Below are 57,375 nucleotides of genomic sequence, written 5' to 3'. Positions count from 1 at the left end.
TGACGTCACGCGTGACGCGACGCGCCATTGTTGCGCCGCAACGTCCCCGACTTTCGCGATCCGTCACCATACGCCCGCTCGCACAGCCGCGCCGCGTAAGGCTCGAGGTGTCGCAGGTCGCAACGCAAGGACGCCGAAGTATTACTCGCTCTGCATTTCAAGGGGTTTTCGTGCGCCGCATGTGCTGCACTGCATCGCCGGGAAACTCCTGGATTCGTACGCCGAAAGGCTGAGATAGTCTGACTGCACTAGGAGACGAAATCATGAGACAAGCATTCAATGTTGGCGTTGTCATCGTCCTCGCACTACTCCTCGGGAACCGGGTCATGACACGCGTGCAGGCCCACGAGGGCAGCTCGGTCACCTGCACGAAGGGTTCGGAACTCGTCCGGCTGGAGGCGCTGGCGCGTGGATTCACCGCCATCGGCGCACGCAGCCAGGGTGAGAACTTCCTCTCGTCCTGCCTCGTCTCCGGCCAGGCACAAGTTGGCGCTATCGTCGCCCACGACTAAGTCGCCCGAACCGTCCCGGACGCCCCGCGCGCGGGGCGCGCCACGAACGGCAAGCGCAAGCTTGCGCGGTGTTGCCGCGCGGCGAGCACACCGGCTTGGCACGTTCTGTGACATAGGCACACGGCGCTGATGCCTTGGCTGCACAATCCCAGTGCACAATTTGGTGGCTGCGCTAGAGCGTGTCCAGGCATGTCCGCAAGCGGTCCTTGATTCCGGACTGCACGCGCCACAAGGCGCTCCCCCCGCGGGTTGTGCCGCCCACCTTCACGGACGGACGCCACTTTCACGGCGTCCTCGCCCGCCCCCGCAGCACGCGTCGATAAACCCCACACCCCGAATCGCAGAGGACGTTAACTAACGTCTCCTTCGAGTTGCCAATGCACGTGTTTGGCGGCGACAATGGTGCGCGATCAGGGGGAATTTTATGAAAGGCAGCATCGTGTTGCTTGGCCTCAGCATGTTGACGGCATGTACGTCGGTAACCGGTGTGAATTCGAGACAGGATGGGCATCTTTCGGTAACGAGCCGGGCGCGCTGGGACATCGTCTCGTGGAACCGGGTGCGCAGCGCTGGCTTCAAGGAAGCACAGGCGTATTGCGACAAGCAACATAAGGAGATGCACGCCGTCGAAGTGCACAGCGAAGGTCTGCGCGGCGTCACCGCGCAAACAGTAGAGGTCATCTTCGACTGCATCTGATTCGACTTCCCCTGCGCCGGACAGCCCCGCCCATCAAGCACTTCGCCGGTCAGCACGGTTTTTTCCGCGCGAGCTTTGCGTAATCGCAATAGTTTGTTGTCGTTCCCCCTGATACTCAATTCGCATCCTGCAGATACACTGACACGTAACGTTTTGTTACGGCATGTATCATGCTCACAGCCTTTTACATTGTGTCGCCCTTGGCGATTGCCGCGCTGTTCGGCTTTGCGCGGCTCGTCAATCCGCGTACCGGCCAAATCGGCAGCCGCTGAGCGCACCGCCTGCCCCGGCTTGGTGCGCCACGCCAGGCGGCCCTGCTGACTCCCCGCGTCGTGCGTGTGTCTGCACGCGCGTTGACGCCGGGAAGCAGCAACAAAAAACCCGCGAAGCTTTACGCTATCGCGGGTTTCAGGATTCCAGCGGAACGCGCTGGAACGATTCTTGGTGCCGGCGACCGGACTCGAACCGGTAAGCCGTGAGGCGGCGGATTTTCGTCACACTACGTCTTTCGACGCCCCCCGCAAGGTTCTTGCGGGCGTTCGTGCGCTGGACTATGCCTTCGCCCTAGCCATGTAGCGCGCGGTCAAGCCGCGCCATGGCCTTAGGCGCCCCCCGTCTAGTCTCTACACCTTCCTGGCTGGCGCGCATCGCGTCAGCCGGCTTGGCTCGGCGTCGCCTCGGTGCAATGCGCGCTCGCGCAGCGCAAAGTCCAGGGGTTTCGCCGAATTTGAGGGGTTCTGCACCGGCCGTTTCCGGCCGGGCACTCAATCTAGTTTTAAGTCCGCTATGTTTACCAATTTCATCACGCCGGCAAGGCGGACGCGATTCTACCATTGCCCCGCGCGCCCTCCCAAGCGCACCGCGTCATCGGGCGGTCATACGCGCTTTCCATAATCGGCCCATCGAAAACGTTTACATCGCTCGGGCCGCCAGCATGACGTCAACCATCAAGGATGTCGCCGCACACGCCGGTTTTTCGATCGCCACCGTCTCGCGCGCGATCAACGCGCCGCATACGGTCAATCCGGTCACGCTCGCCAAGGTGCGCGAGGCCATCGACGCACTCAAGTTCCGCCCGAGCCCGCTCGGCCGCCAGCTACGCGGCGAACGCACGCGCCTGATCGGCGTCGTGCTGCCCACGCTCGCCAATCCCGTGTTCGCCGAATGCCTGCAGGGCATCGACGAGCTCGCGTCTGCGCAGGGCTTCCGGCTCATGCTGATGACGACGCAATACGACGCGCAGCGCGAGCGCCACGCGATCGAAACGTTGCGCGCACAACGTGTCGAAGGCCTGATCCTGACCGTCGCCGATGCGGACACGCACCCGCTGCTCGACGAGCTCGATGCCGACGGCCCGCTCTACGTGCTCATGCACAACGATACGAAGCGCCGCCCTTCCGTCTCGGTCGATAACCATCGGGCCGCCTTCGACGGCGTGCGCATGCTGATCGCCCACGGGCATCGGCGCATTCTCATGCTGGCTGGCACGCTGGCCGCTTCGGACCGCGCCCGCCAGCGCCATGCGGGTTATGCGCAGGCGATGGAGCAGGCCGGGCTCACGCCGGCGCCTGCGCTCGAAGTCGACTTCAACGCCGAGGCGCTCGCGCCTTCGGTGCTCGCGCACCTGAGCACGGGTCCAACGCGCCCCACGGCCCTCTTCTGCAGCAACGACCTGCTCGCGATGGTGGTGATGCGCGGCCTGCGCCGTGCGCACCTGCGTGTGCCGCAGGATATGTCGATTCTCGGCTTCGACGGCCTCGCCATGGGCGAATTGCTGGCGCCCCCGCTCGCGAGCATCGGCACGCCGAACGGGGAAATCGGGCGCGCCGCGTGGCAACGGCTCATGGCGCGCATCGGCGGTGATTACGCGGGTGCATCGCTCGGTCTTGCGTTACCGCACACGCTGCGCGAGGGCGGCACGATTGCCGCCATTGGAGGCGCGCCGTTCTCAGAGGCGGCGGACCAACGTCTCATGCCCGGCCCGATGCGCGCCTGACGCAGCCCCCGCCGCGTGCCGCTGCAGATCACCTTCTCGCGCGCGGGCCGTCGCACACCACGAGTCCTCTTCCGGCCAACCGCCGTCCTGCATGCGACCGAAGTCAATGCAGAGGCGCTAACGCCAATCAACCGCTCTACCCCACTCCGATCAACACGGGAGACCCACCGTGATTCGCCGATTCGCCATCGCCAGCCCGCTTTCCCTCGCACGCGGCACGACCTGCACCGCGCGCACCACTGCGCAACCGATCCACCCCACGCCGCTCGCGCTCGCCAAGCGCGTGCTCGCCCGCTCGCTGCCGCGCAGCGCCCGGGCGGCGGCGCTCAGCTTCGGTCTTGCGTGCGCCGCGGCTGTGGCCGGAATTGCCGCGCCATCCGCCGCTCATGCCGAGCAAACGGCGATCTGCTACAACTGCCCGCCCGAATGGGCGGACTGGGCCAGCCAGATCCAGGCGATCCAGCGCGCGACCGGCATCCGCGTGCCGTTCGACAACAAGAACTCGGGCCAGGCCATCGCCCAATTGATGGCCGAACAGAAGAGCCCCGTTGCCGATGTCGTCTATCTGGGCGTCTCCTCGGCCTTCCAGGCGAAAGACAAGGGCGTGATCGCGCCGTACAAGCCCGCCCACTGGGACGACATTCCCGCGAACCTGAAAGATCCGCAAGGCTACTGGTTCGCGATCCATTCGGGCACGCTTGGCTTCTTCGTGAACAAGGACGCGCTCGAAGGCAAGCCCGTGCCGCGCTCGTGGGCCGACCTGCTCAAGCCCGAGTACAAAGGCATGATCGGCTACCTCGACCCGTCCAGCGCGTTCGTGGGTTATGCGGGCGCCGTGGCCGTGAATCTCGCGCTCGGCGGCACGCTCGAGAACTTCCAGCCCGCCCTCACCTGGTTCAGCCGGCTCAAGGCAAACCAGCCGATCGTGCCGAAGCAGACCGCCTATGCGCGCGTGCTCTCCGGTGAGATTCCGATCCTGCTCGACTACGATTTCGACGCCTACCGCGCGAAATACAAGGACCATGCGAACGTCGAGTTCGTGATTCCGAGCGAAGGCACGATTTCGGTGCCCTACGTGATGAGTCTCGTGAAGAACGCGCCGCACGAGCAGAACGGCAAGAAGGTGCTCGATTTCGTGCTGTCCGACGAAGGTCAGAAGCTCTGGGCGAGCGCTTATCTGCGGCCGGTGCGGGCGAGTGCGATGTCGCCAGAAGCGGCGGCGAAGTTCCTGCCCGCGAGCGACTACGCGCGCGCCAAGCCCGTGGACTTTGCCAGGATGGCCGCACAGCAGCAGGCGTTCGGCGAACGCTATCTGCAGGTCATGCACTGAGCGCGCAGCCCGTTTCCGATCGTCAACCCGCACGGTTTCCCGCACCTCATGCACGACCTCACCTTTCCCCTGCGCTGGCGCGTGGCGCTCGTGGCGCCCGCGCTCGCGGTGTTCCTCGCGTTCTGGCTGCTGCCCATGGCGGCCCTCGTCCAGCTCAGCGCAAACGGTCATTTCATCGCCACTTATCGTGCACTCCTGACCAATGGCCGATACATGACGAGCCTCTTTCAGACCGTGCTGCTCTGCGCGGCGGTCACGCTGGCCACGCTCGCGATCTCGACAACCTGCGGGCTGCTGCTCGCGCGCCGCGAGTTCGTGGGCCGGCGCGCGCTCGTCGCGCTGCTGACGTTTCCGCTCGCGTTTCCCGGCGTGGTGGTGGGCTTCATGGTCATCATGCTCGCGGGGCGCCAGGGCCTCATTGGCGCGCTCGCGCTGCGCTTCACCGGCGAGCGCTGGGTCTTCGCCTATTCGATGGCGGGACTTTTCGCGGGCTACCTTTACTTCTCGATTCCGCGCGTGATCGTGACGGTGATGGCCTGCGCGAGCAAGCTGGACGCCTCGCTCGAAGAAGCGGCGCGCTCGCTCGGCGCCACTTCGTGGCGCGTCACGTGCGACGTGGTGCTTCCGGCGCTCGCGCCAGGCCTGGTCGCCGCGGGCGCGGTGTGCTTTGCGACCGCGATGGGCGCCTTCGGCACGGCGTTCACGCTCGCCACCGACATCGATGTGCTGCCCATGACGATCTACACCGAGTTCACGCTCAACGCGAACATGGCGACGGCGGCCGGGCTCTCGATCGTGCTCGGCGTCGTGACCTGGGGCGTGCTCACGCTCGCGCGCAGCCTGAGCGGCGCATCCGTGGCGGCAACCGCATGAGCGCCCTGCCCTCCGGCGACCGCGAGGAAGATCGCATGGACGCACGCGGGCTGCCGGAGCAGCACGAAAACGCGTCCACCGTGCCACCCGCGCCGCCCATGTCTCCCGCATCGCGGCGGCGCTTCGCGCTGCCGTCCGCTCGCGCGTGGATCGCTGGCGCGCAATGGCTCGTTACGTTCGCCACCTGCGCGTTCCTCGTCGTGCCGGTCATCATGTCGATCGTCGCGGGCCTCACTGTCAACTACTTTCGCGGCGTCGCGAGCGGCCTCACGCTGCGCTGGCTCGAGGAGGTCTGGACGCAGTATCACGCTTCGGTGTTCCTCTCGCTCGAAGTGGCCGCCGCCACCCTCGCGATCACCCTCGCGACCGGCGTGCCCGCGGGCTATGCGCTTGCACGCAGCCGCACGCGCGTTTCGCGCATGATCGAGGAGCTGCTCGTGATGCCCGTCGCACTGCCCGGCCTCGCCTCGGCGCTCGCGCTGCTCGTCGTCTACGGCGGCTTTTCCGCGTTCCGCATGAGCGCGGCGTTCATCGTCGTGGGCCATGTCGTGTTCACGCTGCCGTTCATGGTGCGCCCGGTGGCCGCCATCTGCGCCTCGTCCGACTTGCGCACGCTCGAGGAAGGCGCCGCGAGCCTCGGCGCGAATTTCGTGCAGCGCTTCTTCACGATCGTGCTGCCGAATGCGCGGCCCGGCATCGTCGCGGGCGCACTTGCGGTGCTCACGCTGTCGATCGGCGAATTCAACCTCACGTGGATGCTGCATACCCCCGACACCAAGACCTTGCCCGTTGGTCTCGCCGATACCTACGCCTCGTTGCGCATCGAAGTGGGCAGCGCATACACGATCCTCTTCTTCGTCATGACGATGCCGCTGCTCGTGGCGATGCAGTGGCTCGGCGTGGACACTCCCGGCGCCAATGCGCGCAACAAACGCGATGTGCGCGCACGATCCCATCAGGATTCCCAATGAAGCTCGATTCGATTCCGATCACACTGACACGCTGCGCGAAGACGTTTCGCGGCACGCGCGTGCTGGAGCCGTTGGACCTCACGATCGGCGCGGGCGAGACGCTTGTCCTGCTCGGCCCTTCGGGCTGCGGCAAGACCACGACGCTGCGCATGATTGCCGGCCTCGAGACGCCCGACGCGCCCGGACGCGTGCAGTTCGGCGACGACGACGTGACCGCGCTGCCCATCGAGCGCCGCAAGGTGGGCATGGTGTTCCAGAACTACGCGCTCTTTCCGAACCTGAACGTGCGCGGCAATATCGGCTACGGCCTGAAGATTGCGCGCGTGAGCGCGGCTGCCACGCGCGAGCGCGTGGACGAGCTGCTCGCGATGATGCGTCTCGAAGCGCATGCGGATAAACCCATCGCCCAGCTTTCGGGCGGCCAGCGCCAACGCGTCGCGCTCGCACGGGCGCTCGCGCCCCGTCCGCGCGTCCTGCTGCTCGACGAGCCGCTCACCGCGCTCGACGCCCGCCTGCGCGACGCGCTGCGCGGCGAAATGAACGCGCTCTTGCGCGGGCTCGGCGTGACGACCGTGTACGTGACGCACGATCAAGCCGAGGCGATGGAGCTGGGAGACCGCATCGTCGTGATGAGCGCCGGGCGCATCGAGCAGATCGGCACGCCGCGCGAAATCTACTATCGGCCGGCGAGCCGCGCCGTCGCGCAGTTCGTCGGCACGCTGAACCGGATCGCAGGACAATGGAGCGATGGCATGCTGCGCACGACGGGCGGCGCGGTGGCCTCCACCGGCGCAAGCGAACTCTACTTCCGCCCCGAAGACGCCACGCTGGCCGACCCCGCCAGCGCAGCGCTGCGCGGTGTGATCGAACAGTCGACGTTTCTCGGCGAACGCACGCGGCTCACGATCGGCGGCGCCGCACCCGATGCGCTCTTCGTCGACGTCGCGGGACGCATCGAGCTCGCGCGCGGCACCCCCGTGGGCATTGCCATCGCGCCTGAAGCGCTCATCGCGCTCGCGTAATACTGACCAACCGAGGCCACTCATGCTGCTCGCCCAAATCAGCGACCTGCACATCAAGCAACCGAGCGCGCTCGCCTACCGGCGCGTCGACACGGCCGCGAGCCTCGCGCGCACGATCGCGAGCCTGAACGCGCTCGCGCCGCGTCCCGACGCCGTGCTCGTGACCGGCGATCTCGTCGATTGCGGCAGCGCCGACGAATATCGGCATCTGAAGACCGTGCTCGCGAACCTGGACATACCGTACTGGCTTCTCGTTGGCAATCACGACGGCCGCGAGGCGCTGCGCGAAGTGTTCGCCGAACGCGCCGAACTGCGCTCGGGCGGCGCATTCGTGCAATACGCGGTCGATCTCGGCCCGCTGCGCCTGATCGCGCTCGACTCGATGGAGCCCGGGCAAAGCGCGGGCACGCTGTGCGCCGCGCGCCTCGACTGGCTCGCGCAGCAGCTCGACGCGGCGCGCGGCAAGCCGACCATCGTCGCGCTCCATCATCCGCCGTTCGATTGCGGCATCGGCCACATGGATGCGATCCGCCTCGACGATGCCGCCGCGCGCGGGCTGGAAGCGCTGATCGCGCAGCACCCGAACGTCGAGCGCGTGCTGTGCGGCCATGTGCACCGGTCCATGTTCGTGCGCTTTGGCGGGACCATCGCGAGCGCCGTGCCCGCGCCGGCCCACCAGGTCACGCTCGATCTCGCGCCAGGTGCGCCTTCCACGTTCACGCTCGAGCCGCCCGCGTTCGCGCTGCATCGCTATGACGAGACGCACGGCATCGTCACCCATCACGCGTACGTGGACACGGCTGACGGCCCCTACCCGTTCCACGAGCCGTCGGGCGCATTGATCGCGTAGTGCGCATGTCAGAAGCGGAGTCAAACGCGGATCGAGACATGGCCAGCACGATCGCACACGCTCCGGTATGATCGGCACGCCCGGGCCCGTGCGGAGCGCGTTCTACCTGCACGAGCCCGGTTCGCCTTTTGAGTACCCGCCGGGCACCGCCCGCACTGCGCACATGTCCACATCCGATACCGCATCCGCTGGCGAGAGCCAGTCGTTGCGCGGCCTGCTGCTTCTGCTCGCGACGATCGCGGGCGTCGCGGTCGCGAACATCTATTACAACCAGCCGCTGCTCGACGATTTCCGTCATGCCTTCCCCGCCGGAGCCGCATGGATCGGCGCCGTGCCCGCCGCGACGCAGCTCGGCTACGCGCTGGGCATGCTCCTGCTCGCGCCGCTCGGCGACCGCTTCGACCGGCGCCGCATCATCCTCGTGCAGACGGCGTTGCTGTGCCTCGCGCTGCTCGCCGCCGCCACCGCGCCCACGCTGCCCGTGCTGATCGGCGCAAGCCTCGCCATCGGCGTGCTCGCAACCATCGCGCAGCAGGCCGTGCCGTTCTCGGCCGAGCTCGCACCGCCCGAGGCGCGCGGCCACGCGGTGGGCACCGTGATGAGCGGCCTGTTGCTCGGCATCCTGCTCGCGCGCACGGCGGCCGGGTTCATCGGCCAGTACTTCGGCTGGCGCACGGTATTCGGCGCGTCGATCGTGGCGCTGCTCGCGCTCGCCGTGGTGGTCGTGAAGAAGCTGCCGAAGAGCCAGCCCACCTCGACGCTCGGCTATGGCAAGCTGCTGGCCACGCTCTGGCATCTCACGGTCGAATTGCGCGGCCTGCGCGAGGCATCGGCGATAGGCGCGTGCCTGTTCGCCGCGTTCAGTCTGTTCTGGCCCGTGCTCACGCAGCTGCTCGCGGGCGAGCCGTTCCATCTCGGCCCGCAGGTCGCGGGGCTCTTTGGCATCGTCGGCGCAGCGGGCGCGCTCGCGGCGCCGTGGGCGGGCCGCTCCGCCGACAAACGCGGCCCGCGTGCCGTCATCACGCTCTCGATCGTGCTCATCGCCATCGCGTTCGTGATCTTCGCGTTCTCGGGCAAGAGCCTGATCGGCCTCGTGGTCGGCGTGATCGTGCTCGACGTGGGCGTGCAGGCCGCGCAGATCTCGAACCAGTCACGCATCTACGCGCTGCGCCCCGAAGCGCGTAGCCGCGTGAACACCGTGTTCATGGTCTGCTACTTCATCGGCGGGGCAACGGGCTCGGCGGTAGGCGCGGCCACGTGGCATGCGTTCGGCTGGACAGGCGTGTGCGTGGCCGGCCTCGCCTTCAGCGCACTCGCGGCGTGGATCCACTACGCCACGCGCGCGAGGCACGACGCACGCGCCGCTTGAATGTCCTGAGAGCCGCCCGGAGCGCCTTCGTCGCGCGGGCATGCTTCGTGCTGCGAATGATCCAGCGAGATCAGGACGCGCGCCGCCGATCGTCGAACACGAACGAGAGCCCGACGCTGCCGAGAATCAGCACCGTCGCAACGATCGTGCCGAGCGTGATCGGCTCGCCGAGCGTGAGCGCGCCCAAGATGACCGCAACCACCGGGTTCACGTACATACAGCTGCTCGCCACGATCGGGCTCGTGTGGCGAATCAGGTAGCCATAGGCGACATACGCAGCCATCGTGCCGATCAGCATCAAATAGACGAAGGCGACAAATGGCAGGAAATGCAGCGTGCCCATGCGCTCGCCCGTGATCCAGGCGACCAGCGTCGAGATCGCGCCGCCGAGGCCGATCTGCAGCGCCGTCGCGACGAAGAGATCGGCCGGCAGTTCGAGCCGCCCCGCGAGATGCGCGCCGATCGCCCAGAAGAGCGCGCCGCCGAGAATCGCGAGGCTGCCGCCTGCGGTTCCGCTCGCGCCCCCGCCATGGCTGAGAATCGCGATGCCGACGAGCCCGAGCGCCACCGCCGCCCATTCGCCCTTTGCGACGCGCCGCCCGGCCGCGGCGGCGATGAGCGTGGCGAACAGTGGCACGGTCGCGACCATCACCGCCGCCGTGCCTGTGCCCACCGTGCGCATGCCGTAGGCCAGCATGCCGCTCGACAGGCCCACCAGCATCGTGCCGACCACGCCCGCGTTGCGCACCTGCGCGAGCGTCGGCATGACGGGACGCCGGCGCATCGCAAACACGAAGAGCCCGATGCCCGCGAGCAGATTGCGCAGGCCCGAGAGCAGCAGCGGGGGAAACGAGCCGAGCGCGACGTGCACGCCGAGATAGGTCGAGCCCCAGACGAAGTAGACGACCGCGAGCGACAGCGCGACACGACCGCCGCGCGACTGCGGCAGCCGCACGCTGCGCGCGAGGCGCCAGCATTGGGCGCCGGCCTGGATGAGCGCCTGCAGCAGGCCCTGAACAAGCGGGCTGGCGCTCCAGCGGGAAGGCGAACGGGGAGGCATCGTCATTGCACCGCGGACAGACTGAGGGCGAACCGCGGACATCCCGCCGGACGTGAGACGGGACGAATGAAGCGCAACGGCATGATGGAAGCGACGAAAAAAGAAAGTGCGAGGTGTGCCCAGAATTAGGGGCACGAAGGACACGAAACGCCCGAACGGGGCGCCACGCATTATGCAACAAGGCATCTGGTTGCGGACGCAGCGAGCGTGCTTTATGCGCGGGCGCGCTGCTTGCGCGCAACGAAGTGCATGGCTGACCCGTTGCCCACCATTTACGAGACCGTGTTAGCATGTTACCTGCTTTCAAAAATCTTTCAATTTCCGTCGCTTTCATGCATCCGCCGCTCACGCACCTTGCCGTGCACCTCGCCGCTTCCCTGCCGCCGCGCGCCCAGCGCGGCGCGCCGGCGTGCGCGGGAGCGTATCCGGATGCGCGCACGGCCGCCCGACGCCCCCTCCCCGGCTCCCCGGCCCCGCTCGCCGCCGCCCGGCGTCCACACTGAACCGCCCTCCGCTTCCGGAGCCGTTCGGTCGGGCTCCGGGCCGATCCCCACCTTTTTCAATCCCGGATCGTAAGGAGAACCACCATGTCGAAGAAAATCCGCTATCTGACCGAGCTCGATCTCGCCCGCCTCGAGAAATGCGCCGCCGAGCCTGGCGCCGCGCCCGCGCGCCAGCTCATGCTCGACGAACTGCTCGAACGCGCCGAGATCGTCGACTCGCACAACGTCGCGTCCAACGTCGTCACCATGAACTCGCAGGTCACGCTCGTGAACGAACGCACGGGCGAGAGCGTCACGTTCACCGTGGTCTATCCCGTGAGCGCCAACCTCGAGGCCGGGCGCCTGAACGTCTTTTCGCCCGCGGGCCTCGCACTGCTGGGCGCGAAGCGCGGCGAGTCCGTGCGCTTCACGCCGCCGAGCGGCGCCGTGGAGACTTTCAAGGTCGACCGCATTTTGTTTCAGCCCGAGGCCGCGGACGATTTCACGCTGTAAGCGTCGGGCGGCTCCGCCTCGTCTGGCACATTTCGCATGCCGGAGCACTTGCCAGATCGTCGCAGCACGGTGTATCGTTTGGCCTGCTTACGCGGGGGTCCTGCGTTATGCGCCGCTTCGAATCGTTCAGACGAATGTTCAAGCCGCGTATTACGTGGGTGAGAAATACCCTTTGAACCTGATCTGGATAATGCCAGCGCAGGGAAGCGTCCGGACTTCGCATCGCATCACGCCTCACCCCATCACAGCGAAGTCCGTCCACGTTCCGTCTCATCTCCTGCTAAGCCGCTGTTCCCACTTTGCTTTGCATGGAGAGAGAGACGCATGAACGCGAATCCGAAGTTCATTTCCGCCACTGCGCACGTCGACGAAGCCGCAATCGCGCCGCTGCCCAATTCCCGCAAGATCTATGTGACCGGTTCGCAGCCCGACATCCGCGTGCCGATGCGCGAGATCACGCAATCGGATACGCCCACGGGCTTCGGCGGCGAGAAGAATCCGCCGATCTACGTCTACGACACCTCGGGTCCGTACACCGACCCTGAAGCGAAGATCGACATCCGCGCAGGCCTGCCGGCGCTGCGTCAGGGCTGGATCGAGAAGCGCGACGACACCGAGGCGCTACCCGGCCTCTCCTCCGACTACGGCCGCGAGCGCGCCGCCGATCCGGCCACGGCCGAGCTGCGCTTCCCGGGCCTGCATCGCACCCCGCGCCGCGCGAAGGCCGGCAAGAACGTCACGCAGATGCACTACGCGCGTCAGGGCATCATCACGCCCGAGATGGAGTTCATCGCGATCCGCGAGAACCAGCGCCGCGCAGAGTATCTGGAAAGCCTCAAGGCTAGCGGCCCGAACGGCGCGAAGCTCGCCGCGATGATGGGCCGCCAGCACCCGGGCCAGGCGTTCGGCGCAGCCGCTTTCGGCGCCGACGCACTCAAGGAGATCACGCCTGAATTCGTGCGCGAGGAAATCGCGCGCGGCCGCGCGATCATCCCCGCGAACATCAATCACCCGGAAAGCGAGCCGATGATCATCGGCCGCAATTTCCTCGTGAAGATCAACGCGAACATCGGCAACTCGGCGGTCACCTCCTCGATCGGCGAGGAAGTCGACAAGATGACGTGGGCGATCCGCTGGGGCGGCGACACGGTCATGGATCTGTCGACCGGCAAGCACATTCACGAAACGCGCGAGTGGATCATCCGCAACTCGCCGGTGCCGATCGGCACGGTGCCCATCTATCAGGCGCTCGAGAAGGTCAACGGCAAGGCCGAGGACCTCACGTGGGAAATGTTCCGCGACACGCTCATCGAGCAGGCCGAGCAGGGTGTGGACTACTTCACGATTCACGCCGGCGTGCGCCTGCAATACGTGCCGCTCACGGCCAACCGCATGACGGGCATCGTCTCGCGCGGCGGCTCGATCATGGCCAAGTGGTGCCTCGCGCATCACAAGGAGTCCTTCATTTACGAGCATTTCGAAGAGATCTGCGAAATCATGAAGGCCTATGACGTGAGCTTCTCGCTCGGCGACGGCCTGCGTCCGGGCTCGATCTACGACGCCAACGACGAAGCGCAGCTCGGCGAACTGAAGACGCTTGGCGAGCTCACGCAGATCGCGTGGAAGCACGACGTGCAGGTCATGATCGAAGGTCCGGGCCACGTGCCGATGCAGCTCATCAAGGAGAACATGGACCTGCAACTGGAATGGTGCGACGAAGCGCCCTTCTACACGCTCGGGCCGCTCACCACGGATATTGCACCGGGCTACGACCACATCACCTCGGGCATTGGCGCCGCGATGATCGGCTGGTTCGGCACGGCGATGCTCTGCTACGTCACGCCGAAGGAACATTTGGGCCTGCCGAACAAGGACGACGTGAAGGAAGGCATCATCACGTACAAGCTCGCGGCTCACGCGGCCGATCTCGCGAAGGGCCATCCGGGCGCGCAGGTGCGCGACAACGCGCTCTCGAAGGCGCGCTTCGAGTTCCGCTGGGAAGACCAGTTCAACATCGGCCTCGATCCGGACAAGGCGCGCGAGTTCCACGACGAAACGCTGCCGAAGGACTCCGCGAAGGTTGCGCACTTCTGCTCGATGTGCGGTCCGCACTTCTGCTCGATGAAGATCACCCAGGACGTGCGCGACTTCGCGGCGAAACAGGGCGTGAGCGACGACGAGGCCCTGAAAAAGGGCATGGAAGTGAAGGCCGTCGAGTTCGTCAAGCAAGGCGCGGAGATTTATCACCGCCAGTAACGCACGCAGGACGGTTCGCTGCGCCGCACGAGGGCACGAGAGGCACGCCTCGCGTGCGTGCGGTGCGGCGAAACAATTTCTAACGACTCCGACATCTCGTTGACAAGCGCACACACCCGGATACGGAACGCGTCGCTACGATGAACGTATTGGAGGTGCGCATCAGGCCAAAAAGCCCGAAGCCCCCAGCGGATACACGAGGAGTCGATAATGAAAACCCTTGCACGCGCACGTACCCTTCTCGCTGGGACCACACTCGTTGCCGTGATTGCCAGCTGCTCGGCTTGCGACGACATGTCGAGGCGCGACCGTGACACGGCAATCAGGTCGGCAAGCAAGGGCGTCTCCCGCCCCACCTGACATAGCGAAAAACAACAACACGACAACAGGCAAATCGGCTTCGAACGCCGGCTTCAGAGAGGATACGCGGCGCATGTCTCGCAAGAGCATGCGCCGCATTTTCATTGGCATCGGCGAAGCACTGCACGCATGCCAGCGCGCGCAGCCCTGCAATACCGCGAAATATCCGGTTATGCGAGCGCAACACAAAGCGGCGCCAAGGAGCGTAAGCTCGATCGGTCAGGTTCCGGGTATACGGCACACGTCGGCACACGAGCCCGCGTGATCGTCAGCTTTGTGTGGGACAGGAGTCCGCCATGAATCGCCCCTCAGCAGCACTCGCGTCGCCTTGCGCATCCAGTGTGCCCGCCTGCAAAACCTTGTCGATCCGGCCCTGGGTGCGTGGCGCGCTCAAGCGGGCCGCGGCGCTCGGCGCAACGACCGCACTGCTCGCGCTTTCCGGCTGCTACTACTATTACCCGTACGGCTATGCACCGTACTACTACGGCTCGGTGCCCGCCGCGGGCACGCAGCAGGACAACGCGGTGATGCAAACCAGTCCGCAGGCGAGCCAGCCACCCAACCCTGCCCCCGCCGCCATCCCCGACGCGCAATACCCCGGGCCGCTCTATCCCTCGCCGCCCGTCGCCATCGCGGTGCCCGCCTGGCCGGCTTATCCCGCGTACTACCCCTACCCTGCATGGGGATGGGGTGGGCCGTCCATCTCCTTTGGCTTCGGCTACTGGGGTGGCGGTGGTGGGTACTGGCGTCACTAGGGACCGTTCGCGCCAATAGCCGGCGTTGACTGGCATCGAAGCACACGCGCGTGAGGCCGCCCCTTTGCCGCACGACCGTACTTTCCCTCCTTGACGGTCCCGAACCATTTTCTATGCTGCTATTGGGCATCGGGGACTGAAGCATCGCCTTACTGAATTCGCCCGCCCTCACGACGGCGCTCCGGTTCTTTCGCGGGCGCCGCGCGCACCGTCGACGCCACGCCCGGCACACCCTTGCGCACGCACGCATCGATGCGCCGATACGAATCAGCACAAAGGAGACGTCATGTTCCATCAGCTGTTGACTCCCATCGGCAACTCGCTATTCCTGTCGTTCATCGTGGCGGTGCTGCCGATCGCCGTGGTGCTCATCCTGCTCGGCTGGGCGCGCCGGCCCGCGTGGCAGGCTTCGCTCGCGGGCCTCGTCGTCGGTCTCGCCGTGGCCATCGCGGGCTGGCAGTTTCCGGTCAATCTCGCCATCAGCGCGGTGCTCAACGGCGTGGTCTTCGCGCTATGGCCGGTCATGTGGATCGTCGTCACCGCCATCCTGCTCTACAACATCGCGCTGCGCTCGGGCCGCTTCGCGGCCTTTCGCATGTGGCTGCTCGACAATCTGCCCAACGACCGGCGCATCGTGCTCGTGGTGGTGGGCTTCTCGTTCGGCGCGCTCTTCGAAGGCATCTCGGGCTTCGGCACGCCCGTCGCGATCACGAGCTCGCTGTTGATCATGCTCGGCTTCCCGACGCTCGAAGCGCTCACCTTCACGCTGATCTTCAACACGGCGCCGGTGGCGTTCGGCGCGCTCGGCGTGCCGATCACGGTGCTCGGCGCGGTCACCCACCTGCCCGCCGATGCGCTCGGCCAGATGGTCGGCCGCCAGCTGCCGTTCTTCGCGTTGGCGCTGCCCTTCTACGTGATTGCCATTTACGCGGGCGTGGGCGGCATGCTGCGCATCTGGCCGGTGCTGCTGGTCTCGGGCGGCAGCTTCGCGATCACGCAGTTCGTCACGGCGAACTTCATCAACTACAGCCTCACAGACGTGCTCTCGTCGCTCGTCTCGCTGATCCTCACGATCCTGTTCCTGCGCGTCTGGAAGCCCGCGCCCGACCCGCGCTTCGAAATCAAGGTCGACCGCGCGAAGGAAGTGCGCGGCGCCGTGCCGGGCGCGCAGGGCTGGTATCCGTGGATCATCGTGGCCGTGGTCGTGATCCTTTGGACCATCGCCAAGGTGTTCGCGATCGGCGACGTGAAGGTGCCATGGCCGGGCCTCAACAAGGCCGTCTACATCACGCTGTACAAGACACCGTATGGCGCGATCTGGGACTTCCAGCCGCTCGGCACGGGCACCGCGATCCTGCTCGCGGCGATCATCACGGCGCTTGTCGTGCGCCTGAAGCCCGCCGATTTCGGCGGCGCAATCGTCGATACGTGGGTGCAGACCCGCATCGCCATCCTGACCGTCGCGACCATCGTCGGGCTCGCTTTCCTGATGAACTACTCGGGCCTCACCTACACGCTCGGTCTCGGCGTCGCCTCGGTGGGCGCGCTCTTTCCGCTCGTCTCGGCATTCCTCGGCTGGGTGGCCGTGTTCCTCTCGGGCAGCGACACCTCGGGCAACGCGCTGTTCGGCAATCTCCAGGTCGTAGCCGCGCACCAGCTCAACCTCGACCCCGTGCTGATGGCGGCAACCAATTCGTCGGGCGGCGTCATGGGCAAGATGATCTCGCCGCAGAACATTTCGACGGGCGTGGCCACCACCGACCTCAAGGGCAAGGAAGGCCACGTCTTCGCGAAGACCTTCAAGCACTCGATCCTGCTCACGGTGGTGCTCGGCATGCTCGTGTGGCTGCAGCAGAACGTGTTCACGTGGATGATTCCGCCTCATTGAAGGCGCCGTGCGGCACCTCGGGGCGTAAAAAAACCGCCTGCGAATCACTCGATTCGCAGGCGGTTCTTGTGTCGATTGCTGGCGGCGGCCCGTGTGCCGCGCGCTGCAATACGAGGGGGCTTACTGCAGCTCTTCGACCACGATGCCCATGATCTCGCGAGCCGGACGCGACGAATCGATCTGGCCGCTGTCGTCGACGACCGCCACGCGGGTCTGGTTATCGGTCACTGCGCGCACGTTGAGCTTGTACTGCTTCGCGATCTTTTCCTTGCGGCCATGGAAGATCTGGTTCCAGAAGCCCTGCTCCGCCGAGCTCATGTCCTGCGGGTCGACGTAGCGCACGTAGTAGATGCCCTTCGCGCGGTCGCGGTCGTCCACCGTGAAGTTCGCGCGGTCGAGCGCAATGCCCACACGCAGCCATGCGCGGTCGTACGGCTCGGCGAGCGTGAGCTCGGTCGACGTGTACTGGCCGCCAGCCGGGCTGTTCGCCGAGGACGACGTAGCCGGCGCGCTCTGGCCTGCCGCGGCGGCGTTCTGCGCCGCGACGGCGGCCGCAGCCGCGTCGGGAGCCTTGGATGTCGCGTCCTTTGCGTTCGCCTTCGCGTCGGCCTCGGCGGCGATCTGCGCGTCGGGCACGCCCGGCTTGGCGTTCGCGAGCGTCATCATGAGCCGCTTGAGGTACTCGGTTTCGAGCGCCGGATCGTTGGGCTTCGGCTCCCACTTGCTGGTGTCGTTGTTGGTGCCGCTCAGCTGCTCGCTCAGACCCTTCTGGCTGATGAAGATGTATGTGCCGCCGGTGGGCGAGGTTTCGAGACGCGTGCGGTACTTGTTGCGCTCCGCGGTAACGTACGAGTTGCCCGTGGCCCACGACAGCGAGTTGCGGATCAGGCCGTCGTTGATCTTCGGATGGGTCTCGTTCCAGTCGGTCTCCATCACGCCCTTGTCGCGCTGGTCGACCACCAGCAGGAAGCCCTGCTCCTGCCAGAAGCGGCGCACCTGCGGCCAGACCTGGTCAGGCGTGCGATTGTCGATGACGAGCCAGCTTTCCGTGCCATCACGCTGAATATGCATGCCCGGCACTTGCGGCAGCACCTGGGTCTGGTCGGACGGGGGCGCCGCGGCCTGGGTCTGCTTGAGCGAGGACAGCGACGTTTCCCCGCCTTGCGGGGCCATCGAGCGCTGGTCGGACGTTTCGTCGAGCATGTTCGGCGGAACGGCCAGCGAAGCCTGCTTCGCCTTTCCATCACTGCGGTAATCGATCTTGCCGGGCGTCGGCGAACTGCAGCCGGCGACCAGCCCGCCCGCCATCAGGAGCGCGAAGGCGCGAGCGGCAAGACGTTGGTGAAAATCACTCATGTTCGGGTAATCCCTTCGGCTAGGCCACGGGCTAGTTTCCGTGGATCAACCAGCCATTTTACCGGCGACAGGCCGTGCTGTGCAAAAACCGCAGTTCGGCGGCGCTGCCGGGCGCAAGCCGGATGCGCAAACCGGGCCGCCAGGCGGCGAGCGGCGGGCTGTTCAGCCGATTTTGTCATCGGTTTGACGCCCTGAACGTAACGTTTATCAACATTTTAGAAAACACTCTCCGGTCCCTGAAATCAGGCAAATCCCTTTTTTGATCAACGCCTTACGAGGAATGGCGCCAGGCGGTCAAGTTTGCGCAAGTCGGCATTTGAGTCGTTCCGGTCTTGTGCGCGCGACCCGGTGCTAATTTCCCCCTCAAAAAAGAGATAAGTCCGAAGAACGACACACGGAGAGTTTGATGAGAATTTGGAGATGCTTGCAGGCGAGCCGCGCCGCGGCCAGCGCCTGCCTCTTCTCGTGCCTCGCGGCCGGCGCCGCACCGGCCCACGCCGCGCTCGGCGACACGGTTGCGTCCGGGCTTCCGCCAACACCGGCATCGACCACCCAGACGCTCGCGGGCGGGGCGGCGCGCATGACGAGCTACGTCGACGCGGGCGGCACGCACTTTAACGAGTACATCGCCGCCAGCAGCGGCGAAATCTTCGCCTATGTGTGGCAAGGCCCCACCCCGCCGGATCTCGATGTGCTGCTCGGCCGCTACGCCGCCGCGTGGCGCAGCGGCGCTGCCGCGCTGCATGCCAGCGGACGCGACGGCCTGCACGCCGCGCGCGTGGATACGCCCACGGTCGTCGTCGAGTCCGGCGGGCACATGCGCAGCTATATCGGGCGCGCGTGGCTGCCCGCGGGCGTCAGCGAGGGAGATCTGCGATGAGCACGCCCGCGCAACGCGTTCTGGAACGCGTTTCCATCCGGAGCGTACAAACGGACGCCCGCGCGTTCGTGCTCGCAGGCATCCTCGCCGCGGTGCTCGCGGGATGCGGTGGAGGCGGCGGCAGCAGCACGACAGGCGCCACGGTCCCGGCGAGCTCGCCCGCCGCCGCAAGCGCGCCCGCGGCCTCGGCTCCGGCCGCGGCGAGTTCGCCGGCCCCGAGCGGTTCGAGCACGTCGGGCACCGTCCCGCAATCGACGACGCCCAATGTCGTCGCGGTCAGCGTCGCCGCCACGCCCACCTCGACGCGCAACATGCTCATGGCGAGCGTGACCGTGTGCGTGCCGGGCACGAGCACCTGCGCGACCGTCGACAACGTGCAGGTCGACACCGGCTCGCAGGGCCTCCGTCTGCTCGCATCGGCCCTGCCGGCCGGGTTCGCGCTGCCATCGGTGGCCGCGGGTTCCGGCTCGTCGCCCGCGGGCGAATGTGCGGCCTTCGGCAGCGGCTACACGTGGGGCGCAGTGCGCAGCGCCGACGTGCGGCTCGCGGGCGAAGTGGCCCCCGCGCTGCCGATCCAGGTGATCGCCGACCCGTCCGTGCCGACCACGCCGAGCGTCTGCGAGGGCTTCGGGCTCGCGATGATCAATACCACGGCGCTGCGCGCGAACGGCATCCTCGGTGTCGGGCCCTTTAACGCCGACTGCGGCGCGGCCTGCGTGAATCAGCCGAATAGTTCGTGGTACTACGCATGCCCTTCCGGCAACTGCACGGCGAGTGCGCAGCCGCTCGCGCAGCAGGTGAGCAATCCCGTCGCGGCGTTTGCCACGGACAATAACGGCGTCGTGCTCGATCTGCCCGCGGTGCCCGACTCAGGCCAGAGCACCGTGAGCGGATCGCTGATATTCGGCATCGGCTCGCAGTCGAACAACGCGCTCGGCGGCGCGACGGTGTTGCGCGCGAACACGGTGACGGGCTTCGTGTCGACCACGACCTCGGACGGCTCGGTCTATCCGCTGAGCTATCTGGATAGCGGCTCGAACGGCTTTTTCTTCGCGGACGCGGCACTCACGCGCTGTGGCGTGTGGTACTGCCCGGGCGCGCCGCTCAGCATCGGCGCGACGATCGAGGGCACGGATGGTGTGAGCGCCGCGGCCTCGCTCCCGGTCGCCAATGCACAATCGCTGCTCGCGAGCGGCAACTGGGCGTTCGACAACCTGGCGGGCTACAACGGCAACATGTTCGGCTGGGGATTGCCGTTTTTCTTCGGGCGGCGCATCTACACGGCCATCGAAGCCGAGGTGACGCCCGCGGGCGCGGGGCCGTATTTCGCGTTCTGAGCGTGGGGCAAGCGGGTGCGGTGCCGGTGCCGGTTACTCGTCGTTGGCGTCGGGCGCGGGCGTGGTCTTCGCGAGTGCGGCCGGCGAGAGCCAGCGGAACGACGTGAGGCTACCCGTCTTGTCATAGGTGCATTCGGCGGCGGTGGTCGGGCGCGGGGCCTTGTGCAGACCCAGCTTCACGGCCAGCGCCGCCATCGGCGTGGTGGGCTTGCTTTCCGCGACCGGCGCGGCTGCCGATGCCGCAGATGCAGCAGATGCCACGGCGGCTCCGGATGCCGCGGAAGCTGCGGACGCTACGGCTGCTCCGGACGCCGCCGACGCCACCGTCGCGTGCTGCGCCGACGAAGCGACCGACGATGCCGATGCCGCCGAAGCTCCCGTCGAAGCGGAAGCCACGGCGGCACTCGCCGCGCTCACGCCCGAGGCGCCGGCGGTGGCAGCCACCGGCGCACCGGTGACGGCGGCGACAGCCTCTGGGCTGAGCACGCCCGATGCCGGCAGCGCGCCGCGAGCGAGCGCGCCTTCGACGACAACACGCTTGCCGCGATACGCCACCGCGGTATGCGTGACGGTCAGTTGGCCCAGCGACGCGTTGACGAGCCGGGTGCGCATTTCATGCTCGCATGCGCTGGGGTTCTGGTACTGCGCGACGCATCCCGCGAGCAGAGTGGCACCGGCGGCGAGGCCGACGAGGCAGGCTTTCCGTTTGTTCATCGCTCTTGTTGCGCTTCTTGCGCGGTTCGGTTTTCAGGCTGCGGCAATTGTAGCGTAGAGCCTGCGAAGACCCGACGCGCATCGGGCTCTGCGAACGGCGCTCGCGGGCCGCGCGGGCCTGTTATTATCGCGGCTGTATATCCGTACAGTGCCGCGCGTGCTTCCCGAATCTCCCGATCCGTTCTATTACCTCGCGAACTTCGAGCGCGCGCTCGCCTCGCTCGATGCGCGCTGCGCCGACCTGTTCGACGAAGCCGAACAGCGCTTCGTGCAGGGCTTCGGCGCCCTGCCGCGGGCCTCGCGCGCGCTGTTCGTGCGCATGCTCATGCGCAAGGGCCCGCATTTTCGCGCGAGCAAGCTCGACTACGCCGAGATTGGCTGTCCGCGCGCGGCGGCGGCGCCCCTTGTGGAGGCGGGCTGGCTGGACGCCGCGCCCGTGCTCGCGCTCGATGCGCTCGCGGCGCTCGTTACCAAAGCCGAACTGCAAACGCTCGCCGCACGGCTCGCAGCCTGCGCGCAGGCGCAAGGCACGCCCGAGGGGGCCAATGCGCCTGATGCTGCTGATTCCTCCGATGTGCCCAAGCCAGCGAGCGCGCAGCACACCGGCGCTGCCGCACGCGCCATACCGGCCACACGCGCCACGCGCGCCGGAACACTCGAAGCCCTGCAAGCCGCCGCACCCGAAGCGCGCGAATGGTCCGCGTGGTTTCCTGGCACGGCCGATACCGTGTTCCATCTGGTGGCCGCGCCGCTGTGTGAGCGGCTCAGGCTGATGTTCTTCGGCAACCTGCGGCAGGACTGGTCCGAGTTCGTGCTTGCCGACCTCGGCGTCTACCGCTACGAACCGGTGCCGCTCGACAGCGCCTCGCGCGCGTTTCAGCAGCGCGCCGATATCGACGCGTATCTCACGCTGCGCGACTGCCGCGAGTCCTTCGATCTCGCTCCGGACGCGGCGAGCGCCGTCACCGCCCTCGGCACTGCGCTCGATACGCTCGACACCCTTGCGCCGCGCACCCGGCACAACGACTGGCTGCGCTCGCGTCACGACCGGGTGCGCCACGCGGCGGGCCAGGCAGCCGAGCGTCTGGGCGAGCCGGCGCTGGCATGGCGCGCCTATGCCGACTGCGGTCACCCCGAATCGCGCTACCGGTGCGTGCGCGTGCTCGAGCAACTCGACCGACGCGACGAAGCGCTCGCGCTCGCCCAGACCATTGCCGGCGCGCCCGCGAACGAAGAGGAAGCGCAACGCGCGACGCGCACGCTCGCACGCCTGCAGCGGCGGCGCGCCACGGCACAAACGCCGACAACGCCCGGCACGCCGACATTCGCGAGCGCCGAGCTCACGCTCCCCGACGCCTGGGCCGGCCTGCGCGTGGAGGAAGCCGCGCGCCGCACGCTCGAGCGCGCCGACGCGCCCGTCTTCTACGTCGAGAACGCGCTCATCAACAGCCTCTTCGGCCTGCTCTGCTGGCCCGCGCTCTTCGCGCCGCTGCCGGGCGCGTTCTTCCATCCGTTCCAGCGCGGCCCCGCCGACCTGCACGCCACCGAGTTCGTGTCCCGGCGCGCCGGGCTCTTCGCCGCGTGTCTCGCCGAATTCGAGACCGGCACCTATCGCGCGACCATCGAGCAGCGTTTCACGCAGAAGTACGGCATCCAGTCACCCTACGTTGCGTGGCCCGCGCTCGACGCCGCGCTGCTCGCGCTGGCGCTCGACTGCTTTCCCGCCGCCCACCTGAAGCTCTGGTTCGAGCGCCTGCTGCGCGAGCCCGGCGCGAACCGTTCGGGCCTGCCCGACCTCGTGCGCTTCTGGCCGCGCGAGCGACGCTACGAGCTGATCGAGGTGAAGGGCCCCGGCGACCGGCTGCAGGACAACCAGCGCCGCTGGCTCGCCTACTGCGCGGCACACGGCCTGCCCGTGACGGTGCTGCAAGTGCGCTGGGCGGCGCCGGAAAGCACCCCGGCTGCGCCCACGCCATGAGCTACACCGTCGCGGTCCGTACGCTCTGCGAGTTCACCGCGAAACGCGGCGACCTCGACCTGCGCTTCACGCCCTCGCCCGATGCGAGCGAAGGCCGCGCCGGCCACGCCGCGATCGCCGCCCGCCGGCCCACAGGCTACGAAACCGAAATCGCGCTCACAGGCGTATTCGGCACGCTCACCGTGCGCGGCCGCGCCGACGGCTACGACCCGGCACGCCAACGGCTCGAAGAGTTCAAGACCTATCGCGGCGATCTGGAGGCGATGCGCGAGAATCAGCGCGCGCTACACTGGGCGCAATTGCGTGTCTATGGCGCGCTGATATGCGAGCAGCTCGGCCTCGACGCGCTCGAGCTCGCGCTCGTCTACTACGAGATTGGCTCGGGACGCGAGACGGCGCTCGTCGAGCACGCGAGCGCCCAGCAGCTGCGCGCCGAATTCGAGTCGCAGTGCGCGCGCTTCATCGCGTGGGCTGAACAGGAGAGCGCGCATCGCGCGGCGCGCGACCTGGCGCTCGCGGCCTTGCGCCTGCCGCATGCCACCTTCCGCGAGGGCCAGCGCGATCTCGCCGAGGCCGTGTGGCGCGCAGCCACGCAAGGACGCTGCCTGCTCATCGAGGCGCCCACCGGCATCGGCAAGACCATCGGCACGCTGTTCCCGCAACTGAAGGCCTGCGCGCGCGCCGGCATCGACAAGGTGCTGTTCTTGAGCGCGAAGAGCCCGGGACGGCAGCTCGCGCTCGACGCGCTCGACACACTGGCCGCCGCTCAAGTCGATGGCGAAGCCCGCGATGGCGAGCCGCGCGACGCCGCCCCGCTGCCGCTGCGCGTGCTCGAACTGGTCGCGCGCGACAAAGCCTGCGAGCACCCGGACCTCGCATGTCACGGGCAATCGTGCCCGCTCGCACGCGGCTTTTACGACCGCCTGCCCGCCGCGCGCGCCGCCGCACTCGCGCGCGTGCGGCTCGACCGCGCCGCGTTGCGCGAGGTCGCGCGCGAGCATGCCGTCTGTCCGTACTACCTCGGCCAGGAGCTCACGCGCTGGAGCGACGTGATCGTCGGCGACTACAACTATTACTTCGACGTGAGCGCGATGTTGTTCATGCTCGGCGCGCACAACCAGTGGCGCACGAGCGTGCTCGTGGACGAGGCGCACAATCTGCCCGAACGCGCCCGAGCGATGTATTCCGCCGAGCTCGTGCAAACGCGCCTCGACGCCGTGCGCCGCGCCGCGAGCGCTCCCGTGAAGCGGGCGCTGACACGCCTCGCGCGCCAATGGAACGCGCAGAACGCCTTGCAGCCGCACGCGTGGCGCGCGAGCGAGACGCTGCCCGAAGGCCTCGTTGCCGCGCTCGGCGACGTGATCGCCGCCATTGGCGACCAGCTCGCGCAACCGGCGCTCGTGCGCGACGCCGAACTCGAACGCTTCTATTTCGACGCGCTGCACTTCGTGCGCATGGCCGAGCGCTTCGACGCGCAATCGATCTTCGACGTCACGCCGCTTGCCACGCGGGACGCGAAGCGCACGCGCTCGACGCTGTGCATCCGCAACATCGTGCCCGCCGGCGCGCTGCGCGCGCGCATGGCGGCGGCCCATAGCGTGACGCTCTTTTCGGCGACGCTCGCGCCCACGCGCTACTACGCCGAGATGCTCGGCCTGCCCGCGAACACCGTGAACGTGGAGATAGGCACGCCGTTTCGCGCCGAGCAGCTCGACGTGCGGATCGCGCGCGATATCTCCACGCGCTACAAGGACCGCGAGCGCTCGCTCGACGCGCTCGTCGAGCGCGTCGCAAGGCAATACGACGCGCGCCCCGGCAATTACCTGTGCTTCTTCAGCAGCTACGACTATCTCCAGCTCGCCGCCGACGCCTTCGTCGCGCGGCATCCGCACGTGAGTACATGGATGCAGTCGCGCACGATGGACGAGGCGCAGCAGCAGGCCTTCGTTGCGCGCTTCGTGGAGGGCGGCTGCGGGATCGGCTTTGCGGTGCTCGGCGGGGCCTTCGGCGAAGGCATCGACCTGCCGGGCACGCGCCTGATCGGCACTTTCATCGCGACGCTCGGCATGCCGCAGGTGAATCCCGTCAACGAGGCGATGCGCGAGCGCATGCAATCGCTCTACGGCGCCGGGTTCGACTACACCTATCTGATCCCCGGGCTGCGCAAGGTCGTGCAGGCCGCGGGCCGCGTGATTCGCACCGAACACGACCGCGGCGTCGTGCATCTGCTCGACGACCGCTTCGCGCGGCCGGACGTGCGCGCACTGCTGCCTGCGTGGTGGCAAATCGGCTAGCGCATTAAATCAGCATGCCGAATTCATTCGCAGGAAACAAAACCGGCGCCGCGACGGCGCCGGTTTCCCCACTACGGACTCAGGCCGCCTTCGACTTGCCCGCGCCCTTGCCGCCCTTCTTCGGCGGCGGTGGCGGCGGCGGATCGCCCTCGGCGTCATCTGCGGCGAGCTCCGGCGCGACCTCCTTCACGTCCGGCTTCGCGCCCTTTCCATCGCCTTTGGCCTTCTTCGCGGGCTGGTTTTCCGGCACGTCGGGCGGCACGGCGATCTTGCTGATGGTCACTTCATGGTTCGCCGTGTCGTAGCCGATCTCGGCGGTGTCGCCCGTTTGCAATGCGTCGCCGAGCATCTCCCTGGCGAGCCGCGTCTCCACTTCCTGGCGAATCTGCCGCTTGAGCTCGCGTGCGCCGAACTCGGGTTGATAGCCGGCCTCGACCAGATGCGCGACGAGCGCATCGCTCATCTTCAGCGTGATGCCCTGCGCCGCCGCAGTGCGCTTCACGCGGTCGAGCTGAATCTGCACGATCGATTCAATGTTCTCGCGCGAGAGCGCATGGAACACGATGATCTCGTCGATACGATTGAGAAACTCAGGGCGGAAGTGGCCCTTGAGCACCTTCATGAGCTCGTCTTTCAGCACCTTTTCGTTCATGCGCGAGGCGGCCGGACGCTCGAGGTTCTCCATGATGATCGGCGCGCCCAGATTGCTCGTGGCGATGATGATCGTGTTGCTGAAATCAACCACGCGGCCCTTGCCGTCGGTGAGCCGGCCGTCGTCGAACACCTGCAGCAGCACGTTGTAGACGTCCGGGTGCGCCTTCTCGATCTCGTCGAGCAGAATCACGCTATAGGGACGACGGCGCACGCGCTCGGTGAGCTGGCCGCCTTCGTCGTAGCCCACGTATCCGGGCGGCGCGCCGATCAGGCGCGCAACGGCATGGCGCTCCATATACTCGCTCATGTCGATGCGGATGATGGCCTGCTCGTCGCCGAACACGGTTTCCGCGAGCGCCTTCGCGAGCTCGGTCTTGCCCACGCCCGTGGGCCCGAGGAACAGGAACGTGGCAATCGGCCGGTGCTCCTGGCCGAGGCCCGCACGCGAGAGGCGCACCGCGTCGCTCACCGCGACCACGGCGTCGTTCTGGCCGACCACGCGCTCGCGCAGCTTTTCCTCCATCTTCAGCAGCTTCTGCCGCTCTTCCTGCGTGAGATCGGCCACGGGGATGCCGGTCAGACGCGAGACCACTTCGGCAATGGACGCGACCGTCACCTCGAGCGTCTCCGAGCCGGTCTTGCGCTGCCACGCCTCGGTGAGCTCGTCGAGCTTCGCCTTCTTTTCGTTGATACGTTCTTCGAAGTTCTTCGCCTCGTCGAAGCGCTTGCGCGAGGCCGCATAGTCCTGTTCGCGCTTGCACTGCGCGATCTCCGCCTCCAGCTCCTGGATCTCCGCCGGCCGCGAGGTCGCGCCGATGCGCACGCGCGCGGCCGCCTGATCGATCAGATCGATGGCCTTGTCGGGCAGAAAGCGCGAGGTGATGTAGCGGTCCGAGAGCTCGGCCGCCGCGACGAAGGCGTCGTCGGCGAAGGTGACCTGATGGTGCGCCTCGAGCTTGTCGCGCAGGCCGCGCAGAATCACGATCGTCTGCTCGACGGTGGGCTCCGGCACGAGCACGGGCTGGAAGCGCCGCTCCAGCGCCGCGTCCTTCTCGATGTACTTCTGATACTCGTTGAGCGTGGTCGCGCCAATCAGGCTCAACTCGCCGCGCGCGAGTGCGGGCTTGAGCACGTTCGCGATGTCGAGGCCACCCTCGCCGCCGCCCTGCCCGGCACCCACGATCGTATGCAGCTCGTCGATGAAGAGGATCAGCTCGTCGTGCTTGGCCGTCACCTCGTCGATCAACTGCTTTGCACGCTCTTCGAACTCGCCGCGATACTTCGCGCCCGCGACCATCGAATTGATGTTCACCTCGACGAGCCGCTTGCCGCGCAACACCTCGGGCACGTCGCCGTTCACGATACGCTGCGCGAGGCCTTCGACGATGGCGGTCTTGCCCACGCCCGGCTCGCCGATCAGCACCGGATTGTTCTTCTTGCGCCGCGCAAGCACTTCGATGGTGTTTTCGATCTCCAGCGCGCGGCCGAGCACCGGATCGAGCTTGCCCTGGCGCGCCATGGCCGTGAGATCGCGGCCGAACTTGTCGAGCGTGGGGGTGCCCGTGGGCGCATCCACGCGGCCGTCTTCCGCGCCCTTGCCCACCACCTTGACGACCTTCTGGCGCAGCGCCTCGGGCGTCACGCCATACTTTTTGAGCAACGTGCCGGCAATGCTGTCCGGCACCGCCGCCAGCCCGATCAGCAGATGCTCGGGACCGACGTACGAGTGGCCCAGATCGCGCGACGCCTGGAACGCGAACTGAAACGCCTTCTTCAGGCGCGGCGAGATCGTCATCTTGTCGATGGGCGCGTCGGGGTCGGCGCTGCCCTGTTGCGCGTGCTGGTCGATATAGCCTTTGATGTCCTGCGGCGAGAGTTTCAATTCCTTCAGGAGTGCCGCACAAACGTCGGTATCGGCGAGCACGTAGAGCAGATGTTCGGTGTCGAGCTCGGTGCGCCGCAACTCATGGGCCTTTTCTGCGGCGCGCTGCAGGATTTCGAGCGTCTGCTCGCTAAACGCGTCCGTGGCGTCGACGGACTCGCGCGGCACCTCCGCCTCGAAGCCCCCACTTCCGTCATCGTGATCGCCCTCGCCGTCCGGGCCGCCGAAGAAACGCGACAGACCGCTGCCGCCCAGCAGCGAGTCGAACGGATTGAGCGCGCTTTGATGGCGCATCAACTGCCGATAGTCGTAATCGCATATCGACATGGACTTGCGCTGGCCGTTTTGCACGACCGTCACGCGCGCGACAGCGGGCCGCGCATTGCAGATTTCACAGAGGGTAGGCATGGTCGACTTGTCTCCAGTTCGGCGCCGTTGCGCGTGATGCGAAACGGCACGGCGCATCGCGAAGATGCGCCGGAAAAGTGACAGAGCGGCGGCGGCCCGCGCAGAAGACGCGGCGCTGCGCCAGGCGTTGCCGGGCCGGCGGCATCATAGACTGCAAGCACCGGAGGCACACGACGAAACGATTGTGGCAGGAAAAGTGGCGGCACGCTCCAAATGTGTATTGAAACGTGTGAAGCGAGCGCGTTGATACGCTGCCTTACAGCGACACTCCACAAGCTTGCGTCACAGTCTTGTCATACGAAAACTGCAATGGGGCGTGGAGGTCTATAACGCGTCGCTGCTGAATACGGGTTCGAGCGCGCGATAGAGCGCGCGAAACGTCGGTCGCCGCGCTTCGCGATACCACGCGTGACGCCCGGCGTCGGGCTCGCGCACGGCCAGGACCGGCGGCTGCGGACAAACGGCGTCGAGCGCCGCGTGCGGCTCGAGCGCGAGATGCGCGAGGCGCGCCGCCCCCAATGCCGGACCGACCTCGCCGCCCGCACGCAGCGTGAGCGCACGCCCGCTGATATCCGCGAGCATCTGCGTCCACCACGCGCTGCGCGAGCCGCCGCCGATCACCGTGATCGTCTCGGGCACGAGACCCGCCGCGTGCAGCGCGTCCATGCCGTCGAGCAGCGCGAAGCCCACGCCTTCGAGTGTCGCGTTGGCGAGATCGGCGCGCGTGGTCTGAGGCGTCATGCCGTAGAACACGCCCTTCGCGTTGACGTTGTTGTGCGGCGTGCGCTCACCGCTCAGATAAGGCAGGAACCAGGGCCTGCGCGCATCGAGTGCCGCGCCCGCCTGCGCCTGCGCGTCGGCCAGCAACGCGGCAACGCTTTCGTGACCCGTCAAACGCGCCGTGAAATCGAGGCAGCTCGCGGCGTTGAGTATCACCGACATCAAGTGCCAGGTATGCGGCAATGCATGGCAGAAGCTATGGACCGCGGAATCCGGATTCGCGAGAAAGCCGTCCGAGACTGCGAAATACACGCCCGACGTCCCGAGCGAGAGCATCGCGTCGCCGGGCCGCACGATCCCCACACCCACCGCGCCGGCCGCGTTGTCACCGCCGCCCGCCACCACCGGTATCTCGCGCAAGCCGAATTCGCGCGCGATCTCGGGGCGCAGCGTGCCAGTCACTTCATTGCCTTCGAAGACCTCGGGCATCTGCGCGCGCGTCAGCCCGCAGGCGGACAGCAGCGCGTCGCTGTAGTCGCGCCTCGCCACGTCGAGCCAGAGCGTGCCGGCGGCGTCGGAAGGATCGGTCGCGAACACGCCCGTCAGCAACCAGCGCAGATAATCTTTCGGCAGCAGCACGTGCGCGATGCGCGCGAAGACGTCGGGCTCGTGCTTGCGCACCCAGAGCAACTTGGGTGCGGTGAAGCCCGGCATGGCGAGATTGCCGGCCAGCGCGTGCAGCTCGGGCACGGCCTTTTCGAGCTCGATACATTCGGAATCCGAACGACCGTCGTTCCAGAGAATCGCCGGACGCAGCACCTCGCCCTTCGCATCGAGTAACGTCGCGCCGTGCATCTGGCCCGTGAGGCCCAGTGATTCGATACGCGCCGTGTCGATGCCGTTGCGGCGCACCGTGTCCAGCAGTTCGCGCAGCGCGCTGCGTGCCGCGTCCCACCAGTCCCGCGGTGCCTGCTCGGACCAGCGCGGCTGCGGCCGGCTCGCCGCGAGCGGTGCGCTCGCGCTGCCGAGCACGTCGCCGGCGCGATCGAGCAGCACGGCCTTCACGCCCGATGTGCCGAGGTCGATACCGATAAACATGTCTGCATCCCCTCTCGTTTCTCGTGCGCTTCTCGCGCGCTCCTCGTGTGCGTCTCGCGACGTGCGTTCAGCGCTGGGCGTAGATCGCCTGATTGACGACGTTCTCGAGCCGCTCCTGCTGGCCGCTCGCATGCTGCGGATTGAAGCCATGCGCGGCGGCATCGGCGGCCAGCGACGCAAGCGAATAGCCGCCCGCGAGGATCTTGCGGCCAAGTTCGGTATCCCAGCCCGCATAGCGCTGACGCTTGAACTGTTCGAGTCGGTCGTTCTCGACCAGCACTGCCGCACGCTCGAGTGCGAGGGCGAGCACATCGATCGCGCCCACGTGGCCATAGAACAGGTCTTCGGGATCGGCGCTCTGACGCCGCACCTTCGCATCGAAATTCATGCCGCCCGTGGTGAAGCCACCGTGGCGCAGGATCTCGTAGAACGCCAGCGTGAGCTCTTCCACGCTGTTCGGAAACTGATCGGTGTCCCAGCCGTTTTGCGGGTCGCCGCGATTGGCGTCGACGCTGCCGAACACGCTGAGCGCATAGGCCATCGCAATCTCGTGGTGGAACGAATGACCCGCGAGGGTGGCGTGATTCGCTTCGATGTTCACGCGAATTTCGTTCTGCAGTCCGTATTGGGTGAGAAAACCGTGGACGCTGGCGACATCGTAGTCGTACTGGTGCTTGGTGGGCTCCTGTGGCTTCGGCTCGATCAGCAGCGTGCCCTTGAAGCCGATGCGCGCCTTGTGCTCGACCACCATCGAGAGAAAACGCGCAAACTGTTCGCGCTCGCGCATGAGGTCGGTGTTGAGCAGCGTTTCGTAGCCCTCGCGCCCACCCCACAACACGTAATTCTCGCCTCCGAGCCGGTGCGTGGCGTCGAGCGCGTGGCACACCTGGGTGGCCGCATAGGCGAAGACCTCGGGGTTCGGATTCGTGGCCGCACCGGCTGCATAGCGCGAGTGCGAGAACAGATTCGCCGTGCCCCACAGCAGCTTCATGCCGCTCGCCTGCTGCTTCGCCTCCAGGTAATCCACCATGCGCGCGAAGTTCTCCTTGTAATCCTTGAGGTCCTTGCCTTCGGGCGCGACGTCGGTGTCGTGGAAGGTATAGAACGGCACGCCGAGCTTCGTGAAGAACTCGAATGCCGCGTCGGCCTTCTGGTGCGCGCGCTCCATCGCGTCGCCGGGCTGATGCCACGGACGATGAAAAGTGCCGTGGCCGAAGATGTCGCCGCCGGGCCACACGAACGTATGCCAGTAGCACACCGCGACGCGCAGGTGTTCCTCCAGCGTCTTGCCGAGGAGCTTCTTCGTGCGATCGTAGTAGTGGTAGGCAAGCGGATTGTCCGATTGCGGGCCTTCGTAGCGAATGGCTGGAATAGCTTCGAAATACGACATGGTGTCCCCCGTCTCATGCAAAGCCGTCGATCGCACCTGGCGCTTGAGCTGTCGGCCGGAGTAAGTGCTCGAGTACTGACTCCGGCCCCATGCAGAGCACCCGGTGCGATCCCGTGCAAAGCGCTCATGTTGCGGCGCAACGGCACGTGCCGTGCGAACTGAGGCCATACTGCCCGTATCGCCCGAAGGGCGGCAATTGCGAAATTGCGCGACCTGCATAACGTTTCCTGCCACCCGCCCGCCAGGCACGCGTGCACGGCCTAGAATACCGGGACGCTTGAAAGGTGGCGCGCCGCTTCGCCGCGCATAAGCGTACAAGCAACGCACAAGCGCCGAGCAAGCCCCGCGCCCGAACTGGAGACGACAGCGCCTGCCGCAACGCCAGCAAGCGCATGCAGAACCGAACCGCATGCCATGACCCGTGCCCCCGCTTCCCAGACCGCGCATCGCATCGCGCTGCTCTTCAATGCGAACAAGGTGTACGACCGCGAGATCATCGCGGGCATCGGCCATTACCTGCGCTCGACGCGCGTGGCGTGGGACCTCTTTCTCGAAGAGGACTTCCGCTGCCGTCTCGCGGGCATCGAGCGCTTCGACGGCGACGGCATCATCGCCGACTTCGATGATCCCGCCGTTGCCAACGCGCTTGCGGGTTGCCCACTGCCGGTGGTGGCGGTCGGCTCGTCGTTCGAGGATCCGGCCCAGTACCCCGCCACCCTGCCCTATATCGCCACCGACAACCGCAAGCTCGTCTCGCTCGCGTGGACGCACTTGATCGGCGCGGGCCTGCCGCATCTCGCCATGTACAGCCTGCCTGTCGCGCAGGAGAACCGCTGGGCGCAGGAGCGCGAGCGGGCCTTCCAGGCGCTCGCGCAGGCAGAGGGCGTTCAGGCGCCCGTCTATCGCGGCCTGGCTACCAGTGCGCCGTCCTGGAACCAGGCCATCGAGCAACTGAGCGCGTGGCTCCACGCGCTGCCCAAGCCCGTCGGCGTGATCGCCGTGACCGATGCGCGCGCCCGGCATCTGCTGCAGGCCTGCCTGATGCACGGCATCGCAGTGCCGGAACAGGTGGCGATCATCGGCATCGACAACGACCCGCTCACACGCACACTCACACGCATCCCGCTTTCCTCGGTCATTCAGGGCACCGAGGAAATGGGCAAGACGGCGGCGCACCTGCTGCACCAGATGCTCGGCGGTGCACGTTTTCCGGGACGGCGCATTCTGGTTCCGCCCGTCGGCATCAATGTGCTGGAATCGACGCGGCATGAACCGCTGTCCAGTCCGCACGTGATGCGTGCACGCCACTTCATCCGCCAGTACGCGTGCCAGGGCATCAAGACCGAGCAGGTCGCCGATTACGTGGGCGTGTCGCGCTCGTCGCTGGAAGAATATTTCCGCAGAGAACTGCACCGCACGGTCCACCAGGAGATCCTGAGCCACAAGCTCGACGCCGCGAAAACGCTGCTCGCGAGCCGCGACGCATCGAGTGCCGAAGTGGCCATCCGCTGCGGGTTCACGTCGCTCCAGTACATGTATGCGGTGTTCCGGCGCGAACTGGACTGCACGCCGCGCGAATATCAGGACCGCGTGGCGCAGCCCGCCAGTACCGCTGCGCCCGCCTCTCCTCAACCGAGCGCGCAGGCAGCGCAGGCCACGGCCCTTCCGACTCTCCCGACCGACGCCACATGAACCGAACCGCCCAATTGATTTCCGAACCTTGGGGTGCGCTGGCCGGCGGCGACGCCTGTCGGCTCTACACGCTGCGCAACGCTCAGGGCATGAAAGTGCAGATCAGCGACCTGGGCGCGACACTGGTGAGCTGGTACGCACCCGATCGCACGGGACGGCTCGCCGACATCCTGCTCGGCCACGACACGCCCACCGCGTACCATGCGGCCACGACCTGCATGGGCGGCCTCGTCGGCCGCTGGGCCAACCGCATTGCCGGTGCGCGGTTCACTTTGGATGGCATCGACTACACGCTCGATCGCAACGAGAACGGCAATTTGCTGCATGGCGGCGCGAACGGGTTTCACCGCGCGATATGGCAAGCCGAGGACGATCGTGGCACATTGCTGCTGCGGCTCGATTCGCCCGAGGGAGACGCCGGCTTTCCGGGCAACGTGAACGTGCAAGTCCGCTACACGCTCGACGACGACGGCACGCTCACGCTCGATTACGAAGCGCTCAGCGACGCCCCCACTGCGCTGAATCTGACGAGCCACGGCTATTTCAATCTCAGCGGCGAGCCGGGCACGGACATTCGCGGCCACGTCCTGACCATCGACGCCGACGCGTACCTCGAAGTCGATCCGCAGATGATCCCCATCCGCGTGGCCGACGTGCGCGGCACGGCCTTCGACTTCCGCCACGGCGCACCGCTTGGTGCGCGGCTCGACTGGCCCCATGCGCAGATCGCGCTTGCGTGCGGCTTCGACCACTGCTACATCCTGCGCGAGGCCGCTCAAGCGGGCCATGCGCCTGCCGTGCGCACCGTGGCGAGTGTCTACGAGCCCGGCAGCGGGCGCGAACTCACGGTCGCCACCGACCAGCGCGGCCTGCAGTGCTATACGGGAAATTATCTGGAGGGCCAGCCTGGGCGCCACGGCGCGCCATGCGTGCGTCATGGCGCGCTGTGCCTGGAAGCGGGCGGATTCCCGAACCAGATCAACATGGATGCACCGGAATGCAATGAAGTGGTGTTGCGCCCCGGCGGCAGTTACCGCCAGCTCACGCAGTACAGACTAACTGTGCGCGAATGAAGCGCAGTGCAGGCGCGAGCCATACAGGGACATCAGGCGCCGGCCTGCACCAAAGTGCCGGAAAGACCTCGGGAAAAGGCCTCAGGAAACCTTGTCGTACTGGTACACGCCACGGCCAGTCTTGCGGCCGAGCTGTCCAGCCGCCACCATCTCGCGCAACAGCGGACACGCACGATACTTCGAGTCGCCGAAATCCTTCAGGAACACGTCCATCACCGAGAGGCACACGTCGAGGCCGATCAGGTCCGCGAGCGCGAGCGGCCCGATCGGATGATTCGCGCCGAGCTTCATGCCGGCATCGATTTCCTCGGCGCTCGCGACACCTTCGGCGAGCACGAAGAACGCCTCGTTGATCATCGGCACGAGAATGCGGTTCACGACGAAGCCCGGCGAGTTCTTCACCGCGATGGGCGTCTTCTCGAGGCGCAGCGCAAGCTCGCGCACGGCATCGGCCACGTCCGGGCGCGTCTGGAGGCCGCGAATGACCTCGACGAGCGGCATCATCGGCACCGGGTTGAAGAAGTGCATGCCGATGAAGCGCGACGGATCAGCCAGCGTCGTCGCGAGCGTCGTGATCGAAATGGACGAGGTGTTCGACGCGATGATCGCGTCGGGACGCGCGGCGGCTTCGATCTGCTTGAGGATGCGCGTCTTGAGTTCGCCGTTCTCCGTGGCGGCTTCGATCACGAGGTCGGCACTGCCAAGACGCTGGTAGTCGGTGCTGGTCTCGATGCGCGCGAGCGCCGCATCGCGGGCGGCCGCATCGAGCTTGCCCTTCGAAACCAGCCGCTCGAGGCTGTGCGTGAGCGTCGCCACGCCTCGTGCGAGCGCCGCGTCCGTCACGTCGATCATCACGGCCTTCAGGCCCGACACGGCCACCGCCTGCGCGATGCCGTTGCCCATGGTGCCCGCTCCCACAATCCCAACCGTCTCGATTGCCATGCCTGCTCCTCACTTATTGTCTGCGACGCCGGTGCGTCGCTAATGGAAAAAACCGGCCATGCAGTGCGCGTGGTGCACTGCATCATGAACCGATAGTGTAACGGGTTGCGAGGGCGGATCGGAATTTGCGCGACGGGGGCACTATCATGCCGCCCCGCTCGCTGCGGATACGCGTATGACAAGCTGCAGCCCAATGCAGCTCAGAAGTTGTACTGGAAGTAGATTTCGCTGAAGTTCAGGCCGGGGTTAGGCGTCTTGATGTCGGCGTTCGAGATGTGCTGAAAGCGAAAGCCCGCCTGATAGTTCTGATGCTCGCCGAACTGCGCGCCCAGGCCCACCATGTCCGCGAACTGGAATGCCGACGACAAGGTGCGATCACCCGTGAGTTGCACGTGCGAAAGCAGCCGCACGCCCACACCCGCCTCGAAATACGGCCTGATCCACCCACTGTCCTTGATGATGCGAAACACCGGCGTCACGCCGAATTCCCAGATGTTCGGGTGCGAGGCGCCGTTCTCCGTCAAGTCCCAATAAGCGACGTGCCCCTCGCCCACCACGGTGAAATGAAAACCCGCGAAATGCCACCACTGCAGCCCCGGATCCCAGACCAGGCCGAGGTCGAGTTTCTTCACGCCATAGCCCGCGACACCCGGCGCCAACTGGATGCCGAATTGGTCCGCGTGCGCGCCTGTTGCTCCAAGGGCCAGGAGGGCCGCGCACGCGCCGCGCGCCATGCGGACCTGCCAGCCCAATTTTCTTTCTGTCATGAATATCCCCGGAAACGAACGACACTTCACGACTCGAATTTTGTACAGCCTGCTTTTCGTCACGGCCGGCCTATATCGGCTCATTCCTTTCGGAAACGACGGCCACTGAAACCCGAGCGCTGCGATCCACCGTTTGCAAATGTATCGCGCACTGCGTCGCCAAGTGTAATCGTCAATTCGTCAGTCTGCTCATAGCGGGGCCTAAACGCGCATACCAATCACAGACATCTGACTTAATGCTTTCAATACAATACGTAATACCTTCAGCCAGAATAAATGACGCGCTTTAACTGGCAGCTTTTACTTCGCATCCAAGTACGGGCTCTATCGCTTTTACCGGCGCAACCATGCCAAATCGACTGGATTGGCATTGATTGTTTTTTCCGCTAAACGGATTAAAGCGTCCGTGCGCTCGATCACGCGACGCCGCAGAACCTTCCTCGATACAAGTCACACCGGCCCGCGAGCAGCGTTCCTCAGCGTCTTCCCTGGCGCACTGCGCGCTGTACCCAAAATGAGGACAGACAGCACCAACGTGCCTCGCATAATCCGCGGGACGCGCGTTCGGCGACATCGACAAGAACAAACCATCACCGCAGCGCGCATGCCCAGATAGCCCGGTGCCCAGGAGGAGACCCATGAGCCCAACCCAACCGCGCAACGCCACGCAAGCGCCGCAAATATCCGCTACCGCGCCTTCTGGCGATACCGCGCTCGCACAGGATCTCGCGCAAGACTCGGCCCACACGCGCACGAGCGCCGACGCGGTCACGCGCAAGGTATCGCGCCATCTGCTCGGCTTCCTGTTCCTGCTGTTCGTCGTGTCGTTCCTCGACCGCATCAATATCGGCTTTGCCGGGCTGACGATGATGAAGGACCTCGGCCTGACGAGCACGCAGTTCGGCTTCGCCACCACGCTGTTCTATCTCGCCTATATCGCGTGCGGCATTCCCAGCAACCTCGCGCTGGCCCGCTTTGGTGCACGCCGCTGGATCGCGTTCATCATGATCGCGTGGGGGCTCGCCTCCACCGCGACGATGTTCGCCACCGACGCGAGAACGCTATACGGATTGCGCATGCTGGTAGGCGTGACCGAAGCGGGCTTTCTGCCCGGCATGCTGCTCTATCTCACGTGCTGGTTTCCGCCCGCATGGCGCGCCCGCGCCAACGCGCTCTTCATGATCGCCATGCCCGTGACCGCAGCGTTCGGCTCGGCCGTGTCCGGGTTCGTCCTGCGACTCGACGGCCACGCAGGACTCGCCGGCTGGCAGTGGCTCTTTCTGCTCGAAGGGCTGCCCGCCGCCCTGCTCGGCTGCGTCGCGTTTAACTATCTCGACGACGCTCCCGCCGCCGCGCGCTGGCTCAGCCCCGCGGAGAAGCGCACGCTCGAAGCCGAACTCGCCAGCGCACCCGCCACGCGGGAAGCACACAGCGAACAGACCGGCCTTTGGCAGCAAATTAGATCGCCCATCGTGATTCGCTTTGCGGCGGCCTATTTCTGCCTCGTCAACACGCTTGCCATGGTTGCCGTATGGGCGCCGCTTATCGTGAAGAGCTTCAGCGCGGGGGCGAGCAACGTCACAGTCGGCCTGATCGCCACGATTCCGCAGATCGTCACCATCGTCGCGATGATCGTCTGGGGACGCCGCTCGGACCGTCGCCAGGAGCGCAAGTGGCACCTCATCGCGCCAATGCTCCTCGCCGCGCTCGGCTGCATGCTCTGCGCGAGCGGCGGCGCGCCGCTCGTTCAGTTGCTCGGCGTGTGCCTTGCTTCGGCGGGTTCGTACACGGCCATGTCGATCTTCTGGACGACGCCCGATCAGGCATTTTCGCCCGCCGCGCGCGCAGTCGGCATCGCCGTCATCAACGCGATCGGCAATCTGAGCTCGGCTGCGAACCCGCTCGTGGTGGGGTGGCTCAAGGACATGACGCACAGCTACGCTGCGGGACTCGGCTACTCCGCCGCACTGCTCGTGGTGGGGACGCTGATCGTCGTGCGGCTGCCCGGCGGACAGAACAGCGCACGCCATGACGCGCACACCGTCGAAGCCGCCGATGAAGCGAAGCGCGCGGCGGCCTGAAGCCCGGCGGGCCTGACGCCCGCATCACCGCCGACTGCACGAGGCGTCGCATTGCACGACGCCATATCGTTGTGCGCACATCGAATGTACGCACAACGATTCTGTTGCAGTATCGCGTAGAACGCCCTTATTGCTTGGCGCTCGCGCGCTCCCGACGCGCGCTCAAACCCGGCAGACGCTTGATGAAGCCGGTCGCGAGCGAGGTGCCCACGAGAATCGCCGCGCACGCCTCGATCATACCCTCCGATACCTGCTCGCGAAGGAACAGCGCGCCCCAGAGGATGCCGAAGATAGGGATCACGAAGGTCACGGTGATCGTGCGAGCGGGCCCGATCGCGGCGATCAGGCGGAAGAACAGCAGATACGCGACGCCCGTGCACGCGACGCCGAGGCAGAGCGCCGCGCCCCACGCATGCAGGGAGACGGCAGCATGCGGCCACGTGACGAGCGCGATCGGCGCCAGCACGACGGTCGCGGCCGTCATGGTGCCGGCGGCCACGGTGAGCGGGTCGACGCCGGTCAGATGCCGCTTCGTGAAGCTCGCCGCGACGCCGTAAAGCGCGGCCGCACAGAGCGCCGCCCCGGCTGCGAGCAAGGTGGTCGAGGTGCTCGCGCCGTCGCCGGCGTGCGTGGCGATCTGATCCCAGACCAGCGCGAGCACCCCCGCGAAGCCGATCGCGAGGCCGGCGATGCGCAGGCCGCTCAGCCGGTCCTTGAGCCACAGATACGCGACCACCGCGCCGAACAACGGCGTGGTCGCGTTGATCACCGAGGTCACGCCCGCGGAGAGCGTCAGCTCGGCCCATGCGAAGAGGCAGAAAGGCGCGGCCGAATTGAGGATGCCGACCACGAAGAGCGGCCACGCGTGCTCGCGCAAAGCGCCGAGCGCCTCGCGAGGCGAGCGCCTCGAGAACAGCACGAGCAGCAGGAACAGCGCGCCGATGCCGACACGCAGCGCCATCAGCGGCGCCACGCCCAGATCGGTCACGCCGACACGGATAAAGAGGAACGACCCGCCCCAGAGGGCGGCGAGAATAACGAGCTGAACGAGTTCGATCGGATTCATGGAAGTAGCGCTGGGCTGTGTAGCCGGTTGGCGTGCGGTGCCCATCGACGGACAGGACCGCACGGAGGGTACAGCACCGGCCGATAAGCGTTAATGCTAATGTGCGCGGCGCAACCCTCATAGCGAATGATTCTCATCGATATGTGAGAAAAATTAACACCGAATCTTGCGCACTCATTCGCGGCGCGTTGGCACTAACGCTTTGAATTGAAGGACTTAACACAGTCAGCACCGGTTCGGGCACCGTGTGCTGGAAGCGACATAGCAGTGCAATGCGCAGGCGTAGACTGGGACGTCGGCGCGAGACGTTGGCCCGCGCTCGCCGCCGGGCATCCCATCGACAGGAGAGATCGAATGAAGACCCTGCTTGCCGCCCTGCTCTTGATCCCCGCCGCGGCTGCGCTTGCGCAAGGCACCGCCTTTCCCGACGGCGCCACCACGCCCAGCGCCGCCGACATCCAGCAACGCCTCACCGGCAAGGCATTCGACATCAAGATTGGCGACGGCAGCATGTGGCACGTCCAGTACGGCGACGGGGGCACCTACGATTTCAAGTCGAGCAAGGGATTCGCCGATCACGGCGACTGGAAGGCGGAAGACGGCAAGATCTGCAGCAAGGGCAGCAAGATCCCCTACTCTTGCAACGACGTGCGCATGAAGGGCACCGACTTGTATTTGAGGCGCGATAACGGCGAAGTCGTGCAGTTTGTCGACTCGCAGTGAGCACGGCGCGCGTATTGAATCGAGCGCACTAGCCGTTCAAGCGTGTTCCGCCTGGCGCGGCTCGATCTCGCGTGCAATCTTGCTCGCCAGATCGCGCTCCGCCACTTTCATGTCATACATGAGCTGCAGGTTCATCCATGACTGTGCGTCGCCGCCGAAGTACCGCGCGAGGCGCAGTGCCGTGTCAGGCGTAATACCACGACGCTCGCGCACGATGTCGTTGATGCGGCCTGGCGTAACGTGAAGCGCGTTCGCTAGCGCATTGGCGCTCATTGAGAGCGGCACAAGATATTCCTCACGCAGGATCTCGCCCGGATGGACCGGACGCGTTCCGTTCTTGATCATGTGAATTCCTTTTCAGTGATAGTCCACGATTTCGACGTTTGTCGGGCCTTCGTCGGTCCACACGAAACAGAGACGCCATTGATCGTTAATACGGATGCTGTGCTGTCCACGTCGATCGCCCTTTAGTGCCTCAAGTCGGTTTGCGGGTGGTGCGCGCAGCGCGTCAAGCGTGACGGCAGCGTGCAAAAGCACCAGCTTGCGCTCAGCGACCGAACGAATATTTGAGAAACGTGGCAAGCGGCGGCCCTCGAAAAGTGCCTGCGTCTCGGCGCATCGAAACGATTGGATCATGCTCGCCATGATATGTCGCTTGCCGGCAAACGGCAAACCAGCATCCTGGGACAACGTTGAGCAGCAGCAATCTTTCCGTTCGGGATGCCCGGAAATGAAAAAACCCGCACAGCCTTAAGCTGTGCGGGTTCTGTTCTGGTCGGGGCGAGAGGATTTGAACCTCCGACCACCTGCACCCCATGCAGGTACGCTACCAGGCTGCGCTACGCCCCGAGAGCTAGAAAGTATAACAGACCCTTTCTCTAATTAGAACCACCTGAATCGGAATTCGTCACAAAGATTGTTTGCAGGATCTTCATTGCCCCAGCAGGTCGATCACGTGCAGCAACTCCTTGCGCAACTGATCGACGTCAACCATCGCCATATTGCCCTGCGCAGCGCCCACCTCACCCGTCTCGCCCGGCGCCGCTTCCTGAGCCACCGCACCCGGCGAATCGAGCCGGTTGCGCGCGCCGTTGATCGTGAACCCCTGCTCGTAGAGCAGTTCACGAATACGCCGGATCAGCAGGACTTCATGATGCTGATAGTAGCGGCGGTTGCCGCGCCGCTTGACCGGCTTCAACTGCGTGAACTCCTGCTCCCAATACCGCAGCACATGGGGCTTCACGCCGCACAACTCGCTCACTTCGCCGATCGTGAAGTAGCGCTTGGCGGGGATGGGGGGCAAGACGACCTTTTCGATTGTCGATGTCATCGCCGGGTTGCCGTCGTGGTGGTTGCGCAATGTGGCGTCGCCGCCTGGGTCTAGTGTTTCCAGTCACGCCCGCTGCATGCTCACCCGTGCGGGCCGCGCGGGTCCTCCCGCGCATGATGCCTTGATCGACGAATCAGCGCGTGAAGCTTGCCTCCGCGCCGCTCTCGACCAGAGCCTTGAGCTTCTGGCTCGCGTGGAAAGTCACCACGCGCCGCGCTGCAATGGGAATCGCCTCCCCGGTCTTCGGGTTGCGGCCCGGACGTTGCGGCTTGTCGCGCAACTGGAAATTGCCGAAGCCCGAGAGCTTCACGCTGTCGCCGCTTTCGAGCGCGTCGCGAATCACTTCGAAGAACGCTTCGACCATGTCCTTGGCCTCGCGCTTGTTGAGCCCGACGTTGTCGAACAGCAGCTCCGCGAGCTCGGCTTTGGTCAGCGTGGGCGTGTCGTTCGTGGCGCTTGCCGACGAGGCAGGGATGTCGCGAATCATGGCGCTACGCTGTGCCGCAAGAAGGGCTTCGAAATCACTCGAGTTCATTTCGTTCATCTATCTATGAAATGGCGCGCTTCCGGTTCTTGGGACTGCACGAACCGGAAGCCTATGTCGGTAGGAGATGAGCCGTGGAGCTTATCCGCGCAACCGGGCGCCAAACACTCGAGCCAGGCGATCCACCAGGGACTTGATGGCCGCATCGACCGTTTCGTCCTGAAGGGTCCCGCCAGTATCTTGCAGGGTCACCCGGAAGGCAAGGCTTTTCTCGTCCGCGCCAAGTCCGGAAGTGTTTGATTTTGCACGAAATTCATCGAACAATGCAACCCTCTGGACAATCTTGCAGGGCTCGTCCTGCATGCCCTTGTAAAGCTCGTCGAGCAACGCCTGAACCTCGATCTTTTGATCGACAACAAGCGCAATGTCGCGCCGGACCGGCGGGAATTTCGAGACTTCAGACGGTGCAGGCAGTTCGCGCGCCATCAGCGCGTCGGCTTGCACTTCGAAGAGGATCGGCGCATGAGTCAGGTCATACTTCTGCATCCAGCGCGGATGCAGCTCGCCGATCCAGCCCACCGCGCGGCCGTCCACTTCGATGCGCGCGCTACGGCCCGGATGCAGCGCCGGGTGCTCGGCCTTCACGAAACGCGGCGCTTTTGCCGCACCCAGCGAGGCGAACAGCGCTTCGAGATCGCCCTTCACGTCGAAGAAGTCGACGCCGCGCGTTTGCGCGCCCCACTGCTCTTCGAGCGCGGGACCATAGGCGAGCGCACCGATCATCTTCGGTTGTGCAAAGCCTTCCACCGTCATCTCGCCGGCCTTGATCGACGGATCGTGCAGGAATACGCGGCCCGCCTCGAACACGCGCACGCGGTCGGCGCGGCGGTTGAGGTTGTGGCGCAGCACGTTGATGAGGCTGCCAAACAGCGTCGTGCGCATGACCGAGAGCTGGCTCGCGATCGGGTTGAGCAGCTTCACGGGGTTCGCGTTGCCCGCGAGATCCTGTTCCCACTCCGCGTCGACGAAGCTGAAGTTGATCGTCTCGGCGTAGTCGCGCGCGGCCAGCGCGTGACGGATTGCGTGAATCGAGCGGCGCGTTTCGTTGGTCGCGCGCATCTCGCTGCGTGCGACCGGCGGGTTCGCCGGAATCTTCTCGAAGCCGTAGATGCGCGCGACTTCTTCGATCAGGTCTTCCTCGATCTCGATGTCGAAGCGGTACGGCGGCGGCGTCACGCTGAACGTATCGCCTTCGCGCGCGAACGTGAGCCCCAGACGCGTGAAGATCTGTGCGATCTCATCGGCATCGATCTTCACACCGATGATGCGGTTCGCACGCGCGACGCGCATCTTCACCGGCTCGCGCTTGGGCACGTTCACGGTCTGGTCGTCGACCGGGCCGGCCTCGCCGCCGCAGATGTCGAGGATCAGCTGCGTGATGCGCTCGATGTGCTCGACGGTCGTCGACCAGTCCACGCCGCGCTCGAAGCGGTGGCCCGCATCGGTCGAGAAGTTGTAGCGGCGCGAGCGGCCACGAATGCTGTCCGGCCACCAGAACGCGGCCTCGAGATAGATGTTCTTCGTGTCGAGCGAGACGGCCGTGCTGTCGCCGCCCATGATGCCCGCGAGGCTTTCGATCTCGCGCTCGTCGGCAATCACGCCGACGGTTTCATCGACTTCGACGGTATTGCCGTTGAGCAGCTTGAGCGTCTCGCCCTTCTTGCCCCAGCGCACATCCATCGAGCCGTGGATCTTGTCGAGATCGAACACGTGCGACGGGCGGCCCAGTTCGAGCATCACGTAGTTCGAAATATCGACGAGCGCCGAGATGCTGCGCTGGCCCGAGCGCTCGAGGCGCTCGACCATCCACGCCGGCGTCTTCGCGTGCGCGTTCACGCCGCGGATCACGCGGCCCGAGAAACGGCCGCACAGGTCCGGGGCCGAGATCTTCACGGGCAACGTTTCGTTGAGCTTGACTTCGACCTGCGGGAACACCGGGGCCTGCAGCGGCGCGCCGGTGATCGCGGCGGTCTCGCGCGCGATGCCGTACACCGAAAGGCAGTCGGCCTTGTTCGGCGTGAGCTTGATTTCGAAGATGGTGTCGTCGAGGTTCAGCGTCTCGCGGATGTCCTGGCCGACGGGCGTGTCTTCCGGCAGGATCATCAGACCGCTGTGGTCTTCGGAGAGCTTCAGTTCGCGCGCCGAGCACAGCATGCCCTGGCTTTCCACGCCGCGCAGCTTCGAGAGCTTGATCGCGAAGGGCTTGCCGCCCTCTTCCGCGGGCGGCAGTTCGGCGCCCACGAGCGCGACCGGGACCTTGATGCCGGGCGCCACGTTGGGCGCGCCGCACACGATCTGCAGCGTCGCGCCGGTGCCGGCATCGACCTGCGTGACGTTGAGCTTGTCCGCGTCCGGGTGCTTGACGACTTCGAGCACGCGGCCCACCACGATCTTCGACGTGGGCGGCGCGGCCGGGCGCAGGCCTTCGATTTCGAGGCCGGCCATGGTCAGCGCGTGGGCCAGCTCATCGGTCGTGAGCTTCGGATCGACAAAGCTTCTCAGCCAGGATTCGGGGAATAGCATTTCGTTTTACGTTCCAGACAGATTGAGACCGTCGCGAAGCGTTTTCTCGCGCACCGCCCTGGAGGCTTGGGGTGCTGCGTGCGCTTCGCGAACCGCGGATGCCGTGCGTGCCGTACGTTGGCCTTCGGGCTTAGGCGAACTGGCGCAGGAAGCGCAGGTCGCCTTCGAAGAACAGACGCAGATCCTGCACGCCATAACGCAGCATCGTCAGGCGTTCGAGGCCGCTGCCGAACGCAAAGCCGATATAGCGCTCCGGGTCGAGGCCCATGTTGCGGATCACGGTCGGATGCACTTGTCCCGAGCCCGAGATCTCGAGCCACTTGCCGGCGTTCTTGCCCTGCTCGAACATCATGTCGATTTCGGCCGACGGTTCCGTGAACGGGAAGTACGACGGACGGAAACGCACCTGGATGTCGTCGCGCTCGAAGAACTTCTTCAGGAAGTCCGTATAGACGCCCTTCAAGTCCGCGAAGCTGATGTTCTCTTCGATCCACAGGCCTTCGACCTGGTTGAACATCGGCGAGTGGGTGGCGTCGCTGTCCACGCGATAGGTGCGGCCCGGGACGATCACCTTGATGGGCGGCGTGTGCGTGCGCGCGTAGCGCACCTGCATCGGGCTCGTGTGCGTGCGCAGCAGGAGCGGACGGCCTTCGGCGTCCTTGCCGTCCACGTAGAACGTATCCTGCATCGAACGCGCCGGATGGTTTTCCGGGCTGTTCAGCGAGGTGAAGTTGTACCAGTCGGTTTCGATCTCGGGACCGTCGGCCACGTCGAAGCCGATCGAGCCGAAGATCTGCTCGACGCGTTCCCACGTCTGCATCACCGGATGCAGGCTGCCGGTGCCCGTGCCGCGGCCCGGCAGCGTGACGTCGATCGCCTCGGCGGCGAGACGCTGGTTCAGCAGCGCATCGGCGAGCGCCTGACGGCGCGCGCCCAGCGCCGCCTCGACCTGCTGCTTGACGGCGTTGATGCGCGCACCCTCGGTCTTGCGCGTTTCCGGGTCGAGCTTGCCGAGGCCCTTGAGCAGCTCGGTCAGCGCGCCGGATTTACCGAGAAAACGCGCCTTTTCGTTTTCAAGCGTGTTGACGTCGGGGGCGGAAGCGAACGCGCCTTGCGCGTCGGCGACAATCTGGTCCAGATCCATTGATCCCATCTTTTCAGCGTCAGTGTTTGAGACTTGAGCGGCGCATTTCACGTTGCCGGCCACGATGATGACGCACGGGCGCGACGACATGAAGGCACTCGCAGGAAGCGCGCAGATAGCGCTTCACCAACAAAAACGGGGCTCGGTGAGGAGCCCCGTTTTTGTTGCAGCATCACCGAAACAACCGGACGCTGCTGCAACGAACCTGCGCAATACCTATGCTTAGGCAGCGACGGCGGCCTTCACCTGCTTGACGATCGCAGCAAATGCAGCCTTGTCGAACACCGCCATGTCAGCCAGAACCTTGCGGTCGAGTTCGATCGACGCCTTCTTCAGGCCGTTGATGAACACGCTGTAGGTCATGTCGTGCTGACGCACCGCCGCGTTGATACGCGTGATCCACAGTGCGCGGAACACACGCTTCTTGTTGCGGCGATCGCGGTAGGCGTATTGGCCTGCGCGCATGACCGCCTGCTTGGCGATGCGGTAGACGTTATTGCGACGGCCGCGGTAACCCTTGGCCAGGTTGATGATCTTCTTGTGACGGGCCCGTGCGGTAACCCCACGTTTGACTCGAGGCATGAGTAGCTCCTATGAGTTGTCGGTTGAGGATTACGCGAACGGCATCATTGCGCGAACGGACTTCACATCGGCCTCGTGAACGGCCGTTGCACCACGCAGATGACGCTTGTTCTTGGTGGTCTTCTTGGTCAGGATGTGACGCTTGAAGGCTTGACCGCGCTTGACGGTACCACCCGGACGAACCACAAAGCGCTTTGCGGCGCTCTTCTTGGTCTTCATCTTGGGCATGACAAAAACTCCATTATTTGATGGACATGGGTGTGCGGTTGGCTCTGGCACGCGCTTTTGACAAACGCCGCTTTTCGCCCTCAAACCGCCCTTCGAAACCCACTCCACTTGTTTTGGCAGCTGGCTGCTCTATAAAAGACAAGCTTGCCGCCGCTTTCAGGAAAAACGCCCGTTTGCCGCACTGTTCGTGCGGCGCGCGGGCGCCGTTCCGGAACCTGCTTCCCGTCTCCTTCGCACATCTCGCCAAGGAAACGTCTGACAAAACCGCTCTGACCGCCGCGCATCGTTCGACGCGCGGCGCGCCAATCACTTCTTCTTCTTGGGCGAGAGCACCATGATCATCTGGCGCCCTTCCATCTTCGGCATCTGCTCGACCTGACCGACTTCTTCGAGGTCGGTGCGCAGGCGCTCGAGCATGCGCATGCCGATTTCCTGGTGGGCCATTTCGCGGCCGCGGAAACGCAACGTGATCTTCGTCTTGTCGCCATCGTCGAGGAAGCGAATGAGATTACGCAGCTTGACGTTGTAATCGCCGTCGTCGGTACCCGGGCGGAATTTGACTTCCTTGACCTGGATGACCTTCTGCTTGAGCTTGGCCTCGTGCTGCTTCTTCGATTCCTGGTATTTGAACTTGCCGTAGTCCATCAGGCGGCACACGGGAGGCACCGCCTGCGGGGCAATTTCAACCAGATCGACGTCCTGCTGTTCCGACATGCGGAACGCATCGGCCAGCTTTACGATGCCGAGCGGCTCGTTCTCGATTCCGACGAGACGCACCTCGGGTGCAGTGATTTCACCGTTGATGCGATGCGACTTATCCGTAGCGATGTTACGTTTCCTCTAAAAATTAAAAAAACGAGCCGCGCTGCCAGGTGGCTTACTTGAAGGTCTTGACGTCTTGCGCCAGACGCTCAGCAAAGGCTTCGACGGGCATGACACCCAGATCGACACCGCCACGGGCACGCACGGCTACCGTTTGTGCTTCACGCTCTTTGTCGCCGACAACCAGCAGGTACGGGACCTTCTCAAGCGTGTGCTCGCGTATTTTATAGCTAATTTTCTCGTTGCGCAAATCCGCCTGCACTCTAACCCCTTGTTTTTGCAACGATTGGGCCAGATTTGCCGCGTATTCGGCCTGACTTTCAGCGATATTCATCACAACCGCCTGCACCGGAGCGAGCCAGGACGGCATTGCACCCGCATGGTGCTCGATCAGAATGCCGAGGAAACGCTCCATCGAGCCGAGGATGGCGCGGTGCAGCATGATCGGGCGGCGGCGGCTGTTGTCTTCCGACACGTACTCGGCGCCAAGGCGCTCCGGCAGCACCATGTCGAGCTGCAGCGTGCCGCACTGCCACGAACGGCCGAGCGCGTCCTTGATGTGGTACTCGACCTTCGGACCGTAGAACGCACCCTCGCCCGGCAGTTCTTCCCATTGCAGGCCGCAGGCCGTCAGCGCGTCGCGCAGGCCCTGCTCGGCGCGGTCCCACGTCTCATCCGTGCCCGCGCGCGAATCCGGGCGCAGCGAGAGCTTGATGTCGATGTGATCGAACCCGAAATCCTTGTAGACGCTCATCGCCAGCGTGTTGAAGGCGATCGACTCGCTGATGATCTGGTCTTCCGTGCAGAAGATGTGCGCATCGTCCTGGACGAAGCCGCGCACGCGCATCAGGCCGTGCAGCGCGCCCGACGCCTCGTTGCGGTGGCACGAGCCGAATTCCGCGTAACGCAGCGGCAGGTCGCGGTACGAGCGCAGGCCGTGGTTGAACACCTGGACGTGGCCCGGGCAGTTCATCGGCTTGACGGCGTAGTCGCGCTTTTCCGACTCCGTCGTGAACATGTTTTCACGATAGTTCTGCCAGTGACCCGACGCCTCCCAGAGCGAGCGGTCCATGATCATCGGCGTCTTGATTTCGTCGTAGCCGGCCACGCGCAGACGGGCGCGCATGTACTGCTCGACCTGCTGCCAGAGCGTCCAGCCCTTCGGGTGCCAGAACACCATGCCCGGCGACTCGTCCTGCATGTGGAACAGGTCGAGCTGCTTGCCGAGCTTGCGGTGGTCGCGCTTCTCGGCCTCTTCGAGCATGTGCAGGTACTGGTCCTGATCTTCCTTCTTCGTCCAGGCCGTGCCGTAGATGCGCTGCAGCTGCTCGTTCTTCGCGTCGCCGCGCCAGTAGGCGCCCGCGACCTTCATGAGCTTGAAGACCTTGAGCTTGCCCGTCGACGGCACGTGCGGGCCGCGGCACAGGTCCGTGAAACCGCCGTGCGCGTAGAGCTTGATGTCTTCGGCGCCCGGGATCGATTCGATGATCTCGGCCTTGTACTTCTCGCCAATGCTCTTGAAGTAGTCGACCGCCTCGCCGCGCGAGACGACACGGCGCGTGACCGGCTCGTCCTTCTTCGAGAGCTCCAGCATACGCTTTTCGATCTTTTCGAGATCTTCGGGCGTGAAGGGACGGTTGTAGGCGAAATCGTAGTAAAAGCCGTTGTCGATGACCGGCCCGATCGTGACCTGCGCTTCCGGATAGAGCTCCTTCACCGCGTAGGCCAGCAAGTGCGCCGTGGAGTGACGGATGATGTCGAGACCGTCGGCATCCTTGTCCGTGACGATGGCGAGCGATGCGTCGCGATCGATCAGCGTCGACGTATCGACCAGCTCGCCGTCGAGCTTGCCGCCGAGCGCCGCCTTGGCGAGGCCGGGGCCAATCGAAGCCGCCACTTCGGCGACCGTGACGGGATGATCGTACTGTCGAACCGAACCATCGGGCAGACGTATCGCAACCATGTTTTTCTCCAGAAGTGCCGTGGAGGCACATCGTATCGTTCGTGGGAACATCCCCGCGAAAATCTCGCGGCGAAAAAAAATGCGGCCCCGCTTTCGAGGGGCCGCATTCACTTTTCAAACCAGATTGCAGGGCGAAAGAGGTCCTCGACTAGCGTCGCTCCGAAGTGGTTTCGGTGAACGTTCGCGGTGTCATAACCGTATTCGCCTGTTGCGCTGAGCGCTTTTCCTGCAATGAAGCCTCGCCGATACGCCGACGCGGCCTCGATTTCGTTGGTAGGCTCGATTGGACTCGAACCAACGACCCCCACCATGTCAAGGTGGTGCTCTAACCAGCTGAGCTACGAGCCTGAAGAAGCAAGATTGTATGTTGCCCCTGCGGACTTGGCAAGCCTTTTTTGCGGCGGGGCACAAAACGCCGGCGCGCCCGGCCCGCGTCTTGCGTCTGTCAGCCCTTCGCAGCCCTTCTATCAGCCCTTGCGCACCGCCCTGAGCACGCCGCCCACCTCGCCCAGCAGCACGCAGGCGCGCTGGATCTGCGCCGAATTCGAGACCTCGACCGTGAACTGCATGAATGCGGCGTTGCGGCGCGACTGCGTCTTCACGCCGATCACGTTCATCTTCTCGCGCGCGAACACTTCCGAGATGTCGCGCAGCAAACCCTGGCGGTCCGTGGCCTCGATCGAGATATCGACTGGATAGACGGACTGGCCGCGCCCGCCCATCACGTCGGCGGACCACGTGGTGTGCAGCACGCGCTCGGGCGTGCGGCCGGCCATGCGCAGGAAGGTCGGGCAATCGCTGCGGTGAATCGACATGCCCTTGCCGCGCGTGACGAAGCCGCAGATATCGTCGGGCGGCGCCGGCCGGCAGCAGCGCGCGAGTTGCGTAAGCAGCGCATCCACGCCCACCACGAGCACGCCCGACGAACCGCCGTGCGTCACATTCGCGCCGCTCGCGCGCTTGGTGAGCTGCTCCGGTGTCTCTTCCTCCGGCTCGGCGGCGGGCGCGTCGTGCAGTGCCTGCTCGACATTGCGCAGGCTGAACTCTTCCTTGCCGACCACGCTGAAGAGTTCGTCCGGCGACTTGAAGCCGAGCTTGGCCGCAAGCTGATCGAGATTGACGGAAGTGCGCCCCTCGCGCTGCAGCGTCTTTTCCACCATCGCGCGGCCGGTCGCGATGTTCTCCTGCGCCTCGATAGCGTTGAACCACGCCCGCACTTTCTGGCGCGCACGCGTGCTGTGCAGATAGCCGAGCTGCGGATTGAGCCAGTCGCGCGACGGACCGCCCTCTTTCACCGTGACGATCTCGACGGTCTGGCCGTTGTGCAACTGCGTGTTGAGCGGCACCATCGCGCCGTCCACGCGCGCGCCGCGGCAACGATGGCCGAGCTCGCTATGCAGGTGATACGCGAAGTCCAGCGGCGTCGCACCCTGCGGCAGCGCGATCACGCGCGCCTGCGGCGTGAGCACGTAGATATGGTCGTCGTCGAGCGTCGCCTGGCGCAACTGCTCCCACGGCTGACGGCCATCGGCTACGTCGTCCTTCCAGGCGAGCAGTTGACGCAGCCACGCGATCTTCTCGTCGTAGGCGCTGCCCGCGTTGAACTGGCCGCCGTAGCCCTTCGAGCCGGCTTCCTTGTAGCGCCAGTGCGCCGCCACGCCGTACTCCGCGAATTGATGCATGTCCTGCGTGCGGATCTGCACTTCGAACGCGCGGCCGTCGTCGCCGACCACGACCGTATGCAGCGAGCGATAGCCGTTGGGCTTGGGCCGCGAAATGTAGTCGTCGAATTCCTTCGGCACCGGCTGCCAGAGGTTGTGCACGATGCCGAGCACCGTGTAGCAATCCTTGATATCGCGCACGATCACGCGAAACGCACGCACATCATAGAGCTCGGAGAAGTCGATCTCCTTGCCGCGCATCTTCTTCCAGATGCTGTAGATGTGTTTGGGCCGGCCGCTCACCTCGGCTTCGATATGCGCGGAGGCGAGTTCGTGCTGCAGCCGCGCGATGGCCTCGGTCACGTAGCTCTCGCGCTCGATCCGCTTTTCGTCGAGCAGCTTCGCGATGCGCTTATAGGTGACCGGCTCCTCGAAGCGGAACGCGAGGTCTTCGAGCTCCCACTTCAGTTGCCAGATGCCGAGCCGGTTGGCGAGCGGCGCGTAGATCTCGAGCGTCTCGCGCGCAATCTCGGGCGCGGGCGTGACCTTGGCCGCCGCGTAATAGCGCAGCGATTGCACACGCGACGCGAGCCGGATCAGCACCACGCGAATGTCTTGCGCGAACGCGAGCAGCATCTTGCGCAGCGACTCCACCTGAGCGCGGCGCGCGGCCTGGGCGTCGCGCCCTTCGCGGCCGGTTTCCGGCGCGGCGTTCTGCGCCGCCGCGCGCAGGCTCACGCTGCCAAGTCGCAGCAGCTTGCGCACGTCGAATACGAGCTTCACGACTTCGGCGCCGAAACGCGCTTCAAGCGTGCGCTCCGGATCGTCGAGGTGCGGCGCGATATTGAAGAGCGCCGCCGCCAGCACCGCCGGCGGATCGACGTTCAGGCGGCCCATGATGGCCGCCGTGCCTTGCGCGTGCTCGATGAGCGGCTCGCCGGTGGACAGGCGTGCGTCGCCCGCATGCTCGCGCACGAATGCGAGTGTGTCGTCGAGCGATGGGAGCGCGGCGCTCGCGGAGGCTTCGGCGGAAACGGGAGGTACGGTGTCGCTGCTCATGAGACGGCGCCCGCCGGCATACCGGACGGGCTGCAAACTACAACAAGACGATAGATGGCGCGTTCAATCGCGCTGCGCAGCCACCACGACGATTTCGACGAGGCATTCCGGATTGGCCAGCTTCGCTTCGACCGTCGCGCGCGGCGGCGTGGCGCCCTGCGCCACCCACTTGTCCCACTCGGCATTCATGCCCGGAAAGTCCTTCATGTCGGCGATATAGATCTGCACCGAGAGCAGCAGCGACTTGTCGCTGTTCGCTTCGCCGAGCAGACGGTCGATGTGGCCGAGCACTTCGCGCATCTGGCCACCGATGTCCTGCTTCGTGTCCTCGGCGATCTGGCCCGCCAGATAGACCGTACCATTGTGAATGGCGGTTTCCGAAAGACGCGGGCCGACGTGGTGACGAATGACTGCCATGTGAATTCCTGTTGAGGTGAATGTCTGGATGCGCCCGGCGCGCCCGTGTCGCGATGCCATCGATGCAGCCGCGAGACACCGGCGCGCCAGGAAATCCCGATATTATGACCCGCCGACGGGCCCTCCGTCGAAGAAACGCCGCGCAATCTCGATCTGATCGGCCGAGAGAAATGCCGGCGCATGCCCGACGCCCGCGATCTCGACGCTCGATACCTGCTGGCCCGTCTCGACCATCCTGGCCACGGTCTCGCGCGAGAGCAGATCCGAGAGCGCGCCGCGCACCGCCAGCACCGGTCCCTTGAACGCCGCGAACGAGCGCCACAGGAACTGCTCGCCCTGCTCGTTCTGTTCAGGCGTGACACCCTTGAAGCCTTCGGAGATGCGCGGGTCGTAGCGGTAACGCCATGCCCCGTCCACCTCGTGCAGCAGCGGCGTGTTGATCTCGCGCCATTCCTGCGCAGTGAGCGGGCCGAACGACGCCGCGAGCAGCGCCGCATTGTCGATGCCTTCCTGCAGCGAGCCGAAACGCTGATCCTGGCCCACGTATTCGCCGATGCGCCCGAGCGCCGCCGGCTCGATATGCGGGCCGATGTCGTTGAGCAGCATGCGGCCGATGGGGGCGTCGGGCAGCCCCGCGAGCGCCATGCCGATCAGGCCGCCCATCGACGTGCCGAACCAGTCCACCTGCTCGACGCCCGTGCGCGCGATGAGCGTGACCATGTCCGCGACGTATTGCGCGACGCCATAGCCGCGCGGATCGACGAGCCACGACGAGAGGCCGCGCCCAACGACGTCGGGGCAGACCACGCGATACGTGCCCGATAACGCTGCCGCGAGCCTGTCGAAATCGCGGCCCGAGCGTGTGAGCCCATGCACGCACACCAACACGCGCGGATTGGCGGGGTCGCCCCATTCGGTGTACGCCATGCGGTGCAGTCCCGAAGGACTGAGGCACTGGACGTAATGCTGACGCGGCACGGCAGAGGGTTCGGTCATCGCTCAAGTCTCGCTGGTGGTGCCCGCAGGCTGTGAGGCCATTGTAAACGGCTTTGCGGCACGGGACCGTCGCGTGCGCCGCCGCTCGAGGTGCGTTGAGACACATGGAACGCAGGCGCCACCCGCTTGCGGCAGCCGGCGCAGCGCCCTCCACCCTGGCCATTTGGCCTATGCCATCCGGCCGAGGTTTCAAACGCGCACGATCGCGCAAGAATGGATCCGTCCCAAAACGCAAACGGGCGGGACCGAAGTCCCGCCCGCCTCCATCATGCTTCAACCAACCGCTACCGCGTTGCCGCGATCACTGCACCGCGCTCACGTCGAGCGGCGCGCCGGTCTTGGCCTGAATCTCGTCCGCCGTCACGCCGGTCGCGAGCTCGGTCACCTTCAGGCCCGCGTCGGTCACCTCGATCACGCCGAGGTCGGTGATGATCAGATCGACCACGCCCACGCCCGTGAGCGGCAGCGTGCACGCATCGAGAATCTTGTGCTGGTCACCCTTGGCCACATGCTCCATCAGCACGACCACGCGGCCGACGCCCGCGACGAGGTCCATCGCGCCGCCCATGCCCTTGATCATCTTGCCGGGGATCATCCAGTTGGCCAGGTCGCCCTTCTCGCTCACCTGCATCGCACCGAGGATCGCGAGGTTGATGTGGCCGCCGCGAATCATCGCGAACGAGTCCGCCGAAGAGAAGATCGACGAGCCCGGCAGCGTCGTGACCGTCTGCTTGCCGGCGTTGATCATGTCGGCGTCCACCTCTTCTTCGGTCGGGAACGGGCCGATGCCGAGCAGGCCGTTTTCCGATTGCAGCCACACTTCCATGCCTTGCGGCACGTGGTTGGCCACGAGCGTCGGCAAACCGATGCCGAGATTCACGTAGAAGCCGTCCTGCAGTTCCTTCGCCGCGCGGGCGGCCATTTCGTCACGATTCCATGCCATGGTCGGTCTCCTTTCTTACTTGCCCGCGGGGTTGCCAGAGGCGGCGCGCACGGTGCGTTGTTCGATGCGTTTCTCGGGGTGCGCATTGAGCACGATGCGCTGCACGAAGATCCCCGGCGTATGGATCGAATCCGGATCGAGCTCGCCATTCTCGACGATCTCCTCCACCTCCACCACGGTGATCTTGCCCGCCATCGCGCACATCGGGTTGAAGTTGCGCGCCGTGCGGCGATAGATCAGGTTGCCCGACTTGTCGGCCTTCCAGGCCTTCACGAGTGCCACGTCCGCCGTGAGCGAATGCTCGAGCACGTAGTGCTTCTCGCCGAACTGGCGCGTTTCCTTGCCTTCGGCGATGAGCGTGCCGTAGCCGGTGTTGGTGAAGAATGCCGGGATGCCCGCGCCGCCCGCACGCAGCTTTTCGGCCAGCGTGCCCTGTGGCGTGAATTCGAGCTCGAGCTCGCCCGCGAGATACTGGCGCTCGAATTCCTTGTTCTCGCCCACATAGGACGAGATCATCTTCTTGATCTGGCGCGTCTCGAGCAACTGGCCGAGGCCGAAGCCGTCCACGCCCGCGTTGTTGCTGATGCAGGTGATGCCCTTCACGCCCGAATCGCGCAACGCGCCGATCAGCGCCTCGGGAATGCCGCAGAGCCCGAAACCGCCTACCGCAAACGTCTGTCCGTCCTTGACGATGCCTTCGAGCGCGGCAGCCGCGCTTTTATAGACCTTGTTCATCAGTGTGTCCCTTCCTCGTATGGAAATACGTCGATGCGCTTGTTCGCTGATTTTGTTCGTCGAATAAGTTCGTGCGGGCCGGCGTACAGCTGCAGCGAACGCCCGGACGCCTCATTCTAGTCGTGCCCGGGTGGCGCTGCCGTGAACCCGGCGCGGCGCCCGAGCGGCCCTCCGATGGTTGCAAAGCGTACGCTGGGCGGGCATTGCGGCACAATACGCAAAACTACATAAAGCCATACCCGTATCACGTCACCCGCCATGCCCGAACCCGCTACCGCCGCCACCGCGCTCGACTACCAGACCGCCTTTCATCTCGCGCCCATCGGGCTCGTGCTCGCGCGCGAGCGCATCATCGAGGACTGCAACGAACAGGTTTGCGCCATTTTCCGCTGCCCGCGCGAGGCGCTGATCGGCCAGTCGTTTCTGGTGCTGTATCCGTCGGAGGTCGAGTTCGAGCGCATCGGCGAGCGCATTCCGCCGATCATGACGGCCCAGGGCAGCTACGCCGACGACCGCATCATGAAGCGCGCCGACGGCGAGCTCTTCTGGTGCCACGTCACGGGCCGCTCGCTCGACCGCGCGGAGCCGCACGCCGCGGGCGTCTGGACCTTCGAGGACCTGAGCGCGACGCGGCGCGTGGCGGTCGAGCTCACGCCGCGCGAGCGCGAAATCGCGGCGCAACTGGTCACGGGCAAGACGAGCAAGCAGATCGGGAAGATTCTCGACATCAGCTCGCGCACGGTGGACATCTATCGCGCGCGGCTCATGCGCAAGTACGACACGGGCAACGCCACCGAATTGCTGCAGCGGCTGCTCGGACAGTGAAACGGCACTTGAAACGTGCTCAAGGCGGGCTTATAGCGGGTTGGGAGCGGCTTTGACACCGCGCCTCGAAGCGGCGCGCGCGGCAGGCACGCGCGCCCTACGTAAGGAAGGGAATCAGCGCGCCTTCACGAGCGGCGCGTTCTCGATGGTCGCGCGCAGGCTGTCGGGAATCGGCACGGATTTACCCGCTTCATAGTCGATCCAGACGCAGCGCGCATTGCCGCGTGCGTAGACGGTATCGGGATCGTCCACGCGGCGCAGCTCGAAACCGGTATCGAAGCTGCTGCGGCCCGGCTGACCCACCGTCATCGTGCAGACGATGTCGCCCGGGTAATGCAGCTGCTTCAGGAAATCCATCGACGCATTGATGATCACCGGCCCCTGCCCGTTGCCGCGCTCGCGGCTCTCGCCGGACACGCCGATGTGCTCGAACCAGGAGATCCGCACCTGCTCCATGTAGCGGAAGTAGACCGTGTTGTTCACATGGCCAAATGCGTCCATGTCGCCCCAGCGGATCGGCATGGTCATCTCAAAAACGGGATGGTATTCACTCATTGCGCATTGCAGTCTTTGACTTCGACTTCGTGTTACTCGAAAGGCGCGAGTCTACGTCGCGCCGCGGATTGGCGCAGCGAAGCCGGCGCGCGCGCATCATCGGCGACTCACGTCAGGGCGAAGCCATCGTCGGCGGTGATGATCGAACCATTCATGAAAGCCGACTCGTCGGCGGCCAGCAGCAGCAACAGGCCGTCAAGATCGGCGGGCGTGCCCACCCGGTGGCGCGGCAGCATCGCAATGAGCTTCTGGCCCTGCTCGGTCGACCAGTGATGATGGTTGATCTCAGTGTCGATATAACCGGGACAGATCGCGTTCACGTTGATGCCGTGCCGCCCCCACTCGAGCGCCATGGCCTTCGTCATGTGCACGACGGCCGCCTTGCTGATGCCGTAGAGGCCGATCTGCGGCAGCACGCTCAAGCCCGCCACCGAAGCGATGTTGATGATGCGGTACGCCGGCTTGGAGCCGCCGCTGCCGCGCATGATCATGCGCTTGGCCACTTCCTGGGCGACGAAGAAGGCGCCTCGCGTGTTGGTGTCGAACACGTATTCGAAGTCGGCGGGCGTGACGTCCGCGAGCTTCTGGGTGGTCGAGACGCCCGAATTATTGACGAGTATGTCGATCGTCCCCGCCTCGGTCTCCGCATGCGCGACCGCCGAGCGGATGCTCTGGTAATCCGTCACGTCGAGCGACACCACGTGCGCGGCACCGCCGCCGGCCTCGATTTCGGCGCGCAACTCCTTGAGACGCTCCACGCGCCGGCTCGCCAGCACGACCTTCGCGCCAGCCTGCGAGAGCACCTGGGCAAAGCGCTTGCCCAGACCGCTCGAGGCGCCGGTGATCATCGCCACCTTCCCTTCCAGATTGATCGAACGGCCCATTTTCGCTTCCTGTTCAAGGATGAAAGAGCACCGGAATGCGCCACCGGCAGCACGCCGGGCATTCTGGCATAAAATAGAACGATCGTGCTAAAGTTGGCCCGTTGGGTTGCGGCCCGGGGAACGTTACCCGACAATACGAACCCGAAAAAGTATTCTAATGGCAAGAGGAGCTTTG

Annotated in this window: 49 protein-coding genes, 2 tRNA genes and 1 riboswitch; of the genes, 23 read left to right on the top strand and 28 right to left on the bottom strand. The window is 65.5% G+C overall.

Annotated features, from left to right (window positions below):
- Positions 1 to 263 precede the first annotated feature (263 nt).
- The 9 genes from BO1_RS06350 to BO1_RS06305 all read left to right on the top strand — a co-directional run bounded on the left by BO1_RS06350 (position 264) and on the right by BO1_RS06305 (position 9,620).
- Positions 264 to 512: a hypothetical protein gene (locus BO1_RS06350; protein ID WP_028216836.1), complete on the top strand. Its 249-nt coding sequence runs from the start codon at positions 264 to 266 to the stop codon at positions 510 to 512.
- Between the two features lie 424 nt (positions 513 to 936).
- Complete coding sequence (locus BO1_RS06345) at positions 937 to 1,209, top strand: hypothetical protein (protein WP_028216835.1); 273 nt, start codon at positions 937 to 939, stop codon at positions 1,207 to 1,209.
- 934 nt (positions 1,210 to 2,143) lie between these two features.
- Entirely contained in the window at positions 2,144 to 3,205 is a 1,062-nt protein-coding gene (locus tag BO1_RS49910; protein WP_043283951.1) for a substrate-binding domain-containing protein, read from the top strand.
- 283 nt (positions 3,206 to 3,488) lie between these two features.
- Positions 3,489 to 4,535 (top strand): ABC transporter substrate-binding protein, encoded by a 1,047-nt coding sequence (locus tag BO1_RS06330; protein ID WP_028216834.1) that lies wholly within the window; start codon positions 3,489 to 3,491, stop codon positions 4,533 to 4,535.
- Between the two features lie 48 nt (positions 4,536 to 4,583).
- Positions 4,584 to 5,408, top strand: a complete 825-nt coding sequence (locus BO1_RS06325; protein WP_028216833.1) for an ABC transporter permease — start codon at positions 4,584 to 4,586, stop codon at positions 5,406 to 5,408.
- Positions 5,409 to 5,506: 98 nt separating this feature from the next.
- Positions 5,507 to 6,379, top strand: coding sequence for an ABC transporter permease (locus BO1_RS06320; protein ID WP_043283991.1), 873 nt, complete (start codon positions 5,507 to 5,509; stop codon positions 6,377 to 6,379).
- A complete protein-coding gene (locus tag BO1_RS06315) occupies positions 6,376 to 7,401 on the top strand; it encodes an ABC transporter ATP-binding protein (RefSeq protein WP_028216831.1) in 1,026 nt (341 codons plus the stop codon). The genes BO1_RS06320 and BO1_RS06315 overlap by 4 nt, the downstream gene beginning before the upstream one ends.
- Before the next feature lie 22 nt (positions 7,402 to 7,423).
- Positions 7,424 to 8,251 (top strand): phosphodiesterase, encoded by an 828-nt coding sequence (locus BO1_RS06310; protein ID WP_028216830.1) that lies wholly within the window; start codon positions 7,424 to 7,426, stop codon positions 8,249 to 8,251.
- Between the two features lie 163 nt (positions 8,252 to 8,414).
- Entirely contained in the window at positions 8,415 to 9,620 is a 1,206-nt protein-coding gene (locus BO1_RS06305) for an MFS transporter (protein ID WP_028216829.1), read from the top strand.
- Positions 9,621 to 9,690: 70 nt separating this feature from the next.
- On the opposite strand, the gene BO1_RS49905 is transcribed toward BO1_RS06305, so the two are convergent.
- On the bottom strand, positions 9,691 to 10,686 hold the full coding sequence (locus tag BO1_RS49905; protein ID WP_245643720.1) for an EamA family transporter: 996 nt from the start codon (positions 10,684 to 10,686) through the stop codon (positions 9,691 to 9,693).
- 581 nt (positions 10,687 to 11,267) lie between these two features.
- On the opposite strand from BO1_RS49905, the gene BO1_RS06295 reads away from it, so the two are divergent.
- The 4 genes from BO1_RS06295 (at position 11,268) to BO1_RS06280 (ending at position 16,934) form a co-directional block, all read left to right on the top strand.
- On the top strand, positions 11,268 to 11,675 hold the full coding sequence (locus BO1_RS06295) for a GreA/GreB family elongation factor (protein WP_028216828.1): 408 nt from the start codon (positions 11,268 to 11,270) through the stop codon (positions 11,673 to 11,675).
- An 83-nt stretch (positions 11,676 to 11,758) separates the two neighbouring features.
- Positions 11,759 to 11,898, top strand: a riboswitch (TPP riboswitch).
- Between the two features lie 101 nt (positions 11,899 to 11,999).
- Positions 12,000 to 13,931, top strand: coding sequence for a phosphomethylpyrimidine synthase ThiC (thiC, locus tag BO1_RS06290; RefSeq protein WP_028216827.1), 1,932 nt, complete (start codon positions 12,000 to 12,002; stop codon positions 13,929 to 13,931).
- A gap of 656 nt (positions 13,932 to 14,587) precedes the next feature.
- Positions 14,588 to 15,046 carry a hypothetical protein gene (locus tag BO1_RS49900; RefSeq protein WP_052409373.1) on the top strand — a complete coding sequence of 153 codons (459 nt, stop codon included), beginning with the start codon at positions 14,588 to 14,590 and terminating at the stop codon, positions 15,044 to 15,046.
- A 286-nt stretch (positions 15,047 to 15,332) separates the two neighbouring features.
- Positions 15,333 to 16,934 (top strand): L-lactate permease, encoded by a 1,602-nt coding sequence (locus BO1_RS06280; protein WP_028216826.1) that lies wholly within the window; start codon positions 15,333 to 15,335, stop codon positions 16,932 to 16,934.
- A 120-nt stretch (positions 16,935 to 17,054) separates the two neighbouring features.
- On the opposite strand, the gene bamC is transcribed toward BO1_RS06280, so the two are convergent.
- On the bottom strand, positions 17,055 to 18,290 hold the full coding sequence (bamC, locus tag BO1_RS06275; RefSeq protein WP_028216825.1) for an outer membrane protein assembly factor BamC: 1,236 nt from the start codon (positions 18,288 to 18,290) through the stop codon (positions 17,055 to 17,057).
- A 74-nt stretch (positions 18,291 to 18,364) separates the two neighbouring features.
- Here bamC and BO1_RS58860 point away from each other — a divergent pair, with 74 nt between their 5' ends.
- The 3 genes from BO1_RS58860 (at position 18,365) to BO1_RS06265 (ending at position 20,507) form a co-directional block, all read left to right on the top strand.
- A complete protein-coding gene (locus BO1_RS58860; RefSeq protein ID WP_156992160.1) occupies positions 18,365 to 18,553 on the top strand; it encodes a hypothetical protein in 189 nt (62 codons plus the stop codon).
- 143 nt (positions 18,554 to 18,696) lie between these two features.
- On the top strand, positions 18,697 to 19,170 hold the full coding sequence (locus tag BO1_RS06270; RefSeq protein ID WP_063744665.1) for a DUF2844 domain-containing protein: 474 nt from the start codon (positions 18,697 to 18,699) through the stop codon (positions 19,168 to 19,170).
- Entirely contained in the window at positions 19,167 to 20,507 is a 1,341-nt protein-coding gene (locus tag BO1_RS06265) for a DUF3443 domain-containing protein (RefSeq protein WP_052409372.1), read from the top strand. The genes BO1_RS06270 and BO1_RS06265 overlap by 4 nt, the downstream gene beginning before the upstream one ends.
- A gap of 33 nt (positions 20,508 to 20,540) precedes the next feature.
- On the opposite strand, the gene BO1_RS56220 is transcribed toward BO1_RS06265, so the two are convergent.
- Positions 20,541 to 21,221, bottom strand: a complete 681-nt coding sequence (locus BO1_RS56220) for a hypothetical protein (protein WP_052409371.1) — start codon at positions 21,219 to 21,221, stop codon at positions 20,541 to 20,543.
- Positions 21,222 to 21,378: 157 nt separating this feature from the next.
- Here BO1_RS56220 and BO1_RS06255 point away from each other — a divergent pair, with 157 nt between their 5' ends.
- Positions 21,379 to 23,199 carry a VRR-NUC domain-containing protein gene (locus BO1_RS06255; protein ID WP_028216822.1) on the top strand — a complete coding sequence of 607 codons (1,821 nt, stop codon included), beginning with the start codon at positions 21,379 to 21,381 and terminating at the stop codon, positions 23,197 to 23,199.
- Entirely contained in the window at positions 23,196 to 25,493 is a 2,298-nt protein-coding gene (locus BO1_RS06250; protein ID WP_028216821.1) for an ATP-dependent DNA helicase, read from the top strand. Before BO1_RS06255 ends, BO1_RS06250 begins: the two co-directional genes overlap by 4 nt.
- Positions 25,494 to 25,572: 79 nt before the next feature.
- Here the strand turns inward: BO1_RS06250 and BO1_RS06245 are convergent, their stop codons facing one another.
- The 3 genes from BO1_RS06245 to xylA all read right to left on the bottom strand — a co-directional run bounded on the left by BO1_RS06245 (position 25,573) and on the right by xylA (position 31,645).
- Positions 25,573 to 28,437, bottom strand: coding sequence for an ATP-dependent Clp protease ATP-binding subunit (locus tag BO1_RS06245; protein ID WP_028216820.1), 2,865 nt, complete (start codon positions 28,435 to 28,437; stop codon positions 25,573 to 25,575).
- Positions 28,438 to 28,761: 324 nt separating this feature from the next.
- Complete coding sequence (gene xylB, locus BO1_RS06240) at positions 28,762 to 30,255, bottom strand: xylulokinase (protein ID WP_028216819.1); 1,494 nt, start codon at positions 30,253 to 30,255, stop codon at positions 28,762 to 28,764.
- A gap of 67 nt (positions 30,256 to 30,322) precedes the next feature.
- Entirely contained in the window at positions 30,323 to 31,645 is a 1,323-nt protein-coding gene (xylA, locus tag BO1_RS06235; protein ID WP_028216818.1) for a xylose isomerase, read from the bottom strand.
- 414 nt (positions 31,646 to 32,059) lie between these two features.
- Between xylA and BO1_RS49885 the strand changes: the two genes are divergently transcribed.
- Positions 32,060 to 33,337: a XylR family transcriptional regulator gene (locus tag BO1_RS49885; RefSeq protein ID WP_084687784.1), complete on the top strand. Its 1,278-nt coding sequence runs from the start codon at positions 32,060 to 32,062 to the stop codon at positions 33,335 to 33,337.
- Positions 33,334 to 34,410 carry an aldose epimerase family protein gene (locus BO1_RS06225; protein ID WP_028216817.1) on the top strand — a complete coding sequence of 359 codons (1,077 nt, stop codon included), beginning with the start codon at positions 33,334 to 33,336 and terminating at the stop codon, positions 34,408 to 34,410. The genes BO1_RS49885 and BO1_RS06225 overlap by 4 nt, the downstream gene beginning before the upstream one ends.
- 81 nt (positions 34,411 to 34,491) lie before the next feature.
- On the opposite strand, the gene BO1_RS06220 is transcribed toward BO1_RS06225, so the two are convergent.
- Positions 34,492 to 35,352, bottom strand: a complete 861-nt coding sequence (locus BO1_RS06220; RefSeq protein ID WP_028216816.1) for a 3-hydroxybutyryl-CoA dehydrogenase — start codon at positions 35,350 to 35,352, stop codon at positions 34,492 to 34,494.
- 200 nt (positions 35,353 to 35,552) lie between these two features.
- Positions 35,553 to 36,119, bottom strand: coding sequence for an acyloxyacyl hydrolase (locus BO1_RS06215; protein ID WP_052409370.1), 567 nt, complete (start codon positions 36,117 to 36,119; stop codon positions 35,553 to 35,555).
- A gap of 638 nt (positions 36,120 to 36,757) precedes the next feature.
- On the opposite strand from BO1_RS06215, the gene BO1_RS49880 reads away from it, so the two are divergent.
- Positions 36,758 to 38,200, top strand: coding sequence for an MFS transporter (locus BO1_RS49880; protein ID WP_156992159.1), 1,443 nt, complete (start codon positions 36,758 to 36,760; stop codon positions 38,198 to 38,200).
- A gap of 127 nt (positions 38,201 to 38,327) precedes the next feature.
- On the opposite strand, the gene BO1_RS06205 is transcribed toward BO1_RS49880, so the two are convergent.
- Positions 38,328 to 39,266, bottom strand: coding sequence for a DMT family transporter (locus tag BO1_RS06205; protein WP_156992158.1), 939 nt, complete (start codon positions 39,264 to 39,266; stop codon positions 38,328 to 38,330).
- A gap of 354 nt (positions 39,267 to 39,620) precedes the next feature.
- On the opposite strand from BO1_RS06205, the gene BO1_RS06200 reads away from it, so the two are divergent.
- Entirely contained in the window at positions 39,621 to 39,989 is a 369-nt protein-coding gene (locus BO1_RS06200; RefSeq protein WP_028216813.1) for a hypothetical protein, read from the top strand.
- A gap of 36 nt (positions 39,990 to 40,025) precedes the next feature.
- Here BO1_RS06200 and BO1_RS06195 read toward each other — a convergent pair whose 3' ends face one another.
- The 17 genes from BO1_RS06195 to BO1_RS06115 all read right to left on the bottom strand — a co-directional run bounded on the left by BO1_RS06195 (position 40,026) and on the right by BO1_RS06115 (position 54,936).
- Entirely contained in the window at positions 40,026 to 40,334 is a 309-nt protein-coding gene (locus BO1_RS06195; RefSeq protein WP_028216812.1) for a HigA family addiction module antitoxin, read from the bottom strand.
- A gap of 12 nt (positions 40,335 to 40,346) precedes the next feature.
- Positions 40,347 to 40,634 carry a type II toxin-antitoxin system RelE/ParE family toxin gene (locus BO1_RS06190; protein WP_043283977.1) on the bottom strand — a complete coding sequence of 96 codons (288 nt, stop codon included), beginning with the start codon at positions 40,632 to 40,634 and terminating at the stop codon, positions 40,347 to 40,349.
- A gap of 127 nt (positions 40,635 to 40,761) precedes the next feature.
- Positions 40,762 to 40,838: transfer RNA gene (locus BO1_RS06185), tRNA-Pro, on the bottom strand.
- 82 nt (positions 40,839 to 40,920) lie between these two features.
- Positions 40,921 to 41,319 carry a MerR family transcriptional regulator gene (locus tag BO1_RS06180; protein WP_028216810.1) on the bottom strand — a complete coding sequence of 133 codons (399 nt, stop codon included), beginning with the start codon at positions 41,317 to 41,319 and terminating at the stop codon, positions 40,921 to 40,923.
- 133 nt (positions 41,320 to 41,452) lie between these two features.
- Positions 41,453 to 41,863 carry an integration host factor subunit alpha gene (locus tag BO1_RS06175; protein WP_028216809.1) on the bottom strand — a complete coding sequence of 137 codons (411 nt, stop codon included), beginning with the start codon at positions 41,861 to 41,863 and terminating at the stop codon, positions 41,453 to 41,455.
- Between the two features lie 81 nt (positions 41,864 to 41,944).
- On the bottom strand, positions 41,945 to 44,386 hold the full coding sequence (pheT, locus tag BO1_RS06170; RefSeq protein WP_028216808.1) for a phenylalanine--tRNA ligase subunit beta: 2,442 nt from the start codon (positions 44,384 to 44,386) through the stop codon (positions 41,945 to 41,947).
- Positions 44,387 to 44,516: 130 nt separating this feature from the next.
- The gene (gene pheS / locus BO1_RS06165) at positions 44,517 to 45,530 is read right to left on the bottom strand and encodes a phenylalanine--tRNA ligase subunit alpha (protein ID WP_028216807.1); all 1,014 of its coding nucleotides are present in this window, start codon (positions 45,528 to 45,530) and stop codon (positions 44,517 to 44,519) included.
- A 222-nt stretch (positions 45,531 to 45,752) separates the two neighbouring features.
- On the bottom strand, positions 45,753 to 46,112 hold the full coding sequence (rplT, locus tag BO1_RS06160) for a 50S ribosomal protein L20 (protein WP_004192938.1): 360 nt from the start codon (positions 46,110 to 46,112) through the stop codon (positions 45,753 to 45,755).
- A gap of 30 nt (positions 46,113 to 46,142) precedes the next feature.
- The gene (gene rpmI / locus BO1_RS06155; protein ID WP_028216806.1) at positions 46,143 to 46,340 is read right to left on the bottom strand and encodes a 50S ribosomal protein L35; all 198 of its coding nucleotides are present in this window, start codon (positions 46,338 to 46,340) and stop codon (positions 46,143 to 46,145) included.
- 306 nt (positions 46,341 to 46,646) lie between these two features.
- Complete coding sequence (infC, locus tag BO1_RS06150; protein ID WP_083245567.1) at positions 46,647 to 47,168, bottom strand: translation initiation factor IF-3; 522 nt, start codon at positions 47,166 to 47,168, stop codon at positions 46,647 to 46,649.
- A gap of 49 nt (positions 47,169 to 47,217) precedes the next feature.
- The gene (gene thrS, locus BO1_RS06145; protein WP_028216804.1) at positions 47,218 to 49,125 is read right to left on the bottom strand and encodes a threonine--tRNA ligase; all 1,908 of its coding nucleotides are present in this window, start codon (positions 49,123 to 49,125) and stop codon (positions 47,218 to 47,220) included.
- 271 nt (positions 49,126 to 49,396) lie between these two features.
- Positions 49,397 to 49,473 (bottom strand) — tRNA-Val (locus tag BO1_RS06140).
- Between the two features lie 119 nt (positions 49,474 to 49,592).
- On the bottom strand, positions 49,593 to 51,845 hold the full coding sequence (locus BO1_RS06135; RefSeq protein WP_028216803.1) for a RelA/SpoT family protein: 2,253 nt from the start codon (positions 51,843 to 51,845) through the stop codon (positions 49,593 to 49,595).
- Positions 51,846 to 51,908: 63 nt separating this feature from the next.
- On the bottom strand, positions 51,909 to 52,262 hold the full coding sequence (locus BO1_RS06130; protein WP_028216802.1) for a RidA family protein: 354 nt from the start codon (positions 52,260 to 52,262) through the stop codon (positions 51,909 to 51,911).
- Positions 52,263 to 52,364: 102 nt separating this feature from the next.
- Positions 52,365 to 53,258, bottom strand: a complete 894-nt coding sequence (locus BO1_RS06125; RefSeq protein WP_028216801.1) for an alpha/beta fold hydrolase — start codon at positions 53,256 to 53,258, stop codon at positions 52,365 to 52,367.
- Positions 53,259 to 53,559: 301 nt separating this feature from the next.
- The gene (locus tag BO1_RS06120) at positions 53,560 to 54,201 is read right to left on the bottom strand and encodes a CoA transferase subunit B (RefSeq protein WP_028216800.1); all 642 of its coding nucleotides are present in this window, start codon (positions 54,199 to 54,201) and stop codon (positions 53,560 to 53,562) included.
- A 15-nt stretch (positions 54,202 to 54,216) separates the two neighbouring features.
- The gene (locus tag BO1_RS06115) at positions 54,217 to 54,936 is read right to left on the bottom strand and encodes a CoA transferase subunit A (protein WP_028216799.1); all 720 of its coding nucleotides are present in this window, start codon (positions 54,934 to 54,936) and stop codon (positions 54,217 to 54,219) included.
- 258 nt (positions 54,937 to 55,194) lie between these two features.
- Between BO1_RS06115 and BO1_RS06110 the strand changes: the two genes are divergently transcribed.
- Positions 55,195 to 55,761: a PAS and helix-turn-helix domain-containing protein gene (locus tag BO1_RS06110; protein ID WP_028216798.1), complete on the top strand. Its 567-nt coding sequence runs from the start codon at positions 55,195 to 55,197 to the stop codon at positions 55,759 to 55,761.
- A 114-nt stretch (positions 55,762 to 55,875) separates the two neighbouring features.
- Here the strand turns inward: BO1_RS06110 and BO1_RS06105 are convergent, their stop codons facing one another.
- Complete coding sequence (locus tag BO1_RS06105) at positions 55,876 to 56,316, bottom strand: acyl-CoA thioesterase (RefSeq protein ID WP_028216797.1); 441 nt, start codon at positions 56,314 to 56,316, stop codon at positions 55,876 to 55,878.
- A 107-nt stretch (positions 56,317 to 56,423) separates the two neighbouring features.
- The gene (locus BO1_RS06100; RefSeq protein WP_028216796.1) at positions 56,424 to 57,200 is read right to left on the bottom strand and encodes an SDR family oxidoreductase; all 777 of its coding nucleotides are present in this window, start codon (positions 57,198 to 57,200) and stop codon (positions 56,424 to 56,426) included.
- Positions 57,201 to 57,375: the final 175 nt, after the last annotated feature.

It is taken from the genome of Paraburkholderia oxyphila NBRC 105797 (assembly GCF_000685075.1).
GTDB lineage: Bacteria > Pseudomonadota > Gammaproteobacteria > Burkholderiales > Burkholderiaceae > Paraburkholderia > Paraburkholderia oxyphila.
The sequence above is the reverse complement of the archived record's forward strand: the minus strand, read 5'-3'. Positions and strand labels throughout refer to the sequence as shown.

Excerpts from the sequence above, each read along its gene's own strand:
- BO1_RS06350 (WP_028216836.1), top strand. The coding sequence starts at position 264 with ATGAGACAAGCATTCAATGTTGGCGTTGTCATCGTCCTCGCACTACTC.
- BO1_RS06345 (WP_028216835.1), top strand. The coding sequence starts at position 937 with ATGAAAGGCAGCATCGTGTTGCTTGGCCTCAGCATGTTGACGGCATGT.
- BO1_RS49910 (WP_043283951.1), top strand. The coding sequence starts at position 2,144 with ATGACGTCAACCATCAAGGATGTCGCCGCACACGCCGGTTTTTCGATC.
- BO1_RS06325 (WP_028216833.1), top strand. The coding sequence starts at position 4,584 with ATGCACGACCTCACCTTTCCCCTGCGCTGGCGCGTGGCGCTCGTGGCG.
- BO1_RS06320 (WP_043283991.1), top strand. The coding sequence starts at position 5,507 with ATGTCTCCCGCATCGCGGCGGCGCTTCGCGCTGCCGTCCGCTCGCGCG.
- BO1_RS06315 (WP_028216831.1), top strand. The coding sequence starts at position 6,376 with ATGAAGCTCGATTCGATTCCGATCACACTGACACGCTGCGCGAAGACG.
- BO1_RS06310 (WP_028216830.1), top strand. The coding sequence starts at position 7,424 with ATGCTGCTCGCCCAAATCAGCGACCTGCACATCAAGCAACCGAGCGCG.
- BO1_RS06305 (WP_028216829.1), top strand. The coding sequence starts at position 8,415 with ATGTCCACATCCGATACCGCATCCGCTGGCGAGAGCCAGTCGTTGCGC.
- BO1_RS49905 (WP_245643720.1), bottom strand. The coding sequence starts at position 10,686 with ATGACGATGCCTCCCCGTTCGCCTTCCCGCTGGAGCGCCAGCCCGCTT.
- BO1_RS06295 (WP_028216828.1), top strand. The coding sequence starts at position 11,268 with ATGTCGAAGAAAATCCGCTATCTGACCGAGCTCGATCTCGCCCGCCTC.
- thiC (WP_028216827.1), top strand. The coding sequence starts at position 12,000 with ATGAACGCGAATCCGAAGTTCATTTCCGCCACTGCGCACGTCGACGAA.
- BO1_RS49900 (WP_052409373.1), top strand. The coding sequence starts at position 14,588 with ATGAATCGCCCCTCAGCAGCACTCGCGTCGCCTTGCGCATCCAGTGTG.
- BO1_RS06280 (WP_028216826.1), top strand. The coding sequence starts at position 15,333 with ATGTTCCATCAGCTGTTGACTCCCATCGGCAACTCGCTATTCCTGTCG.
- bamC (WP_028216825.1), bottom strand. The coding sequence starts at position 18,290 with ATGAGTGATTTTCACCAACGTCTTGCCGCTCGCGCCTTCGCGCTCCTG.
- BO1_RS06270 (WP_063744665.1), top strand. The coding sequence starts at position 18,697 with ATGAGAATTTGGAGATGCTTGCAGGCGAGCCGCGCCGCGGCCAGCGCC.
- BO1_RS06265 (WP_052409372.1), top strand. The coding sequence starts at position 19,167 with ATGAGCACGCCCGCGCAACGCGTTCTGGAACGCGTTTCCATCCGGAGC.
- BO1_RS56220 (WP_052409371.1), bottom strand. The coding sequence starts at position 21,221 with ATGAACAAACGGAAAGCCTGCCTCGTCGGCCTCGCCGCCGGTGCCACT.
- BO1_RS06250 (WP_028216821.1), top strand. The coding sequence starts at position 23,196 with ATGAGCTACACCGTCGCGGTCCGTACGCTCTGCGAGTTCACCGCGAAA.
- BO1_RS06245 (WP_028216820.1), bottom strand. The coding sequence starts at position 28,437 with ATGCCTACCCTCTGTGAAATCTGCAATGCGCGGCCCGCTGTCGCGCGC.
- xylB (WP_028216819.1), bottom strand. The coding sequence starts at position 30,255 with ATGTTTATCGGTATCGACCTCGGCACATCGGGCGTGAAGGCCGTGCTG.
- xylA (WP_028216818.1), bottom strand. The coding sequence starts at position 31,645 with ATGTCGTATTTCGAAGCTATTCCAGCCATTCGCTACGAAGGCCCGCAA.
- BO1_RS49885 (WP_084687784.1), top strand. The coding sequence starts at position 32,060 with ATGACCCGTGCCCCCGCTTCCCAGACCGCGCATCGCATCGCGCTGCTC.
- BO1_RS06225 (WP_028216817.1), top strand. The coding sequence starts at position 33,334 with ATGAACCGAACCGCCCAATTGATTTCCGAACCTTGGGGTGCGCTGGCC.
- BO1_RS06220 (WP_028216816.1), bottom strand. The coding sequence starts at position 35,352 with ATGGCAATCGAGACGGTTGGGATTGTGGGAGCGGGCACCATGGGCAAC.
- BO1_RS06215 (WP_052409370.1), bottom strand. The coding sequence starts at position 36,119 with ATGACAGAAAGAAAATTGGGCTGGCAGGTCCGCATGGCGCGCGGCGCG.
- BO1_RS49880 (WP_156992159.1), top strand. The coding sequence starts at position 36,758 with ATGAGCCCAACCCAACCGCGCAACGCCACGCAAGCGCCGCAAATATCC.
- BO1_RS06205 (WP_156992158.1), bottom strand. The coding sequence starts at position 39,266 with ATGAATCCGATCGAACTCGTTCAGCTCGTTATTCTCGCCGCCCTCTGG.
- BO1_RS06200 (WP_028216813.1), top strand. The coding sequence starts at position 39,621 with ATGAAGACCCTGCTTGCCGCCCTGCTCTTGATCCCCGCCGCGGCTGCG.
- BO1_RS06195 (WP_028216812.1), bottom strand. The coding sequence starts at position 40,334 with ATGATCAAGAACGGAACGCGTCCGGTCCATCCGGGCGAGATCCTGCGT.
- BO1_RS06190 (WP_043283977.1), bottom strand. The coding sequence starts at position 40,634 with ATGGCGAGCATGATCCAATCGTTTCGATGCGCCGAGACGCAGGCACTT.
- BO1_RS06180 (WP_028216810.1), bottom strand. The coding sequence starts at position 41,319 with ATGACATCGACAATCGAAAAGGTCGTCTTGCCCCCCATCCCCGCCAAG.
- BO1_RS06175 (WP_028216809.1), bottom strand. The coding sequence starts at position 41,863 with ATGAACGAAATGAACTCGAGTGATTTCGAAGCCCTTCTTGCGGCACAG.
- pheT (WP_028216808.1), bottom strand. The coding sequence starts at position 44,386 with ATGCTATTCCCCGAATCCTGGCTGAGAAGCTTTGTCGATCCGAAGCTC.
- pheS (WP_028216807.1), bottom strand. The coding sequence starts at position 45,530 with ATGGATCTGGACCAGATTGTCGCCGACGCGCAAGGCGCGTTCGCTTCC.
- rplT (WP_004192938.1), bottom strand. The coding sequence starts at position 46,112 with ATGCCTCGAGTCAAACGTGGGGTTACCGCACGGGCCCGTCACAAGAAG.
- rpmI (WP_028216806.1), bottom strand. The coding sequence starts at position 46,340 with ATGCCCAAGATGAAGACCAAGAAGAGCGCCGCAAAGCGCTTTGTGGTT.
- thrS (WP_028216804.1), bottom strand. The coding sequence starts at position 49,125 with ATGGTTGCGATACGTCTGCCCGATGGTTCGGTTCGACAGTACGATCAT.
- BO1_RS06135 (WP_028216803.1), bottom strand. The coding sequence starts at position 51,845 with ATGAGCAGCGACACCGTACCTCCCGTTTCCGCCGAAGCCTCCGCGAGC.
- BO1_RS06130 (WP_028216802.1), bottom strand. The coding sequence starts at position 52,262 with ATGGCAGTCATTCGTCACCACGTCGGCCCGCGTCTTTCGGAAACCGCC.
- BO1_RS06125 (WP_028216801.1), bottom strand. The coding sequence starts at position 53,258 with ATGACCGAACCCTCTGCCGTGCCGCGTCAGCATTACGTCCAGTGCCTC.
- BO1_RS06120 (WP_028216800.1), bottom strand. The coding sequence starts at position 54,201 with ATGGCATGGAATCGTGACGAAATGGCCGCCCGCGCGGCGAAGGAACTG.
- BO1_RS06115 (WP_028216799.1), bottom strand. The coding sequence starts at position 54,936 with ATGAACAAGGTCTATAAAAGCGCGGCTGCCGCGCTCGAAGGCATCGTC.
- BO1_RS06110 (WP_028216798.1), top strand. The coding sequence starts at position 55,195 with ATGCCCGAACCCGCTACCGCCGCCACCGCGCTCGACTACCAGACCGCC.
- BO1_RS06105 (WP_028216797.1), bottom strand. The coding sequence starts at position 56,316 with ATGAGTGAATACCATCCCGTTTTTGAGATGACCATGCCGATCCGCTGG.
- BO1_RS06100 (WP_028216796.1), bottom strand. The coding sequence starts at position 57,200 with ATGGGCCGTTCGATCAATCTGGAAGGGAAGGTGGCGATGATCACCGGC.